The 56841-nt window shown below is 68.4% G+C and carries 54 protein-coding genes and 1 tRNA gene (1 of these 55 only partly in view); 12 read left to right on the top strand and 43 right to left on the bottom strand.

Annotated features, from left to right (window positions below):
* The 15 genes from rplE to dnaA form a co-directional block, all read right to left on the bottom strand.
* Window positions 1-483, bottom strand: the 5' portion of a protein-coding gene (gene rplE / locus ACWDR4_RS11680) for a 50S ribosomal protein L5 (RefSeq protein WP_006376054.1). The gene continues 75 nt to the left of window position 1, outside the view; the window shows 483 of its 558 coding nt (coding positions 1-483); its start codon is at window positions 481-483; its stop codon lies beyond the left edge, outside the window.
* Complete coding sequence (gene rplX, locus ACWDR4_RS11675) at window positions 483-806, bottom strand: 50S ribosomal protein L24 (protein WP_006376030.1); 324 nt, start codon at window positions 804-806, stop codon at window positions 483-485. The genes rplE and rplX overlap by 1 nt, the downstream gene beginning before the upstream one ends.
* Before the next feature lie 2 nt (window positions 807-808).
* Window positions 809-1177 carry a 50S ribosomal protein L14 gene (gene rplN, locus ACWDR4_RS11670; RefSeq protein ID WP_006376015.1) on the bottom strand — a complete coding sequence of 123 codons (369 nt, stop codon included), beginning with the start codon at window positions 1175-1177 and terminating at the stop codon, window positions 809-811.
* Window positions 1178-1286: 109 nt separating this feature from the next.
* Window positions 1287-1604, bottom strand: a complete 318-nt coding sequence (gene rpsQ / locus ACWDR4_RS11665) for a 30S ribosomal protein S17 (protein ID WP_450406990.1) — start codon at window positions 1602-1604, stop codon at window positions 1287-1289.
* Entirely contained in the window at window positions 1604-1828 is a 225-nt protein-coding gene (gene rpmC, locus ACWDR4_RS11660) for a 50S ribosomal protein L29 (RefSeq protein ID WP_005481220.1), read from the bottom strand. The genes rpsQ and rpmC overlap by 1 nt, the downstream gene beginning before the upstream one ends.
* Window positions 1828-2247 (bottom strand): 50S ribosomal protein L16, encoded by a 420-nt coding sequence (gene rplP / locus ACWDR4_RS11655; protein ID WP_235475505.1) that lies wholly within the window; start codon window positions 2245-2247, stop codon window positions 1828-1830. The genes rpmC and rplP overlap by 1 nt, the downstream gene beginning before the upstream one ends.
* A gap of 5 nt (window positions 2248-2252) precedes the next feature.
* Complete coding sequence (gene rpsC / locus ACWDR4_RS11650; RefSeq protein ID WP_105974512.1) at window positions 2253-3101, bottom strand: 30S ribosomal protein S3; 849 nt, start codon at window positions 3099-3101, stop codon at window positions 2253-2255.
* On the bottom strand, window positions 3101-3448 hold the full coding sequence (gene rplV / locus ACWDR4_RS11645) for a 50S ribosomal protein L22 (protein ID WP_450406986.1): 348 nt from the start codon (window positions 3446-3448) through the stop codon (window positions 3101-3103). The genes rpsC and rplV overlap by 1 nt, the downstream gene beginning before the upstream one ends.
* Window positions 3449-3489: 41 nt before the next feature.
* On the bottom strand, window positions 3490-3771 hold the full coding sequence (gene rpsS, locus ACWDR4_RS11640) for a 30S ribosomal protein S19 (protein WP_006376029.1): 282 nt from the start codon (window positions 3769-3771) through the stop codon (window positions 3490-3492).
* Between the two features lie 12 nt (window positions 3772-3783).
* A complete protein-coding gene (gene rplB, locus ACWDR4_RS11635) occupies window positions 3784-4620 on the bottom strand; it encodes a 50S ribosomal protein L2 (protein ID WP_280886342.1) in 837 nt (278 codons plus the stop codon).
* A gap of 38 nt (window positions 4621-4658) precedes the next feature.
* Entirely contained in the window at window positions 4659-5078 is a 420-nt protein-coding gene (rplW, locus tag ACWDR4_RS11630) for a 50S ribosomal protein L23 (RefSeq protein WP_450406982.1), read from the bottom strand.
* Window positions 5078-5734 carry a 50S ribosomal protein L4 gene (rplD, locus tag ACWDR4_RS11625; RefSeq protein ID WP_450406980.1) on the bottom strand — a complete coding sequence of 219 codons (657 nt, stop codon included), beginning with the start codon at window positions 5732-5734 and terminating at the stop codon, window positions 5078-5080. Before rplD ends, rplW begins: the two co-directional genes overlap by 1 nt.
* Window positions 5735-5740: 6 nt before the next feature.
* Window positions 5741-6385: a 50S ribosomal protein L3 gene (rplC, locus tag ACWDR4_RS11620; RefSeq protein ID WP_450406978.1), complete on the bottom strand. Its 645-nt coding sequence runs from the start codon at window positions 6383-6385 to the stop codon at window positions 5741-5743.
* 17 nt (window positions 6386-6402) lie between these two features.
* On the bottom strand, window positions 6403-6711 hold the full coding sequence (gene rpsJ / locus ACWDR4_RS11615; RefSeq protein WP_003948644.1) for a 30S ribosomal protein S10: 309 nt from the start codon (window positions 6709-6711) through the stop codon (window positions 6403-6405).
* 410 nt (window positions 6712-7121) lie between these two features.
* The gene (gene dnaA, locus ACWDR4_RS11610) at window positions 7122-8951 is read right to left on the bottom strand and encodes a chromosomal replication initiator protein DnaA (RefSeq protein WP_450406976.1); all 1830 of its coding nucleotides are present in this window, start codon (window positions 8949-8951) and stop codon (window positions 7122-7124) included.
* A gap of 159 nt (window positions 8952-9110) precedes the next feature.
* Between dnaA and ACWDR4_RS11605 the strand changes: the two genes are divergently transcribed.
* The gene (locus ACWDR4_RS11605) at window positions 9111-9278 is read left to right on the top strand and encodes a hypothetical protein (protein WP_450406973.1); all 168 of its coding nucleotides are present in this window, start codon (window positions 9111-9113) and stop codon (window positions 9276-9278) included.
* 12 nt (window positions 9279-9290) lie between these two features.
* Here the strand turns inward: ACWDR4_RS11605 and ACWDR4_RS11600 are convergent, their stop codons facing one another.
* From ACWDR4_RS11600 to ACWDR4_RS11585, 4 genes are read right to left on the bottom strand one after another with little or no spacing between them, the layout of a single operon-like run.
* Window positions 9291-10160, bottom strand: a complete 870-nt coding sequence (locus tag ACWDR4_RS11600) for a hypothetical protein (RefSeq protein ID WP_450406970.1) — start codon at window positions 10158-10160, stop codon at window positions 9291-9293.
* Complete coding sequence (locus tag ACWDR4_RS11595) at window positions 10160-10819, bottom strand: hypothetical protein (RefSeq protein ID WP_450406967.1); 660 nt, start codon at window positions 10817-10819, stop codon at window positions 10160-10162. Before ACWDR4_RS11595 ends, ACWDR4_RS11600 begins: the two co-directional genes overlap by 1 nt.
* A 10-nt stretch (window positions 10820-10829) precedes the next feature.
* Entirely contained in the window at window positions 10830-12035 is a 1206-nt protein-coding gene (locus ACWDR4_RS11590; protein WP_450406965.1) for an enoyl-CoA hydratase/isomerase family protein, read from the bottom strand.
* Between the two features lies 1 nt (window position 12036).
* Window positions 12037-12345, bottom strand: coding sequence for a hypothetical protein (locus ACWDR4_RS11585; protein ID WP_450406962.1), 309 nt, complete (start codon window positions 12343-12345; stop codon window positions 12037-12039).
* 426 nt (window positions 12346-12771) lie between these two features.
* On the opposite strand from ACWDR4_RS11585, the gene ACWDR4_RS11580 reads away from it, so the two are divergent.
* Together ACWDR4_RS11580 and ACWDR4_RS11575 are read left to right on the top strand one after the other, a co-directional pair.
* Window positions 12772-14340 carry an MFS transporter gene (locus ACWDR4_RS11580; protein ID WP_450407084.1) on the top strand — a complete coding sequence of 523 codons (1569 nt, stop codon included), beginning with the start codon at window positions 12772-12774 and terminating at the stop codon, window positions 14338-14340.
* 315 nt (window positions 14341-14655) lie between these two features.
* Complete coding sequence (locus tag ACWDR4_RS11575) at window positions 14656-15633, top strand: Lrp/AsnC family transcriptional regulator (protein WP_450407081.1); 978 nt, start codon at window positions 14656-14658, stop codon at window positions 15631-15633.
* Between the two features lie 27 nt (window positions 15634-15660).
* Here the strand turns inward: ACWDR4_RS11575 and ACWDR4_RS11570 are convergent, their stop codons facing one another.
* The 6 genes from ACWDR4_RS11570 to rpsL form a co-directional block, all read right to left on the bottom strand.
* Window positions 15661-16713 (bottom strand): endo-1,4-beta-xylanase, encoded by a 1053-nt coding sequence (locus ACWDR4_RS11570; protein WP_450406960.1) that lies wholly within the window; start codon window positions 16711-16713, stop codon window positions 15661-15663.
* 77 nt (window positions 16714-16790) lie between these two features.
* Window positions 16791-19901 carry a glycosyl hydrolase 115 family protein gene (locus ACWDR4_RS11565; RefSeq protein WP_450406957.1) on the bottom strand — a complete coding sequence of 1037 codons (3111 nt, stop codon included), beginning with the start codon at window positions 19899-19901 and terminating at the stop codon, window positions 16791-16793.
* Window positions 19902-20113: 212 nt separating this feature from the next.
* Complete coding sequence (gene tuf / locus ACWDR4_RS11560; protein WP_450406954.1) at window positions 20114-21307, bottom strand: elongation factor Tu; 1194 nt, start codon at window positions 21305-21307, stop codon at window positions 20114-20116.
* Between the two features lie 144 nt (window positions 21308-21451).
* Window positions 21452-23578 carry an elongation factor G gene (fusA, locus tag ACWDR4_RS11555; RefSeq protein ID WP_450406952.1) on the bottom strand — a complete coding sequence of 709 codons (2127 nt, stop codon included), beginning with the start codon at window positions 23576-23578 and terminating at the stop codon, window positions 21452-21454.
* Window positions 23579-23617: 39 nt separating this feature from the next.
* Window positions 23618-24088: a 30S ribosomal protein S7 gene (rpsG, locus tag ACWDR4_RS11550; protein ID WP_366880225.1), complete on the bottom strand. Its 471-nt coding sequence runs from the start codon at window positions 24086-24088 to the stop codon at window positions 23618-23620.
* A 3-nt stretch (window positions 24089-24091) separates the two neighbouring features.
* Complete coding sequence (gene rpsL, locus ACWDR4_RS11545; protein WP_003948652.1) at window positions 24092-24463, bottom strand: 30S ribosomal protein S12; 372 nt, start codon at window positions 24461-24463, stop codon at window positions 24092-24094.
* Between the two features lie 439 nt (window positions 24464-24902).
* Here rpsL and ACWDR4_RS11540 point away from each other — a divergent pair, with 439 nt between their 5' ends.
* From ACWDR4_RS11540 to ACWDR4_RS11515, 6 genes are all read left to right on the top strand, one after another.
* Window positions 24903-25613, top strand: coding sequence for a Crp/Fnr family transcriptional regulator (locus ACWDR4_RS11540; protein WP_450407078.1), 711 nt, complete (start codon window positions 24903-24905; stop codon window positions 25611-25613).
* A 339-nt stretch (window positions 25614-25952) separates the two neighbouring features.
* Window positions 25953-26861, top strand: a complete 909-nt coding sequence (locus tag ACWDR4_RS11535) for a hypothetical protein (protein WP_450406949.1) — start codon at window positions 25953-25955, stop codon at window positions 26859-26861.
* On the top strand, window positions 26858-29125 hold the full coding sequence (locus tag ACWDR4_RS11530; protein ID WP_450406946.1) for a hypothetical protein: 2268 nt from the start codon (window positions 26858-26860) through the stop codon (window positions 29123-29125). Before ACWDR4_RS11535 ends, ACWDR4_RS11530 begins: the two co-directional genes overlap by 4 nt.
* A 51-nt stretch (window positions 29126-29176) precedes the next feature.
* The gene (locus ACWDR4_RS11525; protein ID WP_450406944.1) at window positions 29177-30934 is read left to right on the top strand and encodes a hypothetical protein; all 1758 of its coding nucleotides are present in this window, start codon (window positions 29177-29179) and stop codon (window positions 30932-30934) included.
* Window positions 30931-31467, top strand: a complete 537-nt coding sequence (locus tag ACWDR4_RS11520) for a Pycsar system effector family protein (RefSeq protein WP_450406941.1) — start codon at window positions 30931-30933, stop codon at window positions 31465-31467. Before ACWDR4_RS11525 ends, ACWDR4_RS11520 begins: the two co-directional genes overlap by 4 nt.
* A gap of 58 nt (window positions 31468-31525) precedes the next feature.
* The gene (locus ACWDR4_RS11515) at window positions 31526-33133 is read left to right on the top strand and encodes a M48 family metalloprotease (RefSeq protein ID WP_450406938.1); all 1608 of its coding nucleotides are present in this window, start codon (window positions 31526-31528) and stop codon (window positions 33131-33133) included.
* Window positions 33134-33197: 64 nt separating this feature from the next.
* On the opposite strand, the gene ACWDR4_RS11510 is transcribed toward ACWDR4_RS11515, so the two are convergent.
* From ACWDR4_RS11510 to ACWDR4_RS11460, 11 genes are all read right to left on the bottom strand, one after another.
* Window positions 33198-37097: a DNA-directed RNA polymerase subunit beta' gene (locus ACWDR4_RS11510; RefSeq protein ID WP_450406936.1), complete on the bottom strand. Its 3900-nt coding sequence runs from the start codon at window positions 37095-37097 to the stop codon at window positions 33198-33200.
* Between the two features lie 94 nt (window positions 37098-37191).
* On the bottom strand, window positions 37192-40674 hold the full coding sequence (gene rpoB, locus ACWDR4_RS11505; protein ID WP_450406933.1) for a DNA-directed RNA polymerase subunit beta: 3483 nt from the start codon (window positions 40672-40674) through the stop codon (window positions 37192-37194).
* Window positions 40675-41292: 618 nt separating this feature from the next.
* A complete protein-coding gene (gene rplL / locus ACWDR4_RS11500; RefSeq protein WP_330290560.1) occupies window positions 41293-41676 on the bottom strand; it encodes a 50S ribosomal protein L7/L12 in 384 nt (127 codons plus the stop codon).
* Between the two features lie 110 nt (window positions 41677-41786).
* Window positions 41787-42317, bottom strand: coding sequence for a 50S ribosomal protein L10 (gene rplJ, locus ACWDR4_RS11495; RefSeq protein ID WP_450406930.1), 531 nt, complete (start codon window positions 42315-42317; stop codon window positions 41787-41789).
* Window positions 42318-42673: 356 nt separating this feature from the next.
* On the bottom strand, window positions 42674-43501 hold the full coding sequence (locus ACWDR4_RS11490; protein ID WP_450406925.1) for a DUF1396 domain-containing protein: 828 nt from the start codon (window positions 43499-43501) through the stop codon (window positions 42674-42676).
* A gap of 58 nt (window positions 43502-43559) precedes the next feature.
* A complete protein-coding gene (locus tag ACWDR4_RS11485; protein WP_450406922.1) occupies window positions 43560-44471 on the bottom strand; it encodes a hypothetical protein in 912 nt (303 codons plus the stop codon).
* Window positions 44472-44607: 136 nt separating this feature from the next.
* The gene (gene rplA / locus ACWDR4_RS11480; protein WP_334594169.1) at window positions 44608-45333 is read right to left on the bottom strand and encodes a 50S ribosomal protein L1; all 726 of its coding nucleotides are present in this window, start codon (window positions 45331-45333) and stop codon (window positions 44608-44610) included.
* Between the two features lie 89 nt (window positions 45334-45422).
* The gene (gene rplK / locus ACWDR4_RS11475; RefSeq protein WP_006383482.1) at window positions 45423-45857 is read right to left on the bottom strand and encodes a 50S ribosomal protein L11; all 435 of its coding nucleotides are present in this window, start codon (window positions 45855-45857) and stop codon (window positions 45423-45425) included.
* A gap of 153 nt (window positions 45858-46010) precedes the next feature.
* Complete coding sequence (gene nusG, locus ACWDR4_RS11470; RefSeq protein ID WP_450406919.1) at window positions 46011-46874, bottom strand: transcription termination/antitermination protein NusG; 864 nt, start codon at window positions 46872-46874, stop codon at window positions 46011-46013.
* 77 nt (window positions 46875-46951) lie between these two features.
* Window positions 46952-47239, bottom strand: a complete 288-nt coding sequence (gene secE, locus ACWDR4_RS11465; protein WP_327695295.1) for a preprotein translocase subunit SecE — start codon at window positions 47237-47239, stop codon at window positions 46952-46954.
* A 109-nt stretch (window positions 47240-47348) separates the two neighbouring features.
* Window positions 47349-47421: transfer RNA gene (locus ACWDR4_RS11460), tRNA-Trp, on the bottom strand.
* Between the two features lie 307 nt (window positions 47422-47728).
* On the opposite strand from ACWDR4_RS11460, the gene ACWDR4_RS11455 reads away from it, so the two are divergent.
* Both ACWDR4_RS11455 and ACWDR4_RS11450 read left to right on the top strand, forming a co-directional pair.
* Entirely contained in the window at window positions 47729-48955 is a 1227-nt protein-coding gene (locus ACWDR4_RS11455) for a pyridoxal phosphate-dependent aminotransferase (RefSeq protein ID WP_235475562.1), read from the top strand.
* Between the two features lie 133 nt (window positions 48956-49088).
* On the top strand, window positions 49089-50120 hold the full coding sequence (locus ACWDR4_RS11450; RefSeq protein WP_450406916.1) for an adenosine deaminase: 1032 nt from the start codon (window positions 49089-49091) through the stop codon (window positions 50118-50120).
* Window positions 50121-50132: 12 nt separating this feature from the next.
* Here the strand turns inward: ACWDR4_RS11450 and ACWDR4_RS11445 are convergent, their stop codons facing one another.
* The 4 genes from ACWDR4_RS11445 to ACWDR4_RS11430 form a co-directional block, all read right to left on the bottom strand.
* Complete coding sequence (locus tag ACWDR4_RS11445) at window positions 50133-51188, bottom strand: UDP-N-acetylmuramate dehydrogenase (RefSeq protein ID WP_450406913.1); 1056 nt, start codon at window positions 51186-51188, stop codon at window positions 50133-50135.
* Between the two features lie 86 nt (window positions 51189-51274).
* The gene (locus tag ACWDR4_RS11440) at window positions 51275-52741 is read right to left on the bottom strand and encodes a DHA2 family efflux MFS transporter permease subunit (protein WP_450406912.1); all 1467 of its coding nucleotides are present in this window, start codon (window positions 52739-52741) and stop codon (window positions 51275-51277) included.
* A 108-nt stretch (window positions 52742-52849) separates the two neighbouring features.
* Window positions 52850-53410, bottom strand: coding sequence for a TetR/AcrR family transcriptional regulator (locus tag ACWDR4_RS11435; RefSeq protein WP_450406910.1), 561 nt, complete (start codon window positions 53408-53410; stop codon window positions 52850-52852).
* A 32-nt stretch (window positions 53411-53442) separates the two neighbouring features.
* Entirely contained in the window at window positions 53443-54057 is a 615-nt protein-coding gene (locus tag ACWDR4_RS11430; RefSeq protein WP_450406907.1) for a CGNR zinc finger domain-containing protein, read from the bottom strand.
* Between the two features lie 38 nt (window positions 54058-54095).
* Here ACWDR4_RS11430 and ACWDR4_RS11425 point away from each other — a divergent pair, with 38 nt between their 5' ends.
* Window positions 54096-55550, top strand: a complete 1455-nt coding sequence (locus ACWDR4_RS11425) for an MFS transporter (protein ID WP_450406904.1) — start codon at window positions 54096-54098, stop codon at window positions 55548-55550.
* Window positions 55551-55602: 52 nt separating this feature from the next.
* Here the strand turns inward: ACWDR4_RS11425 and ACWDR4_RS11420 are convergent, their stop codons facing one another.
* The 3 genes from ACWDR4_RS11420 to rpmG all read right to left on the bottom strand — a co-directional run bounded on the left by ACWDR4_RS11420 (window position 55603) and on the right by rpmG (window position 56766).
* On the bottom strand, window positions 55603-56031 hold the full coding sequence (locus ACWDR4_RS11420; RefSeq protein WP_450406902.1) for a MaoC family dehydratase: 429 nt from the start codon (window positions 56029-56031) through the stop codon (window positions 55603-55605).
* Window positions 56031-56495 carry an FAS1-like dehydratase domain-containing protein gene (locus ACWDR4_RS11415; RefSeq protein WP_450406899.1) on the bottom strand — a complete coding sequence of 155 codons (465 nt, stop codon included), beginning with the start codon at window positions 56493-56495 and terminating at the stop codon, window positions 56031-56033. The genes ACWDR4_RS11420 and ACWDR4_RS11415 overlap by 1 nt, the downstream gene beginning before the upstream one ends.
* A 106-nt stretch (window positions 56496-56601) precedes the next feature.
* Window positions 56602-56766, bottom strand: a complete 165-nt coding sequence (gene rpmG, locus ACWDR4_RS11410) for a 50S ribosomal protein L33 (RefSeq protein ID WP_003948671.1) — start codon at window positions 56764-56766, stop codon at window positions 56602-56604.
* Window positions 56767-56841 lie beyond the last annotated feature (75 nt).

Genomic DNA, 56841 nt, shown 5'->3' with positions numbered 1-56841 from the left:
CACGGTGATGTCCATACCCCGGGTGCGGTCGATCTTGTCCTGGTCGATCTCGTGGAACATGACCTGCTCGGTGAGACCGAAGGTGTAGTTGCCACGACCGTCGAACTGCTTGGGAGACAGACCACGGAAGTCGCGGATGCGCGGGAGCGCGAGCGACAGGGTGCGGTCCAGGAACTCCCACATGCGGTCGCCACGAAGCGTGACGTGGGCACCGATCGGCTGGCCCTCACGCAGCTTGAACTGCGCGATGGACTTGCGGGCCTTGGTGACGGCCGGCTTCTGACCGGTGATCGTGGTGAGGTCGCGGATGGCGCCCTCGATCAGCTTGGAGTCGCGGGCGGCGTCGCCCACACCCATGTTGACCACGATCTTGACGAGGCCGGGGATCTGCATGACGTTCTCGTAGGAGAACTCCTCACGCAGCTTGCCCGCGATGTCCTCGCGGTACTTCGTCTTGAGACGCGGAGTGGTGGTGGTCGTCATCAGATGTCCTCACCCGTCCGCTTGGCAACGCGGATCTTGTTGCCCTCGTCGTCGAAGCGGTAACCGACACGCGTGACAACCTTGTTGCCGTCCTTCTCAACGACCAGCTGGACGTTGGAGACGTGGACGGGCGCCTCGGTCGTGACGATGCCGCCGGCCTGCGAACCCTTCGCGGTCGGGCCGGCCTTGGTGTGCTTCTTGACCCGGTTGACACCCTCGACCAGGACGCGGTCCTCGCGGGGGAAGGCCGCGATGACCTTGCCCTGCTTGCCCTTGTCCTTACCGGTGATGACCTGAACCAGGTCGCCCTTCTTGATCTTCATGCTTACAGCACCTCCGGCGCGAGCGAGATGATCTTCATGAACTTCTTCTCGCGCAGCTCCCGGCCGACCGGGCCGAAGATACGGGTGCCACGAGGGTCGCCGTCGTTCTTCAGAACAACAGCGGCGTTCTCGTCGAAACGGATGTACGAGCCGTCCGGACGGCGGCGCTCCTTGACGGTGCGAACGATGACCGCCTTGATGACGTCACCCTTCTTCACGTTGCCACCGGGGATCGCGTCCTTGACGGTGGCGACGATGACGTCGCCGATGCCCGCGTAGCGGCGACCGGAGCCACCGAGGACACGGATGCAAAGGATTTCCTTCGCACCAGTGTTGTCGGCGACACGCAGTCGCGACTCCTGCTGGATCACGTCTATCTCCTGATTGTCTGCCGGTTCCCGGGGAGCTCCGTAAGTGACTTACGGAGCTCCCCGAGCCTGGCGGAACTGTCCTGCGGGGGTGCCCGCAGGAATTACTCGGCTACTTCGCCTTCTCGAGGATCTCGACGATGCGCCAGCGCTTCGTGGCGGACAGCGGACGCGTCTCCATGAGGAGGACACGGTCGCCGATGCCGGCAGCGTTCTGCTCGTCGTGGGCCTTGAGCTTGCTCGTACGGCGGATGACCTTGCCGTACAGGGCGTGCTTCACGCGGTCCTCGACAGCGACGACGACGGTCTTGTCCATCTTGTCGCTGACGACGAGACCCTCACGGGTCTTGCGGAATCCGCGCGCCTCGGGCGTGGTGCCCGCGGCGGAGCCGCTGGTGTTTTCAGTCTCGGTCACGTTGCTCTCGCTCATCAGGCGCTCTCCACCGTCTCGATGCCCAGCTCGCGCTCACGCATCAGGGTGTAGATCCGCGCGATGTCCTTCCGGACGGCCTTGAGCCGACCGTGGTTCTCGAGCTGACCGGTCGCCGCCTGGAAGCGGAGGTTGAACAGCTCTTCCTTGGCTTCGCGGAGCTTGTTGAGAAGCTCCTCGTCACCCAGTTCGCGCAGCTCGGACGCCTTGGTACCGGCCGACATCACGCTTCACCTGCCTCGCGCTTGACGATCCGGCACTTCATCGGCAGCTTGTGGGCTGCGCGAGTGAGGGCCTCACGGGCGATCTTCTCGTTGGGGTAGGACAGCTCGAACATGACCCGGCCCGGGTGCACGTTCGCGATCCACCACTCGGGAGAACCCTTACCGGAACCCATGCGGGTCTCGGCAGGCTTCTTCGTGAGCGGGCGGTCCGGGTAGATGTTGATCCAGACCTTGCCGCCACGCTTGATGTGGCGGGTCATCGCGATACGCGCGGCCTCGATCTGGCGGTTGGTCACGTAAGCCGGCGTGACGGCCTGGATGCCGTACTCGCCGAACGCGACCGTCGTACCGCCCTTGGCCATGCCACGGCGCTTGGGGTGGTGCTGCTTGCGGTGCTTGACCCTACGGGGGATCAGCATGTCGGTCAGGCCTCCGTTCCGGTGCTTTCAGCAGCCGGAGCGGCAGCCGCCGGAGCCTCGGCCTTGGGGGCCTCGGCAGCGGGAGCCTGCTGCGGCTTGCGGCCACGGCCGCCACGCTCGCCACCACGGCCACCACCACGGGCCGGACGGTCGGCACCGCCACCGGCACCACCGCGGGCCGGGCGGTTACCCGCACGGGCAGCGGCGTTCTCGGCGCGGACCTCGGCGATGTTCTTGACGTCGCCCTTGTAGATCCAGACCTTCACACCGATACGGCCGAAGGTCGTCTTGGCCTCGAAGAAGCCGTAGTCGACGTTCGCGCGGAGCGTGTGCAGGGGCACACGGCCCTCGCGGTAGAACTCCGAGCGGGACATCTCGGCGCCGCCGAGACGGCCACCGCACTGGATCTTGATGCCCTTGGCGCCGGCCTTCATCGTGCCCTGCATGCTCTTACGCATGGCGCGACGGAAGGAGACGCGGGAGGACAGCTGCTCGGCGACGGCCTGGGCCACCAGCTGAGCGTCCGTCTCCGGGCTCTTGACCTCGAGGATGTTGAGCTGGACCTGCTTCTTGGTCAGCTTCTCCAGGTCGCCGCGGATACGGTCGGCCTCGGCGCCGCGGCGGCCGATGACGATGCCCGGACGCGCGGTGTGGATGTCGACGCGGACGCGGTCACGGGTGCGCTCGATCTCGACCTTCGAGATGCCGGCGCGCTCCATGCCGGACGTCATCATCCGACGGATGGCGACGTCTTCACCGACGTAGTCCTTGTACAGCTTGTCGGCGTACCACCGGGACTTGAAGTCCGTGGTGATGCCGAGCCGGAACCCATGCGGGTTAACCTTCTGGCCCATTACCGGGTTCCTTCCTTGCTGCTGACGACCACGGTGATGTGGCTGGTCCGCTTGCGGATCCGGTAGGCACGGCCCTGGGCGCGCGGCCGGAACCGCTTCAGGGTCGGACCCTCGTCGACGTACGCCTCAGTGATGACGAGGCTGCCGGCGTCGGTGTGGTCGTAGTTGTGCGCGGCGTTGGCGATGGCGCTGTCAAGCACCTTGCCAACCGGCACGCTCGCGGCCTGCGGGGCGAAACGCAGGACCGCCTGAGCCTCCGTGGCACCCATGCCACGGATAAGGTCCACCACGCGGCGGGCCTTCATGGGCGTGACGCGGATGTACCGCGCCTGGGCCCTGGCTTCCATGGTTGTCCTTCCAGTGTCTGTCATGGTCATTCCACCCCGCGTTAGCGGCGCTTCGACTTCCGGTCGTCCTTGACGTGACCCCGGAAGGTGCGCGTCGGCGAGAACTCGCCGAGCTTGTGGCCGACCATCGACTCGGTGACAAACACCGGAATGTGGGTCTTGCCGTTGTGCACCGCGATCGTGTGGCCGAGCATGGCCGGGATGATCATCGAGCGACGGGACCAGGTCTTGATGACGTTCTTGGAACCGGCTTCGTTCTGTACGTCCACCTTCTTGATCAGGTGGTCGTCGACGAAGGGCCCCTTCTTGAGACTGCGCGGCATCTAAACCCGCTCCTAGCGCTTCTTGTTCGTCTTGCGGCGGCGGACGATGTACTTGTTCGAAGCCTTCTTCGGCGAACGAGTACGACCCTCCTTCTGACCCCACGGCGAGACCGGGTGACGTCCACCGGAGGTCTTGCCTTCACCACCACCGTGCGGGTGGTCAACCGGGTTCATCGCCACACCGCGAACGGTCGGACGGACGCCCAGCCAGCGCTTGCGGCCGGCCTTGCCCCAGTTGATGTTGCTCTGCTCGGCGTTGCCGACCTCGCCGACCGTGGCGCGGCAGCGCTGGTCGACCAGACGGATCTCACCGGAGGGCATACGAAGGTGGGCCATCGTGCCCTCCTTCGCCAGCAGCTGCACCGACGCGCCTGCGGAGCGGGCGAACTTGGCGCCGCCACCGGGACGGATCTCGATCGCGTGGATCGTGGTACCGACCGGGATGTTGCGGAGCGCCAGGTTGTTGCCCGGCTTGATGTCGGCCCCGGGACCGTTCTCGACGCGGTCACCCTGCTGCAGGTTGCGGGGGGCGAGGATGTAGCGCTTCTCGCCGTCCACGTAGTGCAGCAGCGCGATGCGCGCGGTGCGGTTGGGGTCGTACTCGATGTGCGCGACCTTCGCCGGCACGCCGTCCTTGTCGTGACGACGGAAGTCGATCACTCGGTAGGCGCGCTTGTGTCCGCCACCCTGGTGGCGAACGGTCACACGACCGGCGTTGTTACGGCCGCCCTTGCTGTGCAGCGGGCGGACCAGCGACTTCTCCGGCGTGGACCGCGTGACCTCGACGAAGTCGGCGACGCTGGAGCCACGACGGCCCGGCGTAGTCGGCTTGTACTTGCGGATTCCCATTTCTCAGTCCTCGTCCGATATCGGACGATCCGACCCGCTTACGCGGACGGACCGCCGAAGATGTCGATACGGTCGCCCTCTGCGAGGGTCACGATCGCTCGCTTGGTGTCAGCGCGCTTACCGAAACCGCTCTTGGTGCGCTTGCGCTTGCCGATGCGGTTGATCGTGTTGACCCCGGTGACCTTGACCGAGAAGACCGCCTGGACGGCCTGCTTGATCTGGGTCTTGTTGCTGCCGGGAGCGACGATGAACGTGTACTTGTTCTCGTCGATGAGCGCGTAGCTCTTCTCCGACACGACCGGCTTCAGCAGCACGTCACGGTGGTCCGTGTACGACTTGCTGACCGGCGTGACGACGGTGTTCTTGCCCTCGGCCTCGTGGCGCTTCGCCTTGGCGACGCGCGCGGCCTTGGCGGCCTTGGCCGCCTTGGAGGCAATGGCGGGGTGACGGATCGCCATCAGACCTCGCTCCCTTCGGTGTCAGTGGCCTTGGGGCCGGACACGAAGGACTCGAAAGCGGCCTGGGTGAAGACCACGTCGTCCGAGACGAGAACGTCGTACGTGTTCAGCTGGCCCGGGTCCAGGATGTGTACCTGGGGCAGGTTGCGCGCGGAGAGCAGCGCGGCCTCGTCGGAGCGCTCGATGACCAGGAGCACGTTCTTGCGCTCGCTGACCTTGCCGAGGAAGCTCTTGGCGGCCTTGGTGGAGGGGGTCTCGCCCTCGATCACGCCGGTGATGACGTGGATACGAGCGTTGCGGGCCCGGTCGGTGAGGGCGTGGCGCAGGGCCGCGGCCTTCATCTTCTTGGGGGTCCGCTGCGAGTAGTCGCGCGGGGTGGGGCCGTGAACGACACCACCGCCGGCGAACTGCGGCGCACGGGTCGAACCCTGACGGGCGCGGCCGGTGCCCTTCTGGCGGTAAGGCTTGCGGCCACCACCACGGACCTCGCCACGACGCTTGACCTTGTGCGTGCCCTGACGGGCGGCGGCCAGCTGTGCGACGACGACCTGGTGAAGCAGCGGAACGCTGATCTTCTCTACGTCGAAGATCTCGGCCGGGAGCTCGATGGTCCCGGCGGTGTCGCCGGAGGGCGACAGAATGTCAATGGTGCTCATGAGTCCTCAGGCCCCCTTGGCCGCGGTGCGGACCAGGACGAGGCCGCCGTTCGGACCAGGGACCGCGCCCTTGATGAGGAGCAGGCCCTTCTCCGCGTCAACGGCGTGAACGGTCAGGTTCTGGGTGGTGACCCGCTCGTTGCCCATGCGACCCGCCATGCGGAGGCCCTTGAACACGCGGCCCGGGGTGGCACAGCCACCGATGGAACCGGGAGAGCGGTGCTTGCGCTGGGTGCCGTGACCGGCGCCGAGGCCCTTGAAGTTGTGACGCTTCATGACACCGGCGAAGCCCTTGCCCTTGCTCTTGCCGGTCACGTCCACCTTGACGCCGGCCTCGAAGACCTCAGCGGAGATCTCCTGGCCCAGCGTGTACTCGGAGGCGTCCGCGGTGCGGATCTCGACGAGGTGGCGGCGGGGAGTGACGTCGGCCTTGGCGAAGTGACCCTTGAGGGGCTTGTTCACCTTGCGAGGGTCGATCTCGCCAAAGGCGATCTGGACCGCTTCGTAGCCGTCGGCGTCGTTCGTACGCACCTGGGTGACGACGTTGGTGCTCGCCTTGACGACGGTGACGGGAACAACACGGTTGTTCTCGTCCCACACCTGCGTCATGCCGAGCTTCTCGCCCAGGATGCCCTTGATCTGCTTAGCCATTCTCAGATCACCGTTCCCTAGAGCTTGATCTCGATGTCGACACCGGCCGGGAGGTCGAGTCGCATCAGAGAGTCAACGGTCTTGGGCGTCGGGTCGAGGATGTCGATCAGGCGCTTGTGCGTGCGCATCTCGAAGTGCTCGCGCGAGTCCTTGTACTTGTGCGGCGACTTGATGACGCAGTACACGTTCTTCTCAGTGGGCAGCGGCACCGGGCCCGCGACCGACGCACCAGTTCGCGTCACCGTCTCGACGATCTTCTTCGCCGAGGAATCGATGACCTCGTGGTCGTAGGCCTTGAGCCGGATGCGGATCTTCTGTCCCGCCATGGCTACTCAGTAGTCCTTTGTCTAGTGAAACGCTCTGCAACCCGGGGGTTCGCGTCCCCGTCCTCCGACCCACGCGGTCGGGTGTGTCGCGCTCCTGTCGCACAGATATCCGTAAACGGATTTCCCTACGAGGGACGCGGCCCGCCCGAAAGCAACCGCAGAACCGGGGGCATGGACACCCACCGAGTGCCTGGCCTGCACCCCGCTGACACTTCCCGAAAGATTCCCGTACGTCCGCCCCAGCGCTGCCTTACGGCAGTTGAGGCGACGAGTACTGTGGGACTCGCTTCCGGTCCTCCCGACGGGAGGCGCGCAGCATCGGCGCTCGACCGAGCAACTCCGACAGTCTGCCATACGGGGCATGGGCTCCGCCAATCGAGCCGGAGAGAATACCCCCAGGGTGACGAAGGTCAAACCTGGCGCCCCGGCTCGCCACCCCGATCTCGATTCGGGTAGGGCTCGTCGACGGCGACCTTGACACGGGTGGTCAGCTCGTCGATCTGGTTGTAGACGGAGCGACGCTGGGACATCAGCGACCGGATCTTCGTGTACGCGTGTTCGACGGCGCTGTGTTCACGTCCCCCGAACAGCGTGCCGATCTCGGACACCGACAGGTCGGTGAGTTCGTGGCAGAGGTACATGGCGATCTGCCGCGCCGTGACCAGTGCCCGGCCACGAGCCGTACTGCACAGTTCGTCCGATGTCATCCCGAAGTACGCGGCCGTCTCCCGAATGATCAGGCGACCGACCTCCTCGCCCCGTACGGACCGGTCCGGCACCAGGTTGTTCATGATCGCCTCGGTGAGGGCCAGGTCCACCGCCTGCCGGTTCAGTGAGGCGTAGGCGGTCACCCGGACGAGGGCGCCTTCCAGCTCGCGGCTGTTCCGCTCCACCTTCGTGGCGATGAGTTCCAGGACCTCCCGCGGGACCGTGAGCCCGTCCCGGTCCGCCAGCCGCCGGAGGATGGCGATACGCGTCTGCAGCGCGGGCGGCTGGATCTCGGTGACGAGGCTCGACTCGATCCGGTTGCGCAGCCGGGAGTCGAGGAACCTCAGCACCCCGGGAGACGGGTCCGAGGCCAGCACGATCTGCCGGTCCGTGCTGTGGAGGGCGTTGAAGACACGCAGGAACTCCTCCTGAGCCGGCGCCTCCTCCGCCTTGGTCGGCGGCAGGAACTGGAGGTCGTCGACCAGCAGCAGGTCCACGTCACGGTAGCCCCGGCGGAACTCTTCGAGCCGGTACGCGAGGTGGGCGTGCTCGAACTCGTAGGCGAACCCTGCCGAGGTCACGTACCGCACCCGCAGGCCCGGCTGAAGTTCCCGCGCACGGTGCCCGATGGCGTGCAGCAGATGTGTCTTGCCCATCGCCGAACCGCCGTGGATGGTCAGCGGGTTGTACTTCTTCGCCGGCTGCTCGGCGACGGCGACCGCTGCCGCGTACGCGAATCTGTTGGAGTCGCTGACGGCGAAGGTGTCGAAGCGGTGGTGCGGGTTCAGCTGCTCCGCCGGTTCCGCCGACGGACGGCCGGCCGCCTCCGACAGCACCGCGTCCGCGCGGGGCGGGACGTCCTCCCGCTCGTACTCCTCCTCCGCCGCGACCAGCTGCCGCTCCAGTTCCTCGCAGCGTTGCTCGGCCTGGATCCGCCGCCCATGGGCGTCCTTCAGCTGCTCGCCGAGGGCATCGACCTGGTCGATGAGGGACTGCCGTTCCCTGCGCAGCCCGGCGAGCTGGTCCTCGTACACCTGGAGGGCCCGGTCCGTCTCGGCCAGCTCCCGCTCCTCGTGCACCCGCAGCTGTCCGATTTGCCGCTCAAGGTCCGCTGCGCGGTGTTGCGCGTCGACCAACGCGTTCTCCAGTGCCCGTACGAGCGCCGCGGACCGTACGGACTGCCGGTCGGCGTCGGCGAGCTGGTCCTCCAGGACCTGTACGCGGTGGTGCGCGGAGCCGCTCTTGTCGAGCGCCGTGCGGTGCAGCCGACGCAGCAGTTCGGTGGTCTCGGGAGTGGCGGCGCTCCCTTGCTGCTCAGCAACATCACTGAGCAGATCGTGGACGAACTCCCAGGTCGGGATGCGGGTGCCGTTGAGGAAGCGGGAGATGGACCCGGCATCGCGGTTCCGCCGGGCCGCGTACCGGCGGACGCTGACGCCCAGCCCGACGAAGAGACTGCGCAGAGCCTCGGCGAAGGCTCGTGACTCGTCCGGCAGACCGCCGTCCAGCGGTACGAGGCTGCTCGTCCCCACGCCTGGTCCTCCCTCGTTTCCCGCACTTCTCGACCGTTGCGACAAGTGGCAACTGTGCCGACTTCCGCAACACCTCGCACCCCCAACAGCCTGATTGCCGCAAGGCACTTGAGAGACACGCACGTAAGCGGAAAGCCCGAAGGCAAGAAAGGCCGAACGATGCATCACCCACAGCGGCGAGCGGACCTCGTCGTTTTCCTCGCGGTTCTACTGACCGGAGTCGTCCTCGTCCTGTGCGGGGTCCGCCCGGAGACGGTGTCGACCATCGCGATCGGCCTGTCGACCCTGTACGCGGCGTGGCACCGCAGGGACGGGGACTCCAAGTAACGGTCAGAGGGACTACAGGTCGCCCGGCTTCGGCTGGGCCGGCTCGCCCATTTCGTCGATCACGATCCAGGTCACATCGACGAGATCCTTGGCCGCTTTGGAAGGAAGGCCGACCTCTACGCGGACGATTCCACTGGGGAACCTGGTGTACACGGGCGGCTGTGTGGCGCGGGAGAGATTGGTCATGAAACGGGCCACTCGCTCGCGCTGTGCCGCCGTGAGGGCACTTTCGGGCACTGCCTGTACGTCTCCACGGAGAACCTCGGCGAGCCTTTCGGCGTTTCTCGGAGCGCCGGTGAAGAGACGAATCCAGGAGCCGTCCGCAAACGTGATGCGCATATCCGCACCGATGCGACTGAACTCCATTTGCCGGGCCCCGGCGATGGATTCCCGTGGAAACTCCGCCAGGACGCCGACTTCGTCGAGGAAGAGCAGTCGTCGGCTGGTCAGGACCAGATCCGTGAGGTACCCCTCTGGGCGCCGCCCGGGATCGAGCTGCCACGGCACCGTACGGGCGAGGGTGCCCGGGGCGGCCCACATGACGGGGAAGTCGTCGACCTCGTTCTCCGGTTCCTCCGGCTTGCCCGATCCGGCACCGCCACCGAAGGGCGACCCGCCTGCTCCGCCGATGTTGGCGACGATGTTCGCGATGACGGGGATGGCGGAGAGGAAACCACGGCCGACGCGACGCGCGGCCTGGTCGCCCGCCGTGCGCGAGGTGAAGACGGGACCGACAGGCCATTCGGCCAGCTCACCCTGGATGTCGTTGCGCTCGGGGTCCCGGAACCATCTGCTGCCGGAGACCGCGGGAGCCATACCGGTCGCGAACTTGACGGTGACACGGAAGAGCTGGTCTTCGTCGGCGGCGGGATTCCAGTCCATCAGTGCGTCATCTCTCCTGAGCTGGGAAATTCCAGCGATCCGACTATTCCGGCAATAGCGTGCGTGAACTCGTCCCACTGTTCCACAGAGGCCGTGTCCAAGGTGATCACAGCGGTGTAGGGGCCGGTCGAGAAGGGGATGTGGACCTGGATCTGCCCCATCGTGAGTTCCTCGTCGTTGCCGCTCTTCGTGTACTGGCCGTCCACCACGAGCTTGCGGAAGGAGATCACCGACACTGCCGGGCCGCAGGGCAGGTCCAGCCATGTCACGTCACGCAGGGGATCGGGGCCCAGCGTCGCGAAGACGCCCTGGGCGACGACGTCCGGATCCGCCTCCCCCGACTCGAACACCGCCACGGTGAGCGAGCAGTGGGCCACGCCTCCGCCGTCCTCGATCTCGTACAGCCCGATACCGAAGAACGAGACGCCGCCCGACGACATCTCCTGTGCCGTGGCCCCGTACAGCGCACTCATCGCCTCCCACAGGGGCTCCTCGCCTCGTGGGTAGATGTCCCGGACCAACTGCCTTACGGCTGCGGTCCGTTCGGTCTCGTCGAGGGAGACCTCGATCGCGTGCATCCCTTCGGGCAGGCGGATGCTCATGGGCGGCAGCGCCACGCCCTCCACGCCCAGCGCCCGGAGTTCTTCGGGGTTGTCCATGCCGTGGCGCTCAGTTCCCGTAGTCGTTGGTGGCGATGGTGTGGGCCTTGTTGCCGGTGAGTGCGCCCTTGATGGTGGCGTCCAGGGCGCGGCCCGCGTTGCTCATCGGCGCGATGACGTCTTCGGCACTCTTGATGAACGGCAGCTTGGACGCGACCAGGTTGATCCCCTGGGTACCGAGCCACTGGCCCTGGCGGACGTTCTGCAGTCCGCTCTCGACAGCCAGAGCCATACGGCCACCGCCTTCCCCGAGTTTGACGACAGGGGTGAGCTTCGACGGGCCGAAGAGAACGAACAGCTTGCTGCTCTCCTCCATCCCGACGAACCCCCGGCCGAGCTTCGCGGCACGCGCGGTGGCATCGGCGCCCTTGGCCAGCGCAGCAGTCCCCGTGAGCCCCTTCACCCCCGGCAGGATGCCCAGCGCGTCGAACCCGATGTCCGCCCAGCTCACGTCCGCGCCCGCCGCCTTGGCCACCACGTGGGTCAGCAGGGCGGCCCCGCTCGTGATCATCGCCGCGGCGGCGAAGATCGCGCCGATCGGTTCGAAGGGGGCCGTGATGATGGCGAGTACGCCCAGGGCGCTGCTGACCAGGCTCAGTACGTCGCCGATCTCCTTGATCAGGTCGGCGTGCTCCTTGAGCCAGTCGCCCGTGGCGCCCCAGGCGTCGGCGATGCCCGTGCCGAGCGTGTCCCAGAAGCCGGGCTCGTCGGGGGCGATGTCGGCGGCCTTGTCCAGCTCCCGGCCGATGTGACCGGCGGCCCGGCGGTAGCGCTCTTCGAGTTCGTGGACCTTGCGGATGACGCCGTCCACCTCGCCGGAGGCCTTGCCCAGCTCATCGCTGCCGTCGCCGCCGGCCTTGCCCTCGGCGTCCGACTTGGCGTCGAGCTTCTCCTTGGCGGACCTGTCCAGGCGGTCCGTCTCGTCCTGGAAGTCCTGGAGTTCGCCCGCCCAGCGGTGCAGCGCGCGCGAGGCCTTGTCGAAGGACTCGTGGCTCTTGCGAATGAGCGGGGTGACGTCCTCGCCTATGTACTCGGTGAACGCGACCGCCGTCTTGCCCTTCCAGGCGCCGCACTCGATCCGTTCCAACTCCCCGAGAGCGGTACCCAGTTCACTCGCCAGCCTGCCCAGGCGCTTCGCGAGGTGCCGGGTGTCCTCGACATCCCCCGGGGTGGGGTCCCAGCCTATGTTCGGCGGTACGGTCCGCTGGCCGGCCACGTCACTTGCCCTTCTTGGAGGCCTTGGCGGCCTTGAGGGACTCGGCCAGTTGCAGGTCCAGGTCGTCGAAGGTCTGGGCGATCTTGTTGATCATCTTCACGGCGCCCTGGGTGTGCTTGCCGAGCTGCTTGATGCCGTAGCCCCAGTCGTCGGCGAAGTCCTGTACGTCCTCGACCAGTCCGCTCTCGCCGACGCACGAGGCGTCCGCGCTGCGCAGGCTGCGACGGGTCGTCTCCATGCGGTCGCTGATGGAGGAGAAGGTCTTCTTCAGGTCCGCGAATATGGTGTCGTCAAGGCGCAGGTCACTCATGGTGGTTCCCCCGTGGAACACGTGAAACAACAGTGCGATCAAGGAACCGAAGTTATCGGTGCGGTCGGCGCCTTCGCCACGCCGGGCCCCTCACCTGGGGCGGGCGATCCCGAATCATTGCCGGGAATTTAGCGACGCATTGCATTGGGTGCGCCTGCGTCGAGGAGCGCTGCGTTTCCCCTGGTCCGGCGCCCGCCCGGCCCGCCGATGTCGGAAATCCCTCCGCTCCGCGCCCTCGATGTCGGATTCCCGCAATCCGGCACCCATGGCTGGATCCACGCCCCCACCCAGCGGAAAGTGGCCGCTGAGGTCAGCCAGGACCTGTCCGGCACCGCGCCCGGCATCCCGAGGGAGAGTTCCGTGAATGTCGTAACCGTCACGTCGACGGCGGGAGTGCCGCAGGAGCGGCGGGTGGCCACGCTCGTCATGGCCTGCCTCGGTGTGTTCGTCGCCTATCTGCCGGTGACCACCATCTCGGCGAGTCTGCCCGCCGTCCAGCGGGCCCTCGGCGCCTCGACCTCGCAACTGTCCTGGGTGTCCGACGCGTTCGTGCTGCCCATGGCCGCCCTCATCCTGACCGCCGGTGTGTTCGGGGACGTCCACGGCCGGAAGAAGGTGTTCCAGGCCGGGCTGGCCTTCAGTGCCCTGGGTGCCCTGATCGCGCTGTGCGCGCAGTCGGTCCAGGTCGTCTGGGTCGGACAGGCGTTCGCGGGGCTCGGGGCCGCCGCCCTGCTGCCCACGACGCTCGCTCTGATCAGCCATGCCGTCCCCGACCCGCGTGAGCGCGGGAAGTTCATCGGCCTGTGGGCGACCGCCCTCATGACGGCGCTGGCCCTCGGTTCCCTCATCGCCGGCGTGATCCTCGACCACTTCGGCTGGCGCTGGATCTATCTGCTGCCCATCCCGGTCTCGCTGCTCGCGATGGCGTTCGCCGCGAAGCTGCTGACCGACTCCCGCGCCCCGGGCACGCGCCGCCTGGACTGGCCCGGCCAGGCCACCGCCGCGCTGACGATCACCGCTCTGGTGTACGGGATCATCGAGGGCGGCGTCACCTCCTTCACCGACCCGAAGGTCATGGTGGCGCTGTCCACCGCCGCGGTCGGCGCGGTCGCGTTCGTCATGGTGGAGCGGCGCAGCGCCGACCCGATGCTGGACCTGACGCTGTTCCGCAGCCCGGCCTTCACCGCCACCACCCTCATCGCCATGATCAGCTTCCTCGGTCTGATCGGCTTCTTCTTCGCGCTCAGCCTCTACCTCGGCATCGTCCAGCAGCTCAGCACCCTCGAAGCGGCCTACCGGCTGCTCATGGTGACCATGGTGCCGCTGCTGCTCGGCGCCCCGGTCGGACGCCTGATGCACCGCGTCTCGCCCCGGCTGCTGATCCCGGGCGGCCTGGTGATCAGCGCCGGCGCGCTGCTGTCCCTCACCTCCATCGGTACGGACACCTCGTTCGGCTCGCTCGCCTGGCGGCTGGCCCTGCTCGGCTTCGGTCTGGCCTTCGTCATCACGCCGATGACCGCCACGGCCGTCAGTTCGGTGCCGTTCCACCAGGCCGGTATGGCCGCGGCCGGCAACAACGCCTTCCGCCAGGTCGGCGGCGCCCTCGGCCCCGCCGTCCTCGGCACCCTGCTGACCTCCCGGGCCGTCGACGTCCTGCCCGGTCACCTCCGTGACGCGGGTCTGGCCGGGGCGACGGTCCGGCGTGTCACCGCGGTCGCGGACAGCGGCGGGCTGAGCGCGGTCGGCGGACTCGACCTGGGCGCGGACACACCCCGGGTCATGGCCGCCCTGTCGGAGGCCTTCGTCGACGGACTCCGGCTCTGTCTGACCGTCTCGGCCGTACTGGCCCTGCTGGCCGCCGCCGTCGGAGCCGCCCTGTTGCGCCGCCAGCAGCACACGACACCCCGGGTCACCGCCCAGGGCACCCCGGCCCCCGTCCCGCCGCAGGCCACCACCGGCACGGCGACACCCGACGTACCGGCAGCACGGCCCTGAACGGATGACCACCGGGCCTGGGCCTGCTGCCGGTGCCGGCGCCGTCCGTGGGGACGGGTTCGGCGCCTCCGTGTGGGCCCGGGACCTGGGACCTGGAGCCCGGGCCCCCCGGGTCCCGGGCCCACACCGCATCCGAGGGCGGCCTACGCTGAGAAGACCCCCACGATCAACGGTCACCCCCTCCCAGCAGGTCGACGCCCCGCCTCCCACCCACAGCAGGAGAGACCGGTGGAGCCCTCCACCCCACGTGCCCCAGGCGCCCCCACTGCCCTGAGCAACCCCGATCCCCCAGGCACACCCCATGCCCCGGGCACCCTGAACATCCCAGGCGCCCTCGACGCCCTCGACCTCAGGCTGCTCCACGCGCTCCAGATCGACGGGCGGGCCGCGTTCAGCCGTATCGCCGAGGTCCTCGGGGTGTCCGACCAGACGGTGGCCCGGCGCTTCCGGCGGCTGCGGACGACGGCTGGCCTGCGGGTGCTGGGCATGACCGACGCGGGGGTGCTCGGCCGGACCAGCTGGATCGTGCGGCTGCGCTGCACCCCCGACGTGGCCGAGCAGCTCGCGAACGCCCTGGCCCGGCGCCCCGACACCTCGTACATCGACCTGGTCTCGGGCGGCACCGAGGTGGTGTGCGCGATGCGGCCCCGCAGCCAGAAGGAGCGGGACGAGCTGCTCTTCGACCGCCTCCAGCGCACGCCCCGGGTCGTCTCCGTCAGCGCCCACTGTCTGCTGCACCACTTCTACGGCGGCGCGCTGGGCTGGCTGAACAAGTCCCGGGCGCTGGAGCCCGCGCAGGAGGAGGCGCTGCGTCCGCCCCGGGTCGAGCCGCCGGCGGCGCCCGTTCTCCTCGACGAGACCGACGAAGCGCTGCTCGCCCTCCTGCGCCGGGACGGCCGGGCCACCTTCGCCGAACTCCAGACCGGCACCGGCCAGTCGGAGTCCGTCGTCCGACGGCGGTTGGAGCAGCTGCGTGCCACCGGCGCCCTGTACTTCGACGTGCAGATCGACAACGCGGCTCTCGGCCAGGGCGTCACCGCGCTGCTCTGGCTGACCGTGACACCGTCCGCCCTCGACTCGGTCGGACGGGCGCTCGCGGAACACCCCGAGGTGAGCTTCGCCGCAGCGACCACCGGCCAGTCCAACATCGTCGCGGCCGTCAGCAACCGCAGCACGGGCACCCTGTACACGTACCTCACCGAGAGGATCGGCGTCCTCGACGGCGTCCACTCCGTCGAAACGACCCTGGCCCTCCGCCAGATCAAGCAGCTCACCTACGAACCGGGCCGCTGAGCCACCGGATGCCAGAACGCCAGAACGTCACTCTGCGGCCAGCCCCTCCCCCACCGCCCCGTACGCCGGCTTCCGCCCGAACTCCTCGTCCATCAGCGTCGCCGCCCCCTGCCCGGCGAACACCCCCGGCACCCACGAGTACTTGTCGCTGAACCCCCACACCGTGAACGACGTGCACCGCCGAGCCTGCACACACGCGTCCAGCAGCCCCCGGAAGTACGTCGCCTGCGCCGCCAGCTTCGCCCCCTCCACCGGCAGGATCATGCGTACGTCGACCTCCGTGAACGCCGTCTGCATGCCCAGCTTCTCGAAGCGCGCGAGGTTCTCGGCGACCTGGCCCGGGAAGCCGTACTGGATCGCCAAGTGCCCCTGGATGCCGAAGCCCTGTACCGGCACCCCCTCGGCCCGCAGCCGCTTCGCCAGGTCGTAGTAGGCCGTCGACTTCGCGTTGACGCCCTCGACGTTGTAGTCGTTCAGGAACAGCCTGGCCTTCGGGTCGGCCGCGTGGGCCCAGCGGAAGGCGTCCTCGATGTACGACGGACCCAGCTCACGCAGCCAGATCGAGTCGCGCAGCGAACCGTCCTCCTCGAAGACCTCGTTCACCACGTCCCACTGGTAGATCTTTCCCTTGTACCGCTTCACCTCCGTCGTGATGTGGGCCTTCAGAATCCCGCGCAGCTCCTCCGATCCGATCGATCCGTCCGCCACCCCTGTCGTCAGCCAGCCCGGCAACTGGCTGTGCCACACCAGCGTGTGGCCCCGCACCGCCTGCCCGTGCGCCCCCGCGAAGCGCACCAGGTCATCGGCCTTCCCCCAGTCGTACGTCCCCCGACTCGGCTCGACCGATTCCCACTTCATCACGTTCTCGGCGGTGACGGAATTGAACTCCCGTGCGACTTTTCGGCGATATGTCGTATCGTCAGCCAGCGCCGCCATGTCCACGGCAGTGCCGATGCGTACGCCGGTACCGGCCGCCAGCGCCCGCAGCGGGACGGGGTCCGGGTGCGCCGACGCGGGCTGCGCACCGGCGCCGGTGATCAGAAGCGCCACGCCCGCCAGGGCGACGGCGGAAACGGGCATGCGAAAGCCGTTCATGTGCGATCCCTTCGTCAGTGAACTACTGCCAATGGCCCGCTGCTTGCTGCCTGCCGCCTGCTCTACCGAACCCGGCGGCTCTCCAAGGGCCCCAGATACGTCGGTGTCAGCCCGCCCGTGTCGATCACCAGCCGCTGCACGACCACCGTCGGATCGACCACCCAGAACTTCAGCCGGTGCACCCCCGCCGCCGTCACCGCGTGCCTGGTGGCCGTCACGTTCACGTTGTCGGACGTGTGCCGTGCCCACTGCTTGTTCATCAGGCCGTCGTCCGCGCCCGTGACGGCGTGGATGTCGACCTGCTGCGGCTCGCCCTCGTCGAAGGAGACCGCGTAACGCAGCCCGCCCGTCGGCAGCGTCGGGTTGCGCGGCGACAGATACGCCCACACCGTCACCTCGCCCGCCGACAACAGACCGACCTCGTACTCCAACCGCGCCGAACCCCCACCCGGCGTCCGGCGCGGAGCCGTCACCGGCCAGGGCGTCATCCCCGCGCCCGTACGCCCGATCCGGTCCAGCCGCCGCCAACTCCCCACCATCCGCGAGTGGTTGTCGGCGTCGATCGCCACATAACCCCCCGCCTCCACGAACCCCCGCAGCCCCCGCCGATCCCTCCCCGACGGCTTCTCCACCACGCACCCGACCGCCACCGACGCCCCCGCGCCCGACACCGTCAACGAGGCCTCCGTACGACCGTCCGGCACCCGCGCCCAGTCCACCGTCACCGTCAGCCGCACCTGCTGCTCGACCCGCCCCCTCGGCCGGTCCACCACCAGCCACGGCACCGACGACTCCACCCGGTACGCGAAGGGCGTACGCCCCCGGTTGAACACCTCGACGTACTGGTCGGGCCGCGTCTGGTACGGGCTGAACACCGGCAGCACCGCACCCCCGGACCCATCCCCGGCCGCACCCCCCGGCCACCACTCCCCCGAGTCCTCCGACCCGTCGACCGACACCCCCAACTCCCCGCCCACCGGCAGCTCCACCCGCCACACGGCCGGGAACAGCACATCCGGCAACGCCACGTTGTCCTTCTCCGGCTGCTGCCAGGGCGCGTTGGGCCCGTACCGCTCAACGTCCCCGTAGTCGATGTGCGGCTGGGTCTGGAAGCCCTCCCACTTGCCGCCCACCACCCCGTAGTTGAAGCGATCGGCGAGTGCGAAGTCCCGCTCCAGGCCGACCTCCGCCTCCGCCGCGCGGTCGTTCGTCGCCGCGCGCCCCTGGGCCGCGTACAGAAGGTTCTTGAACTCGGCCTCGCGCAGGGCGTACAGGTTGGCGGTCGCCGCCACCTCGTACCCGACCAGCTCGTACCACGCGTCCTGCGCCGACGGGGGCAGCTTCCGCCCCACCCGTTCCGCCCGCCTCCCCAGGCTCCGCCACTCCTCCGTGACCCGCTCCAACTCCCGGTGGGCGAAGCGGAAAGGCGTCTCCTGGTCGTCGTACACGATCGCCGACTCGTCCTTCGTCGGGTCCTTCGCGGGGTTCAGGGTGATGCGGCGGTTCAGCAACTCCGGTTTGCGGCGGGCCTGGAGCTGTCCGTACTCTGCGAGCACCGACGCGATCGCCGCCGCGTGCTCCGCCCCGAAGTTCTGCCGGGCGTACCGCCGTTCCCACTCCTCCAGGTTCGACAGGTCCCAACGGGCCGGATTCCAGGCGTAGTTCAGGAAGAACTCCGTCGGGAGTTCGTTGCCCTTCAGGTCGCCGACGTTTGTCACCCACAGGGTGCGGTTGCCGTACGCGTGGGCCTGGTGGAGCTGGTCCCAGAGGTTCTGGAGGTTGGCGGTGTCCACCCACTTGTAGTTGCGGCCGACCCCGACGTAGTCGAAGTGGTAGTACAGCCCGTACCCACCGCTCCTCGCCGGTTCCGCCGGGTCCGGGTGCTTGCGGATGTTCCCCCAGTTGTCGTCCGTCAGGACGACCGTGACGTCACCCGGAACCCTCAACCCCCGGTCCCAGTACCGCTGGACCTCCTTGTACAGGGTCCACACCTGCGGGGTCTCCGACAGCGGCTTGCCCGTCACCTCCGCGATGATCCCCCTCTGCGTCTCGATGATCTCCCGCATCAGCTCGATGCCGTCGCCGTCCGGCAGGCTCGTGTCGCCGTTGCCGCGCATACCCAGCGTGACGACGCCCTCGAAGTCCTCGTCCACCATCCGCCGGATGCCGTCGCGCCAGTACGCCCGGACAGCCGCCGCGTTCCGCCGGTACGACCACTCCCCCGTGCCCCCGTACGGGTCCCAGCCCGGCGTCACCACGTTCCCCGCGCTGTCGCGCACCGCCGGTACCGCGTGCCGGTTCCACTCCTCGATGCCCCGCATCATCGGCGCCTCGTGGGACGTACCCATGACGATGCCGTACGCCTTCGCCCTCGCGTGGTTCTCCGGGTCGTCCTCGGCGAACGCCCGGCCCCACACCGCGGGCCAGAGATAGTTGGCCTTCAGGCGCAGCAGCACCTCGAAGACCCGCTCGAAGAAGGCCGCGTTGAAGCCTCCGGGGTGGCCCGGCGCCTTCCCGGGGCCGAAGAACCTCGGCGCCCAGGTCCCCAGCGCCGGGTTCTCGTCGTTGATGAAGATCCCGCGGTACTTCACGGCCGGGGTGCCCTGCGTGTGCCGGCCGGGCAGGACGTACACCGCGTCCCGGTGGACCGGCGGGACGTCGTCCCACCAGTACCAGGGCGAGACCCCGATGCCGTACGAGACGTCGTACACCCCGAAGATCGCGCCGCGCGGGTCGCTGCCCGCGATGACGAACGCCCGGTCGACGCCGGGCATGGGGTGCTCCACGACCGTCTGCAGCGAGGTCTCCCAGCGGCCCGCGATGCCCGTGACATCCAGCTTGCCGGCGCGGACCAGACCGTCGATCAGCGGGCTGCGGCCGATCGTGCCGACCAGGACCACCTCACGGGCGACGGTGGCGGCCGGACGTACACCTGTGACGCGTTCGATGTCGTCCCGCAGGTCGGCGGCGGCTCGTACGACTCCGGAGTGGTCCTCGGCACTGACCACGACCGGGGCCCCGACCAGCGCGAACGCGCCGCCGGTGAACGAGATGTACGCCCCGGCGTCCGTGCGGCGGACCCCGGCCTCCCCCGCCCGCGCGACCCCGGACAGCACCGGCACCGCGGCGATACCGGCTCCGAGTACAGCTCTACGGCTGACGGCCCCAGACATGACGTACCCACCCCTCCGCCGAATTTGGTCAGTGGCATGACAAATGGTGGAGGGAGTGACCAGCGGGGGGAACGGGTCGTACGCGCCGAATAGTTTCGTAACAGTGACCGGCAAACCCGGGCACAGCAAAGAGGCCCGTACGACCGAAGTCGTACGGGCCTCCTCGGGAAGCTCGTGAGAGCTACCGGGTCAGGCTGTCAAGCCAACAAGAACTACTTGTTGATCTTGATGACCTGGCCGGCGCCCACGGTCCGGCCACCCTCGCGGATGGCGAACTTCAGGCCCTCTTCCATGGCGATGGGCTGGATGAGCTCGACGGTCATCTCAGTGTTGTCGCCCGGCATGACCATCTCGGTGCCCTCGGGGAGGGTCACGACGCCGGTCACGTCCGTGGTGCGGAAGTAGAACTGGGGACGGTAGTTGTTGAAGAACGGCGTGTGACGGCCGCCCTCGTCCTTGGACAGGATGTACGCCTGCGCCTCGAACGAGGTGTGCGGGGTGACCGAGCCGGGCTTGATGATGACCTGGCCGCGCTCGACGTCCTCGCGCTTGATGCCACGGAGGAGCAGACCGACGTTCTCGCCCGCCTGGCCCTCGTCGAGCAGCTTGCGGAACATCTCGATGCCGGTGACCGTGGTGGTGGTCTTCTCCTGCTTGATGCCGATGATGTCAACGGTCTCGTTGACCTTCAGGACACCACGCTCGATACGGCCGGTGACGACCGTACCGCGACCGGTGATCGTGAAGACGTCCTCGACGGGCATGAGGAACGGCTTGTCGACGTCACGCTCGGGGGTCGGGATGGCGGAGTCGACGGCGTCCATGAGGTCGAGAACCGACTGACCCCACTCGGCGTCGCCCTCGAGCGCCTTGAGCGCCGAGACCTTGACGACCGGCAGGTCGTCGCCCGGGAACTCGTACTCGGAGAGGAGCTCACGGACCTCGAGCTCGACGAGCTCCAGGATCTCCTCGTCGTCCACCATGTCGGCCTTGTTCAGGGCGACGACGATGTACGGCACGCCGACCTGGCGGGCCAGGAGCACGTGCTCCTTGGTCTGCGGCATCGGGCCGTCGGTGGCGGCCACGACCAGGATCGCGCCGTCCATCTGCGCGGCACCGGTGATCATGTTCTTGATGTAGTCCGCGTGACCCGGGCAGTCGACGTGGGCGTAGTGACGACCCTCCGTCTGGTACTCGACGTGCGCGATCGAGATCGTGATACCACGCTGACGCTCTTCCGGCGCCTTGTCGATCTGGTCGAAGGCCGAGGCCTCGTTCAGCGTGGGGTACTTGTCGTGCAGCACCTTGGTAATGGCGGCCGTGAGGGTCGTCTTACCGTGGTCGATGTGACCGATGGTGCCGATGTTGACGTGCGGCTTAGTCCGCTCGAACTTTGCCTTCGCCACTGGGGTCCTCCTGCGGAGTGGTTCTGGTACGCCTTACTCATCGGCGCCAGGTGATCTTTGCTGGGATGCCGCCCGCCGGGGTTCTGCCCTCCCGGGTGAGCCCCGGCGGTCGGTGTCAAGCCTAAAGCGTGTAAACGGGGTGTGTTACTCGCCCTTGGCCTTCGCGATGATCTCCTCGGCGACGTTCCGGGGAACCTCGGCGTAGGAGTCGAACTGCATCGAGTAGCTTGCGCGACCCGAGGTCTTGCTGCGGAGGTCACCGACGTAGCCGAACATCTCCGAGAGGGGCACGAGGCCCTTCACGACGCGGGCACCGGCACGCTCCTCCATGGCCTGGATCTGACCACGGCGGGAGTTGATGTCGCCAATGACTTCACCCATGTAGTCCTCGGGCGTGGTGACCTCGACGGCCATCATCGGCTCCAGGAGCACGGGGCTGGCCTTGCGCGCGGCCTCCTTGAAGGCCTGCGAGCCGGCGATCTTGAACGCCAGTTCGGAGGAGTCGACCTCGTGGTAGCCGCCGTCGAGAAGGATGACGCGGACGCCAGTCATCTCGTAGCCGGCCAGGATGCCGAACTGCATGGCCTCCTGCGCACCGGCGTCCACCGACGGGATGTACTCCCGCGGGATACGGCCACCGGTGACCTTGTTCACGAACTCGTACGCGGCGTCGCCGTCCACGATCGGCTCGATCGCGATCTGCACCTTGGCGAACTGACCGGTACCACCGGTCTGCTTCTTGTGCGTGTAGTCGTGACGCTCGACGGCCTTGCGGATCGTCTCGCGGTACGCGACCTGCGGCTTGCCGACGTTGGCCTCGACCTTGAACTCGCGCTTCATACGGTCGACCAGCACCTCGAGGTGCAGCTCGCCCATACCGCCGAGGATGGTCTGGCCCGTCTCCTCGTCCGAGTGAACGTGGAAGGAGGGGTCCTCCTCCGCGAGACGCTGGATGGCTACACCCAGCTTCTCCTGGTCACCCTTGGACTTGGGCTCGATGGCGACCTGGATGACGGGCGCCGGGAAGTCCATGGACTCCAGGATCACCGGGTTCTTGTCGTCACACAGCGTCTCACCGGTCGTGGTCTGCTTCAGACCCATCACGGCGACGATGTCACCGGCGCCCACCGCCTCGATCTCCTCACGCTTGTTCGCGTGCATACGGTAGATCTTGCCGATGCGCTCCTTCTTGCCCTTGACGGAGTTCAGCACCGCGGTGCCGGTCTCCAGGCGTCCGGAGTAGATGCGCACGAACGTGAGCTTGCCGAGGTGCGGGTCGCTCATGATCTTGAACGCCAGCGCCGACAGCGGCTCGTCCACGGACGGCTTGCGCTTGACGACCTGCTCGGGGTCCTTCACGTCGTGGCCTTCGATGGCCTCGACGTCGAGCGGGGTCGGCAGGTAGCGCACGACCGCGTCGAGCAGGGGCTGGACGCCCTTGTTCTTGAACGCGGTGCCACAGAACACCGGGGTGACCGTGACGCCGTTGGACTTGCCGGACGCGATGGTGATGCGACGGATCGCGGCGTACAGCTGCTCCTCGGTGGGCTCCTGGCCCTCCAGGAACAGCTCCATGATGTCGTCGTCGTTCTCCGCGACGGCCTCGACGAGCTTGCCGCGGTACTCCTCGGCAGCCTCGACGTGCGTGGCCGGGATGTCGACGACGTCGTACATCTCACCCTTGGCGGCCTCGGCGGACCACACGAGCGCCTTCATGCGGACCAGGTCCACAACGCCCTTGAAGTCCATCTCGGCACCGATCGGAAGCTGCATGATCAGCGGCACCGCACCGAGGCGGTCCTTGATCATGTCGACGCAGCGGTGGAACTCCGCGCCGGTCCGGTCGAGCTTGTTGACGAAGCAGATGCGCGGCACGCCGTAACGGTCGGCCTGACGCCACACCGTCTCGGACTGCGGCTCGACACCCGCGACACCGTCGAACACGGTGACGGCACCGTCGAGGACGCGCAGCGAGCGCTCTACCTCAACGGTGAAGTCGACGTGCCCGGGGGTGTCGATGATGTTGATCGTGTAGTCGTTGTCCTCAAGCGGCCAGTGACAGGTGGTGGCAGCAGAGGTGATCGTGATGCCACGCTCCTGCTCCTGCTCCATCCAGTCCATGGTGGCGGCGCCGTCGTGGACTTCACCGATCTTGTAGCTGACGCCGGTGTAGAAGAGGATCCGCTCAGTGGTGGTCGTCTTACCCGCGTCGATGTGAGCCATGATCCCGATGTTGCGGACCCTGGCCAGGTCAAGTGAAGTGGTAGCCATAAGGCTTCGGTCTTCTCTCGGTCTCGATGGGGGCTGCGACTACCAGCGGTAGTGCGCGAAGGCCTTGTTGGACTCGGCCATCTTGTGGGTGTCCTCGCGCTTCTTGACGGCCGCACCAAGGCCGTTCGAAGCGTCGAGAAGCTCGTTGAGCAGACGCTCGGTCATCGTCTTCTCGCGACGGGCGCGGGAGTAACCGACCAGCCAGCGCAGCGCGAGCGTGTTGGCGCGACCGGGCTTGACCTCGATCGGAACCTGGTACGTCGCACCACCGACACGGCGGGACTTGACCTCAAGGGTCGGCTTGATGTTCTCCAGCGCGCGCTTCAGCGTGATGACCGGGTCGTTGCTGGTCTTGTCGCGCAGGCCCTCCATGGCGCCGTACACGATGCGCTCGGCGGTGGAGCGCTTGCCGTTCATCAGCACCTTGTTGATGAGCGACGTGACAAGAGGAGAACCGTAGACCGGGTCGATGATGACCGGGCGCTTCGGGGCGGGGCCCTTACGAGGCATTTTCTACTTCTCCTTCTTGGCGCCGTAGCGGCTGCGGGCCTGCTTGCGGTTCTTGACACCCTGGGTGTCGAGGGAGCCGCGGATGATCTTGTAGCGAACACCGGGCAGGTCCTTCACACGGCCACCACGCACGAGCACGATCGAGTGCTCCTGCAGGTTGTGTCCCTCACCCGGAATGTAAGCCGTGACCTCGATCCCGCTGGTCAGACGCACACGCGCGACCTTACGCAGGGCCGAGTTCGGCTTCTTCGGGGTGGTCGTGAACACACGCGTGCAGACGCCACGGCGCTGGGGCGAGCCCTCAAGCGCGGGCGTCTTGTTCTTCTCGACCTTGTCCTGCCGGCCCTTCCGGACCAGCTGCTGGATCGTAGGCACTACTTCTCCGGTTTCTGTGTGCCGATGGTGAAGCTAACCTGGAACGTCGCCGACCCACGCGGTCGGGTGTGTCGAATACTGCAGACTCCCGCCGGCAAGGCGAAAAGGGCGCAGATCGCGGTGGCCGCTTACAGCTCCCCGTACGGTTCGAAGGCACGCACGAGGGCCAGGGCACACCCCAGGCACAAGGTCTGAGCGTACCTACCTCAACGACTTCGGTCAAAACAAATGGAGGCCGGTACGACACACCGGGCTCCCAGCGGCGCCCCCGCGGACTCCGAGCGGCGCCCGAGCCGCCGTTTGATTGCTTCTAGCAGCATTGCACGCCTTACGCACGGCTTGCTGGCCAAGGTGGCTGATTCGCGCCCTTTACAGCCCCGTGGGCTTGCCCGTTCAGTACCTTGATCCGTCCGCTGCGACGAATCGGGGGCAGAGCGTGATGAGGACGGCGGCGCATTCACTGGACGACGGGGGCCTGGACGACCGGGTGCCCTTCCTGGCCCGTCTGGAACAGGAGGACCGCACGGCCCTCCTGTCCCTGGGCCGCGAACTGAATTTCGCCACCCGGGTGGCCCTGATACACCAGAGCGAGCCCTCCTCCCACGTCCTCTTCCTGGTCCAGGGCTGGACAAAGGTGACGGCCTCGGCCGCCAACGGCTACGAGGCACTCCTCGCCCTGCGCGGCCCCGGCGACATAGTCGGCGAGTCGGCGGCGCTCACCGGCCGCCCGCGCTCGGCCACGGTGACCGCGCTGGAGGCGGTCCGGGCGGTGGCCGTGGAACACGAGCGCTTCAAGGACTTCCTGGCCCGTTCCCCCGCTGTCTCCTTCGCCCTCCTGGGCCTCACGGCCGACCGCACCCGGGCCGCCGACCGCCGCCGCCTGGAGTTCGCGTCCATGAACGTACGGGAACGCTTCGCGATCCTCCTCCTCGACCTCGCCCGCACCCACGGCCGCCGCACCCCCGAGGGCATCGAACTCTCCGTCCCCCTGAGCAAGCAGGAGCTGGCGGGCTCGGTGGGCGCGTCCAGGGAGATGGTCCAGCGACTCCTGCGGGAGCTGCGGGAGAAGGAGGCGGTGGAGACGGGGAGGCGGGCGTTGCTGATCCGGAGGCCGGACATTTTGCGGAGGATCGCGGCGGCCGAGGGTTAGCCGGGCGGGTTGTGGGTGCGGCGGCGGGTGGGACGGCTTGTGGGTGCGGTGGCCTGTGTCCGGCGGCTGGATTCCGTGCGGCGGCTCGTGGCTGCGGGTGTCCTTTCAGCGCCGGCCCGCATCTCCAGCCCGTCCGGCGATTGAGGACGAGGCCGTTCAGGCCGAAGCGGGGGTCTGGGGGCGGCAGCCCCCAGGTACGACGCTCACCTCAACTCCCGCAGCCACCAACCCCCTTATGTGTACCCCTACACACTCCGACTGCGTCATCCGCCCTCACAACACACCGCCCCCACCCGCCACGCTGCTGCAAGCAACCCCCACATTTGTCGAAGGGCGACCATGACCGACCCCGTGAGCCGCACGATCCTGCTGCTGGACATAGAGAGGTTCAGCGACCGGGACGACGTGGAGCAGGCGTACCTGCGTCGCATGCTGTACGACATCACGGACCGCACACTCGAAAGCGCCGGCATCGACGAGACCCGCCGCCTGCGTGCCGACCGCGGGGACTCCGTGATGGAGCTGATCGACGCGAACGCCCCGGTCACCGCCCTGCTGCGAGCCCTGCTCGTGGACGTCCCGGCCCAGCTGCGCGCCGTCAACCGCATGGCGTCCAGCTCGGCCCAGATCCGGCTGCGCGGGGTCGTCGCCACCGGGTACGTGGCCGTGGACGAGCACGACGGCTGGGTCGGCACCGACCTGAACAACGCCTGCCGGCTGCTGGACGCCCAGCTGCTGCGGGCGGCCCTGCGCGAACGCCCCCACGACTTCGCGCTGATCGTCTCGGACTCCCTGTACGGGGGTGTCGTACGGCACAACCACCCCGGCATCCCGGCCGACGAGTTCCACCCGGTCGGGGTCGACACCAAGAACGGCTCGATGAAGGCCTGGCTGCACGGCCCGCTGCCCAGCGGATACGACGCAGCCCCGGCCGGCCCGGCCGACCAGGACCACCGTGACACGGGGATGGGGGAGGCGCCGGGCGGTTCGGGGGACCGCCCGGCGCCGCAGACCCCGGAGTCACCGGAACCGACGCAGACGGCGGGGACGGCGGAGTCACCGAGGGTGCCCGCGCAGGGCATCTCGCCGGCGCCCGAGAGCCGCCCCTCCCCGGGCCCCGTCTTCAACTTCAACGGTGCCGTCAGCATCGGCGGCAACGTGGTGGCCGGCGACCAGCACGGCGTCAGCGGCGGGCAGGTCACCGGGGACGTCATCATGGGCGGCCGCAACGGGGGTGACGGCTCGTGAGCACCACGGACGCGGCGGAGGCCACGCGTCCCGGCCCCGCCGACGACCCGGCCGTCTCCGACGACGGCAAGGACGGCAGAGACGGCGCCGCCAAGGAGGCGAAGGAGGCCGAGGGCGCCGAGGGATCGGAGGACCGCGAGCAGGCCCAGACCGCCTGGTCGGCCCGGCGCGACCTGATCGACCACAGCCCCCGGACCATGAACGTCGGCGACCGTTCCCGCTTCGGCGGCGGCCTGGTCGGCGGCGACCAGCACGGCGTCAGCGGCGGCCGGGTCACCGGTGACGTGATCATGGGCAGCAAGACGGAGATCCACCAGTGGGCGATATCCGGGTTCGCCGCCCCGTCCGCCGCAGCCTCCGCCTCCGGCGAGGTCCCGCAGACCACGCTGGACCGGCTCGCCGCCTCGTTCGTCGCCGCCGACGCGACCGTCGAGGACCTGCTCGTACGGCTGCGCCGCGACCGTGTCCTCGTCCTGTCCGGCGCCCGCTTCACCGGCAGACGTACGGCCGCCCTGGCCCTCCTGCACCGGCTCGGGGCGGCCCCCGTACACACGCTGGACCGCGACACGAGCCCGAGCACGCTGGCGGACAAGTTCACCGCGGCGGACGAACCCGCCGAGCAGCCCCGGAACCAGCCCGGGAACCGGCCCCGGGGCTATGTCCTCGCCGACCTGGCCACCCGCCGCGACCGCCCCCTCCGCGAGCACCACCTCCTCGCCGCCCGTGACCGCCTGGCCGCGCAGGATGGATACCTCGTCGTCACCGTCGGCCACACCGCCGTGCTGGAGGACGTACCGGTCGTCGAATGGCACACGCCACCCGCGGCCGACGTACTCGCCGCGCACCTCCGCACCCGTGTCACGGACGAGGAGACGACGGCGAAGCTGCTCGAACTCCCGGACGTGACCGAGTTCCTGAGCCGCAGTCACCAGTTGCGCGAGGTCGCCGCGTTCGCGCAGCTGCTCGGCCGGCACGCGGCGGGCGAGGTCACCGAGGACGCCGTAGCCCAGTTCTCCCTCATATCCCTGGAGAACCAGGTCCAGGAGTGGTTCGAGGAGGACGAGGCGTCGATCCATCTGCGCGACAAGGCGTTCCTGGTCGCGCTGGCCGCGTTCGACGACGGCCCGTACGCCCTCACCGCCGAACTCAGCGACCTGCTCTACCGGTTCCTGCAGAAGACGCAGAACCCGGTGGGCGTCCCCGAGGTCCCCGTCTTCGGCACCCACATCGGCAAACGGCTCCAACTCGCCCGCGCCGAGCGGTACGAGGACGACGAGCACACCGAGTGGGGCCCGGTGACCCAGCAGAAGGCCCGGTTCATCGACGACCGCGCCTCCCTCGTCCTCCTGCGCGAGGTCTGGACGGGCCATCCCTCCGCCCGCCCCGCGCTGATCAGCTGGCTGCGCCAACTGGCCGACGACGGGCGCCCGTTGGTCCGTACCCGGGCCGCGTCCACGGTGGCCGTCCTGGCCCGCACGGATCTGCCCTCGGCGATGGCCCTGGTCATCGAACCCTGGGCGACCTCCAACCGCTTCCGGCACCGGCTGGTGGCCGTCAACTCGCTCACCCTCGCCCACCTCATCGGCACGCCGAACATCCCGCGCATCCTCGACGAGTGGTCCAGGCACGAGGACCGGCGGCTGCGCTGGGTGGCCGTACGGGCGTACGCGCTGATCGGCCCCGAACGCCCCGAGCAGGCCCTGGCCGCACTGCGCACGGCGGCCCGCAGCCTGTACGACAACCTCGGCGACCGGGACGCCTTCGACCGCGAGATGGCCGACGAACTGCGCGAGGCCGTCGCCCTGTTGCTCCTCTCCGAGGCCGGCGACCCCGTCCTCGCCGAACTGCGCGCGCACCTGGCCGACGACCGCCCGGTGCACGACCTGACCATCGGCGGCTTCGTCAGCGCCTGCCGCCACACCCAGGACGACGAGCGGTACGGCCATCCGCTGGTCCTCGGCTGGTACGCGCGGTCGGTCACCGACCGCTCGGCCGCCGCGCAGAGCGTCCCGTTCCTGTGGCGGGCGGCGCTGAACGATCCCAACGCGACCCGGTACGCCCTCGAAGTCCTGCGCGACTGGGTCCTGATCGCCGACCGCTCGACGACCACGGAGTGGGCCCTGGCGCATCTGCTCCCGACCCTGGTCACCACCTCGCCGGAGCACCAGCGCCTGGGCCACCTCCTGCGGACGATGCCGGGCGAGGACGGCGCGGCCCCACCGGCGGTGGCGGCCCGCCTCCTCACGACACTCCCCATCCGCTAGCACGTCGTCACGTCCCCGCTCACGCTCACGCTCACCGAGGAGCAACGCACGATGGCCGCCTTCCACCGCCCGCCCGAGTGGCAGCAGTCCGCGGACCGGCACACCCAGCTGATCGACCCGGTGCTCACCGTGCGGCAACTGTCGCGCTTCGAACTCTCGTTGAAGTCGACGGTCCGTATCGACCACGCGCTCGTCTTCTCGACCGCCAAGGGCGGCTACGAGGCCTACCTCCCGCCCCGCCGTCCGACGCGCAGCGAGATCGCGGCGCGGCACTACACGGCGGTGTACGAGGTCGACATGGGCGTGCATCCCTTCTCGGGCACGCTCACACTCCCCAGTGACAACGACGCGTTCGAGTTCTCGGCCGAGGTCGACATGTCCTGGCAGGTCGTCGATCCGGCCCGGTTCGTGGGCAGCGGCCACCGGGACGTGCCGGGGCTGCTCATCGGCGAACTCCAGCGCGCGGCACGCCCGGTGAGCAGGCGCTTCCCGATCGCGGAGAGCGCGGCGGCGGAAAGGGAACTCCTCCAGGCGATCAACGTCCTGGGCCCGCTGGGCGCCCCGGCGGGCCTCCAGACCACGTGGACCCTACGCCTGCGCCGCGACCAGGAGAACATCGACCACCAGCGCCGCCTCCAGGCGATCGACCACTCGGCGACCGAGCAGGTACGGGTGGCCGAGCGCGGCTCCGAGATCGACGTGGAGGTGGACCGCCGCAACCGCCAGCAGGACGCCCTCCAGATCGAGCGCGCGATGTCGTACGGCACCCAGCAGCAGCACCTGGCCCTGCAACAACAGCGCTGGGACTACGAACAGGCGGCCCTGCAGAGCACCCAGCAGCACCAGCTCTCCATCCAACGGGGCCATCAGGAACTGGAGTTGCAGCAGATCGAGGCCCAGAAGATCGCCTTCTACCAGTACCACCTGCAACAGGGCGGCGTGCAGGCCTGGGCCCTGCACCTGTCCCAGCACCCCGAGGACTCCCGCCTGGTCATGACGAGCATGCGCGACGACCAACTCCGCATGATCCAGGCCCAGATGGACCTGGTGAAGGACCTCCTCCACGGCGACAACGCGGAGAAGTTCGAGTTGGAGGGCCCAAAGCAACTGGCCCTGCGCACGGTCAGCGACATCCTCACCCAACGCCTCCCGGGAGTACCGCAGACGCCTCCTCCGCCGCTGCTTCCGGGCGGGGAGACGTCTCCGGGGGACCCGTATGGGGACCCGTACGGGACGGGGTACGGGCAGGGGGTGCCCGGGGTGGCTGGGCAGATGGGGTTCGTCCCTGCGGCAGCGGGCCCGGCGGGCCTCATCCCCGGGCAACCGGGGCCCGTCCCGGGGCAGCCCGGCTCTGTGTACGGGACCCCGGGTCGGCTTCCTAACGACGCGACCCCGGCTCAGGCTGCCCAGCCGCCGGTGGCTCCGAGCGCCGCGCCCGGTCAGGTGCCGGCCGCCTCCGCCTGGGGTGCTCAGCCCCCGGCGAGCCCGTATCCGGGCGCCCCGCAGGCACCCGCGACCCAGGCACCGATGCCGGGTGCCGGCGGGCCGTACGGGGCCGTTCCCTCGTACGGAGGCCCGGGCCCCGCCGATGTCCCCGGACCGCCCACGCCCACCCCGCCCGCCGCGTACGTCCCGCCGGGTGCCCCGTACCAGCAGCCCTACCCCGCTCCCCAGGCCCCCGCCTGGCAGCCGCCCCCCGGCTACGGCAGTACCCCGACCCTCCCCGAGCAGCAGAACGCACCGGCGGACGAGTCGGCCGACGGGACCGGGGACGGAACCGAGGAGGACAGGGCGGGCAGCGGGACATGACGACGCTCGATCCGCGTCCCACGCCGACGCCGGACCCGCCCGCCGACCCCGCCCAGCTCTGCGAGCGGCTCCTCGCGGACCTCCGTACCGAGATCGCCCGCGCCGACACGAAGGCGTCCGTCCTGGTCGCCGCGCTCGGGATGACCGCCGGTGTGTTCAGCGGGCTGCTCGCCGGGCGGAACTGGAACCCGGGCGCGCTCAGCACCTTCGGCACCGTCGTCTGGGGCGCCGGGGCCGCTTCCCTGGCGCTGTCGCTGTTCGCGCTGCTCCTCGCCGTCCTGCCCCGCCACCGCTCCGAACCGTGGGCTCCGGGCCAGCCCCTCTCCTACTTCGCCGACATCCAACAGGCCGTACGGCTCGGCCGGTTGGAGGCGGCGCTCGCCGACACCCAGCGCGACCCCACGGCCGCACTCACCTCGGCGCTCACCGAGACGAGCCGTATCGCGACGCGCAAGCACCAGTGGATCCGTACCGGCCTGATCTCCTTCTGCACCGGCACGCTCCTGCTCCCCGCCTCACTGCTCATCGGCTGAACACACCGGACACCGGACCGGCCCACTCAGTCACCGTCCCCGCACGTGAAGGAAGACCATGACGCAGCCACCACCCTCGTCACCACCGGAGTACCCCGAGCCCGCCGAGCAGCCCCTGGTCCCGCCCACGTACCCCGAGACCGCCGCCCACCGGCCTCCGGTCCCGCCGTCCTACCCCGCGCAGACCTCGGCCCAGCCCCCGGCCCCGCCGATATACCCCGAGCAGGCGCCGACCCCGCCGCCGTACCCCGGGCAGCCCGCTCCCGCGTACCCGCAGACCGCAGCACAGGCCCCTCAGCAGCCGCCCCAGTACCCGGACCCGGCCCAGCCACCCCAGTACCCGTACGCCGACTCCACCCAAACCCCGGCCTACCCGGGCTCACCCCTGAACCCGGCCCAGCAGCCCCCATACCCGTACCCGGGCTCGGCCCAATCCCCGGCCTACCCGGGCTCACCCCCGGACGCGGCCCAGCAACCCGCCTACCCATACCCCGACTCCACCCAACCCCCCGCCTACCCGGGCTCACCCCTGAACCCGGCCCAGCAACCCGCCTACCCCGGCGCCGCCCCCGCCCAGCCCCCGCCGCCCTACCCCCAGGCCACCACCGCCCAGCCGCAGCCGCCCGTCCCCCCGCAGTACGCGCCCCCACAGCACTACCCGGCCGCGCCCGCCCCGCCCACCGCCAACCCCGCTCCCGCGCCGCCGGCCCCGCCCCACCCCCACCACATCCCCACCGACCGCGGGCGCGTCCACATCTCCGCCCACCAGCGCCGTACCGACGCCACCGCCGTGGGGAACCTGCTCCTCTATCTCCCGAACTTCCTCTGCAGCCTCCTCGTCGTCAGCCTCTTCTCGCTCTTCTTCCAGGAACTCGCGTTCCTCGTCGTCATCCTCTGGCTGCTGAGCGGCGCACTCGTGTTCCACCGGCCCACCGAAAGCGCCCTCGCGCGCCGTTTGCTTCATCTGCGCCACCCCACTCCACAAGAACGAGCCAAACTCGAACCGGTCTGGCGTGAGGTCACCGCCCGCGCGGGCGTCGAGGGGCGCAATTACGAACTCTGGGTCGAGGACAGCGACGGTCTGAACGCGGTCGCCGCCGCCGGCCACATCGTCGGCGTCACCCGCTTCGCCATGAACGAGCTGCCCAACGGCGAACTCGCCGCCGTCATGGCACACGAGCTGGGCCACCACGTCGGCGGCCACGCCTGGTCCGGGCTCCTCGGCTACTGGTACGCGCAGCCCGGCCGGATCGCCTGGCGGGTCCTGCGCGCCCTCTCCGTGATCGTCTTCAAGGTGTCCCGCGCCTTCTCCTGCTTCGGCGTCGCCTTCGTCGTACTCGTCCTCGGCAGCATCGCCCTGGCGACCATCAGCACCCTGTACGGCCTGCCCCTGCTGATCCTCGCCGTGCCGTACGCCCTCGCCGCCGTCGGCCGCCGCGCCGAACTCCGCGCCGACGAGCACGCGGCAGCGCTCGGCTTCGCGCCGATGCTGGCCGCCGTACTCGACAAGCTGCACCAGGACGAGCAGGCGCAGACGGCGGCGCTCGCCGCGCTCAACGGCGGTGTGCCGCCGGAGGAGAGCCCGCTGAGCAAGCTGCTCTCCTCCCACCCGGACTACCACACCCGGCTGCACCACCTCCAGCCGTACCTCCAGCAGCAACGCTGAGAACACGCCGAAGGGCGGCCACCCCGTACGAAACGGAGTGGCCGCCCTTCAGCAGACGTACGCCTTACTGGTTGTACGGACCGTAGTCGTAGTCCTCCAGCGGAACGGCCTGGCCGGAGCCCGTGCCGAACGGCGAGTAGTCGATGTCGTCGTAGCCGACGGCCGAGTACATCGCGGCCTTGGCCTCCTCGGTGGGCTCCACCCGGATGTTGCGGTAGCGGGACAGACCCGTACCGGCCGGGATGAGCTTACCGATGATGACGTTCTCCTTGAGGCCGATGAGGCTGTCGGACTTGGCGTTGATCGCCGCATCCGTCAGGACTCGGGTCGTCTCCTGGAAGGAGGCGGCCGACAGCCAGGACTCCGTCGCCAGCGAGGCCTTGGTGATACCCATCAGCTGCGGACGGCCGGAGGCCGGGTGGCCGCCTTCCTGGACCACACGACGGTTCTCGGTCTCGAACTTGCCACGCTCGACCAGCTCGCCGGGCAGCAGCTCGGCGTCGCCGGACTCGATGATCGTCACGCGGCGGAGCATCTGCCGGATGATGATCTCGATGTGCTTGTCGTGGATCGACACACCCTGCGAGTTGTAGACCTTCTGGACCTCGCCGACCAGGTGGACCTGGACCGCACGCTGACCGAGGATCCGCAGCACGTCGTGCGGGTTGGTGGCACCGAAGGTGAGCTTCTGGCCCACCTCGACGTGGTCACCCTCACGCACCATGACCTTGGCGCGCTTCGAGATCGGGAACGCCGTCTCTTCACTGCCGTCGTCCGGGGTGATGACGAGCTTCTTGGTCTTCTCGGTCTCCTCGATACGGACGCGGCCTGCCGCCTCCGAGATCGGGGCGACACCCTTGGGCGTACGAGCCTCGAAGAGCTCGACGACACGGGGCAGACCCTGGGTGATGTCGTCACCGGCCACACCACCGGTGTGGAAGGTACGCATCGTCAGCTGGGTACCGGGCTCACCGATGGACTGGGCGGCGATGATGCCGACCGCCTCACCGATGTCGACCAGCTTGCCGGTGGCCAGCGAACGGCCGTAGCACATGGCGCAGGTGCCGACGGCGGACTCGCAGGTCAGGACCGAGCGGGTCTTGACCTCCTCGACGCCGTGCCGGACCAGCTCGTCGATCAGGACGTCACCGAGGTCGGTGTTGGCCGGGGCCAGCACACGTCCGTCGATGGTGATGTCCTCGGCCAGCGCACGGGCGTACACCGACGTCTCGACGTTCTCGGTCTTGCGCAGCACACCGTCGTCGCCGCGCTCGGCGATCGCCAGCTTGAGGCCACGGTCGGTGCCGCAGTCCTCCTCGCGGATGATGACGTCCTGCGAGACGTCCACCAGACGACGGGTGAGGTAACCCGAGTCGGCGGTACGCAGGGCGGTGTCGGCGAGACCCTTACGGGCACCGTGGGTGGAGATGAAGTACTCCAGCACGGACAGGCCCTCGCGGAAGGACGCCTTGATGGGACGAGGGATCGTCTCGTTCTTGGCGTTCGACACCAGACCACGCATACCGGCGATCTGCCGCATCTGCATCATGTTTCCTCGGGCACCCGAGTCAACCATCATGAAGATGGGGTTCGTCTTGGGGAAGTTCGCGTTCATCGCCTCGGCGACCTCGTTGGTCGCCTTGGTCCAGATCGCGATGAGCTCCTGAGTGCGCTCGTCCTTGGTGATCAGACCGCGCTCGTACTGCTTCTGGACCTTCTCGTCCTGCGCCTCGAAGCCCTTGACGATCTCCTTCTTCGCCTCGGGAACGACGATGTCGGAGATGGCCACGGTGACGCCGGAGCGGGTCGCCCAGAAGAAGCCGGCCGCCTTCAGGTTGTCGAGCGTCGCCGCCACGATGACCTTGGGGTAGCGCTCGGCGAGGTCGTTGACGATCTCGGAGAGCTGCTTCTTGCCGACCGAGTAGTCGACGAACGGGTAGTCCTCGGGCAGCAGCTCGTTGAAGAGCGCGCGGCCCAGGGTGGTGCGCAGACGGAACGAGTCCCCCTGCTGCCACTCGGGCTCGCCCTCCTCGCGGACCGGCGGGGTCCAGCCGCGCGGCGGGATGGTGCCCACCGGGAAGCGGATGTCGACAGCCGACTGCAGCGCCAGCTCACCGTTGTCGAACGCCATGGTCGCCTCGGCCGCGGAGCCGAACGCACGGCCCTCGCCCTTGACGTCACGCAGTTCACCGTCGGTGGTGAGGAAGAACAGACCGAGGACCATGTCCTGGGTCGGCATCGTCACCGGACGGCCGTCGGCGGGCTTGAGGATGTTGTTCGAGGACAGCATCAGGATGCGGGCCTCGGCCTGCGCCTCCGCGGAGAGCGGCAGGTGCACGGCCATCTGGTCACCGTCGAAGTCCGCGTTGAACGCGGTGCAGACGAGCGGGTGGATCTGGATGGCCTTGCCCTCGACCAGCTGCGGCTCGAAGGCCTGGATGCCGAGGCGGTGCAGCGTGGGCGCACGGTTCAGCAGAACCGGGTGCTCCGCGATGACCTCTTCCAGCACGTCGTACACGACGGTCCGGCCGCGCTCGACCATGCGCTTGGCGGACTTGATGTTCTGCGCGTGGTTGAGGTCGACCAGCCGCTTCATGACGAACGGCTTGAACAGCTCCAGCGCCATCGCCTTCGGCAGACCGCACTGGTGCAGCTTCAGCTGCGGACCGACGACGATCACGGAACGCGCGGAGTAGTCCACACGCTTGCCGAGCAGGTTCTGACGGAATCGACCCTGCTTGCCCTTGAGCATGTCGCTCAGGGACTTCAGCGGGCGGTTACCGGGACCGGTGACCGGACGGCCACGACGGCCGTTGTCGAAGAGGGCGTCGACGGCCTCCTGAAGCATGCGCTTCTCGTTGTTCACGATGATCTCGGGAGCACCGAGGTCGAGAAGCCGCTTCAGACGGTTGTTGCGGTTGATCACACGGCGGTACAGGTCGTTCAGGTCGGAGGTCGCGAAGCGGCCACCGTCCAGCTGCACCATCGGGCGGAGGTCCGGCGGGATGACCGGGACGCAGTCGAGAACCATGCCCTTGGGGCTGTTGGAGGTCTGCAGGAACGCAGACACGACCTTCAGCCGCTTCAGCGCACGGGTCTTCTTCTGGCCCTTGCCGGTACGGATGATCTCGCGGAGGCGCTCGGCCTCCTCCTCCAGGTCGAAGGACTCCAGGCGCTTCTGCAGCGCCGCGGCACCCATCGAACCGTCGAAGTAGGTCCCGAAGCGGTCGCGCAGCTCGCGGTAGAGCAGCTCGTCGCCCTCCAGGTCCTGGACCTTGAGGTTCTTGAACCGGGTCCACACCTCGTCGAGACGGTCGATCTCGCGCTGCGAACGGTCCCGCAGCTGCTTCATCTCCCGCTCGGCACCTTCGCGCACCTTGCGGCGTACGTCGGCCTTGGCGCCCTCGGCCTCCAGCTCGCCCAGGTCGCTCTCGAGCTTCTTGGCGCGGGCTTCGAGGTCGGAGTCACGCCGGTTCTCGATCTGCTGCCGCTCGACCGAGACATGCGCCTCCAGCGAGGGCAGGTCACGGGTACGACGCTCGTCGTCGACGTACGTGATCATGTACGCCGCGAAGTAGATGACCTTCTCGAGGTCCTTCGGGGCGAGGTCGAGCAGGTAGCCAAGACGCGACGGAACGCCCTTGAAGTACCAGATGTGGGTGACGGGAGCGGCCAGCTCGATGTGACCCATCCGCTCACGGCGCACCTTGGCGCGAGTGACCTCGACGCCACAGCGCTCACAGATGATGCCCTTGAAGCGGACGCGCTTGTACTTGCCGCAGTAGCACTCCCAGTCCCGGGTCGGACCGAAGATCTTCTCGCAGAAGAGTCCGTCCTTTTCGGGCTTGAGCGTGCGGTAGTTGATCGTCTCGGGCTTCTTGACCTCGCCGTGGCTCCACTGACGGATGTCGTCAGCGGTGGCCAGACCGATCCGGAGCTCGTCGAAGAAGTTGACGTCGAGCACTATGCGTCAATCCCTCTCAGGGTTGTAAGTCATGGGGTCTGATACGGGGGTCCTGGGGCCGGAGGCCTTCATGGTGAAGGCCTCCGCACTCCCGTCAGACCTCTTCGACGCTGCTCGGCTCACGCCGGGACAGGTCGATGCCGAGCTCCTCCGCCGCGCGGAAGACGTCCTCGTCGGTGTCACGCATTTCGATGGACATACCGTCACTGGACAGCACCTCCACGTTGAGGCAGAGAGACTGCATCTCCTTGATGAGCACCTTGAAGGACTCGGGGATGCCGGGCTCGGGGATGTTCTCGCCCTTGACGATGGCCTCGTAGACCTTCACGCGGCCGGTGACGTCGTCGGACTTGATGGTCAGCAGCTCCTGGAGGGCGTACGCGGCGCCATAAGCCTCCAGCGCCCACACCTCCATCTCACCGAATCGCTGGCCACCGAACTGGGCCTTACCACCCAGCGGCTGCTGGGTGATCATCGAGTACGGACCGGTCGAACGCGCGTGCAGCTTGTCGTCGACCAGGTGGTGGAGCTTGAGGATGTACATGTAGCCGACCGAGACCGGCTCCGGGAACGGCTCGCCGGAGCGGCCGTCGAAGAGCGGCGCCTTGCCGGTCGGGAGCACCATGCGCGATCCGTCGCGGTTCGGGATCGTGTGGTTCAGCAGACCGGCCAGCTCGTCCTCACGCGCACCGTCGAAGACGGGGGTGGCGACGTTCGTGCCGGGGGCGACCACGTCGGCCTCGATGGCCTGGAGGCGCTGCGCCCAGTCGTCCGCGAGCCCGGAGACGTCCCAGCCGCGGCTGGCGAGCCAGCCGAGGTGGATCTCCAGCACCTGTCCCGGGTTCATTCGGGATGGCACACCGAGCGGGTTGAGGATGATGTCGACCGGGGTCCCGTCCTCGAGGAACGGCATGTCCTCGATGGGCAGGATCTTGGAGATAACACCCTTGTTGCCGTGGCGGCCGGCGAGCTTGTCACCGTCCGTGATCTTGCGCTTCTGCGCCACGTAGACCCGAACCAGCTGGTTCACGCCCGGCGGCAGCTCGTCGCCCTCCTCGCGGTCGAAGACGCGGACGCCGATGACCTTGCCGATCTCGCCGTGCGGCACCTTCAGCGAGGTGTCACGCACCTCGCGCGCCTTCTCACCGAAGATCGCGCGGAGCAGGCGCTCCTCGGGGGTCAGCTCGGTCTCGCCCTTGGGCGTGACCTTGCCGACGAGGATGTCACCGGCGACGACCTCGGCACCGATGCGGATGATGCCGCGCTCGTCGAGGTCGGCGAGGACCTCCTCGGAGACGTTCGGGATGTCCCGGGTGATCTCCTCGGGGCCGAGCTTGGTGTCACGGGCGTCGACCTCGTGCTCCTCGATGTGGATCGAGGAGAGGACGTCGTCCTGCACGAGGCGCTGCGACAGGATGATCGCGTCCTCGTAGTTGTGACCCTCCCACGGCATGAAGGCGACGAGCAGGTTCTTGCCCAGCGCCATCTCGCCTTCCTGGGTGGCCGGCCCGTCGGCGAGAACCTGGTTCTCGACGATCCGGTCGCCCTCGTCCACGACAACCTTCTGGTTGACCGAGGTGCCCTGGTTGGAGCGCGAGAACTTCGCGACGCGGTACGTGGTGTACGTGCCGTCGTCGTTGGCGACGGTGATGTAGTCCGCGGAGACCTCCTGGACGACACCCGCCTTCTCGGCCTTGATGACGTCGCCGGCGTCGACGGCGCAGCGGTACTCCATGCCCGTACCGACGAGGGGGGCCTCGGCGGTGATCAGCGGCACGGCCTGGCGCATCATGTTCGCGCCCATGAGGGCACGGTTGGCGTCGTCGTGCTCCAGGAAGGGGATCATCGCGGTCGCGACGGACACCATCTGGCGCGGGGAGACGTCCATGTAGTCGACGTCGTCGCCGGGGATGTAGTCGATCTCGCCGCCACGGCGGCGGACGAGAACGCGGGACTCCTCGAAGCGCATGTCCTCGGAGAGGATCGCGTTCGCCTGGGCGATCACGAAGCGGTCTTCTTCGTCGGCGGTCAGGTAGTCGACGTCGTCGGTGACGACACCCTCGACGACCTTGCGGTACGGCGTCTCGACGAAGCCGAACGCGTTGACCCGGCCGTAGGAGGCGAGCGAGCCGATCAGGCCGATGTTCGGGCCTTCGGGGGTCTCGATCGGACACATGCGGCCGTAGTGCGAGGGGTGCACGTCACGGACCTCGAAGCCGGCCCGCTCACGGGAGAGACCACCCGGGCCAAGAGCCGACAGACGGCGCTTGTGGGTGAGACCCGACAGCGGGTTGTTCTGGTCCATGAACTGCGACAGCTGGCTGGTGCCGAAGAACTCCTTGATGGAGGCGACGACCGGCCGGATGTTGATCAGGGTCTGCGGCGTGATCGCCTCGACGTCCTGGGTCGTCATGCGCTCGCGGACGACTCGCTCCATACGCGCCAGACCCGTACGGACCTGGTTCTGGATGAGCTCGCCGACGTTGCGCAGACGACGGTTGCCGAAGTGGTCGATGTCGTCGGTCTCGACGACGATCGTCGTGCCGTTGTCGCCAACGGTCTCGGTCTCACCGGCGTGCAGCTTCACCAGGTACTTGATCGTCGAGATGATGTCCTCGACGGTCAGCACACCGGCGTCCAGCGGGGCCTCGCCGCCCAGCTTCTTGTTGACCTTGTAACGGCCGACCTTGGCGAGGTCGTAGCGCTTCGGGTTGAAGTACAGGTTCTCCAGAAGCGTCTGCGCGGCCTCACGGGTCGGCGGCTCGCCCGGACGGAGCTTGCGGTAGATGTCGAGCAGCGCGTCGTCCTGGCCCTGGGTGTGGTCCTTCTCCAGGGTGGCGCGCATCGACTCGTACTCGCCGAACTCCTCCAGGATCTGCTCGGTCGTCCAACCGAGAGCCTTCAGCAGAACGGTGACGGACTGCTTGCGCTTGCGGTCGATGCGGACACCGACCATGTCGCGCTTGTCGATCTCCATCTCCAGCCAGGCACCCCGGGAGGGGATCACCTTGGACGCGAAGATGTCCTTGTCGGACGTCTTGTCGATGGAGGAGTCGAAGTAGACACCCGGCGAACGGACCAGCTGCGACACGACGACACGCTCGGTGCCGTTGATGACGAAGGTGCCCTTGTTGGTCATGAGCGGGAAGTCGCCCATGAAGACCGTCTGGGACTTGATCTCGCCGGTCTCGTTGTTGGTGAACTCGGCCGTGACGAAGAGAGGCGCGGAGTACGTGAAGTCACGGTCCTTGCACTCGTCGATCGAGTTCTTCGGAGGCTCGAAACGGTGGTCGCGGAACGTCAGGGACATCGACCCGGAGAAGTCCTCGATCGGGGAGATCTCCTCGAAGATCTCCTCCAGACCGGACTTGGTGGGGACGTCCTGTCCGCTGTCCAGAGCAGCCTCGACGCGAGCCTTCCACGCGGCGTTACCGAGCAGCCAGTCGAAGCTCTCGGTTTGCAGCGCAAGGAGGTTCGGAACCTCGAGGGGCTCCTTGATCTTTGCAAAGGAGATGCGCAGCGGGGCAGTGCTGGCGCCATAGTTTGTATTCGCGGAGGCAGTGCGCGAGGCGGCCAAGAGGGGGTCCTTCCGAGGGCTCGGACTCACTACGCGCGTACCGGCCCCTCACCGGGGCACAGAGACAGGCGCTCCACTGACCAGCCGTAAAAGGCCAGGTCGGAGAAGGTCCGATCGTCGGTGCTCAAGCGAGGGCATGCCCCTGGTGACGGGCAGGAGGCAGCTAACAGGCAGCGCAAAGGGTCAGTGTAGCCACTAGGCCCACTGATGTCCAGTGCGGGTTTTTGAAGACCCTCGTTGCTCTCAACCCCTGCTGCAAGCCACGCCCTCGATGCACATCGATACTGCCCTCTTCGCCACCGATCCATGCCTCGGATTCGGATCGTTGTGACGACGCGTCCTGAGAATTGCGCGCTACGTGCAGTTCGTCAAGGCCTCCATGCCCCGACCCGGTGCTGCCATCGTCACGTACGGGACGTCACCAGGGGCGTTCGGAGGCACGACGAAGATCACCTTACTCGCCGTCACCGAGCCTGCAAGGCAGCCACGACCCGACCCCTCGAACGCCGAAGAGCGACCACCCAGATGGATGATCGCTCTTCACTGCGTCAGCGTTACAGGGCTCTCAGGAACCCCACGTCAGCTGCCACGAGAGCCCTCAGCGGGCTCCCAAGGGTGTTACTTGACCTCGACGCCGGCGCCGGCGGCCTTGAGGGACTCGGCAGCCTTCTCGGCGGCCTCCTTGGTGACCTTCTCGAGAACGGGCTTCGGAGCGCCGTCCACGAGGTCCTTGGCCTCCTTCAGACCCAGCGAGGTCAGCTCACGCACGACCTTGATGACCTGGATCTTCTTCTCGCCGGCACCCGTGAGGATGACGTCGAACTCGTCCTGCTCCTCAGCGACCTCGGCGGCGGCGGCCGGGCCGGCCGGGGCAGCGGCGACCGCGGCGGCGGCGGTGACGTCGAACTTCTCCTCGAACGCCTTCACGAACTCGGAGAGCTCGATGAGGGTGAGGGTCTCGAACTGCGCGAGCAGCTCTTCCTGGGACAGCTTCGTCGCCATGATGGGCGATCCTTCCAGTCAATTCGGCAGGTGCCGATGTACGTGTCGGCGGGCGTACGTTCGGCCCGCGTCGACCACCGCGTCAGGCGGCGGTCAGAGTGCGAGCCGAGTTACTCGGCACCGCCCTGCTCTTCGAGCTTGACGCGAAGCGCCTCCGCGGTGCGGACGAACTTCGACGGCAGCGCCTGGAAGAGCGAGGCAGCCTGAGACTGCTTGCCCTTGAAAGCGCCGGCCAGCTTGCTGAGCAGAACCTCGCGGGACTCGAGGTCCGCAAGCTTCTTGATCTCATCGGCGGACAGCGCCTTACCGTCAAGGACACCGCCCTTGATGATGAGGTTCGGGTTGTCCTTGGCGAAGTCACGAAGACCCTTCGCCGACGTCACCGGGTCACCGGTGATGAAGGCAACCGCCGTCGGACCGTTGAACAGGTCGTCGAGCGTCGAGATCCCGGCCTCGTTGGCCGCGATCTTGGTCAGCGTGTTCTTCACCACGGCGTACTGGGCGTCTTCACCGAGCGAACGACGCAGCGTCTTGAGCTGCGCGACGGTGAGACCCCGGTACTCGGTCAGCACAGCGGCGTTCGAGCTGCGGAACTGGTCCGCCAACTCGGCTACCGCGGCAGCCTTGTCGGGCCTTGCCATAAGCGTGGCCTCCTTCCGGGTGATGAGGACCGCTCAGAAGGGGACTGGGAAAACGAAACGCCCCGGCGCAGGCGCACGGGGCGTGAACTCGACCAAACGAATTCCGTGAGCGGATTCCGTCCAGGAGCACTTCCACAGTCACCTACGCGGGTCGTCCGCAGTTCAGCGGATCCTTCGGCCACCGAGCCCTCTCACGAGGACACAGCAACGACCAGCGGTCTTTGGCTTCTTAAGGAGAGTACGTGAGGGACCAACGGCCAGGCAAATCGCGCCCCTGGGAGGGCCGCAGGCCCTTCTTAGGGGCGCGGGGAACTGCGCGACCAGCCCCCACCGACCGGCAGCCAGGCAACCAACCCCTAGGCCCCCTTGAGCATCTCAGCCAGGTCCACAACATCCTTGGCAGCCGGTGCAACCACGCTCACCGGCTTGTTGAAGTCGTCGAAGGTGATCGTCATGTCGAGCGGCCCCTTGTCGGCCGCACCCCGCATCCGGAACTGCTTGGTCAGCTCGTCCTCGCCGACCCACAGGTCCATCGTGAACTTCTCGATGCCCAGCTTCTCGTACTGCTCAAGGCTCTTCTCGCGCGTCTCGCGGGTCGCCTTGGTCTCGTTCTTGAGGGAGTCACGGAACTGGTCGAGGGTGACCGTGCCCTTGTAGTGGGTGGTCTTCACCCCGTCCACGGTCTCCGTGCCGACCTCCTTCACGTCCTTGGACCCGGTGAGGAAGGTGGACTCCTGAGCAGGGTTCTTGTCGGCCTGTCCGGCGGCCCCGAGCGACTCGCCGCCGGCAGCGCCCATCGCGGAGAGGTCGAACTTGATCCAGCTCTTGCCGTCCATCTCCGCGGCGGCTGCCGCGCCCCCGCCTATGAACATCGCCTTGTCGACGAGACGTATCTCGGCGGTGCCGTCCGTGCCCTGGTCGAGGGCCGTGATCTTCATGCTCATGGCCACGTCGGGCTTGAGCCGCATCTTGGCGTCGGCCTTGACGCGCCCTTCCTCGGGCGTACGGCCGGTCATCCGGTAGCTGAGGGAGGTGATGTCCTCCACGTTCTTCGCCGCCTTGGCGACAGCCGCCGCCGGCGTCATCTTCGGCGACTCCTCGGTGTCCCCCTTGGAACAGGCGACGGCACCGGTGCCGAGCAGCAGTACGGCAAGGCCCACACGTACAGCGGATGAAGCGGCCATGATTCCCCCCATAGGAACGCTGTGAACACACGGTCGATTCACAGAAACGACCGTGAGCCTAACCCGGAGAGGCGGATGAGGCTCCTGAATTCCCCAACAGGTCCTTGAAGTCGGCGGTGTCCTCGCCCTCCGGCGCCACCACCGCCACCTTCACGCCGTACGCGCTGTAGTACGCCGTCGAGGACATCCGCCCGCTCGACAGCTCACCCTTCTCGACCTTCTTGACCAGCAGGTTCCGCTCGTTGACCCAGATGTCGACCGTCTCGGTGGCGACCCCGGCCTGGACGAGCTGGTCCTTGAGGGCGGAGTCGGCGAGGGCGGCCACGTCCACCGTTCCGGAGTAGTGCGTCGTACGCTCACCGCGCACTGTTTCCGTCCCGGCCCTGCGGGCGTCACCGGAGGCCAGCAGGAGCTTCACGGGCTGCACGGGGGCGGTGTTGCGCAGCTGGTCCTTCAGATACGTCCCGGAGCCGCCGGGCAGCTCCGCCAGGTCGTCGTAGTCGTACCGGATCCAGTGCTTGCCCTGCATCTGGGCGGCGAACTTGTCGCCGACCTTGGCGTAGTAGGCGTCGGGCAGCAGCCGGGCCTCCATGGAGGAGCTGTTGAGTGCCCGCATCGAATCGGCCAGCTCACCGCCGGTGTAGGTGATGCCGAGTCTGCCGACCGGCTCACCGGCCCAGCCGAGGACACCGGCCGTCCGCATGGAGAGCAGGTCGCCCATGACGGAGGACGAACTGACCCGGGCGGAACCGGCCAGGTCGGTGGCCTTCTCGACGGCATGCAGGGCGGCGACCGTACGGGCGTCGGTGCGGCTTACGCCCCGGGTCTGCTCGGCGTCCCCGTCGTCGGGTTCACCGGAGAAGCTGCACGCGGACATCGCCACGCCCGCCACGACCAGCGCGGCGGTCACCGCGACCGGCCTGACCGTCCGCCGTACGCCTCGTATCCCCCGTACACCGCTGTGCCTCATCCGTACCCCTACCCCCTAGTACACCCCGTGATCTTCACGCTAACCCGTCCCTACGACAACGGGCCCCGCACCTCGAAAGGTTGCGGGGCCCGTCGTACAGAACGCGTACGCGCGGCTACCGGGGTGAGCGGAGGGCTCAGACGGCGGCCGGGTCCTCCTCGACGAGGAGGTTGCGGGTGCGGTTGGGGTCGAGCGGAACGCCGGGGCCGATCGTGGTGCTGAGGGCGGCCTTCTTGATGTAGCGACCCTTGGCGGCGGACGGCTTCAGACGGAGGATCTCCTCCAGCGCGGCGCCGTAGTTCTCCACCAGCTTGGTGTCGTCGAACGACGTCTTGCCGATGATGAAGTGCAGGTTCGAGTGCTTGTCGACGCGGAACTCGATCTTGCCGCCCTTGATCTCGGTCACGGCCTTGACCACGTCCGGGGTCACGGTGCCCGTCTTCGGGTTCGGCATCAGACCACGCGGGCCGAGGACACGGCCGAGGCGGCCGACCTTGCCCATGAGGTCCGGGGTGGCGACGACGGCGTCGAAGTCCAGCCGGCCCTTCGCCACCTCGTCGATGAGTTCGTCGGAGCCGACGATGTCGGCGCCCGCGGCGGTCGCGGCCTCGGCACGGTCACCGGTCGCGAAGACCAGGACCCGGGCGGTCTTACCGGTGCCGTGCGGGAGGTTCACGGTGCCACGGACCATCTGGTCGGCCTTGCGCGGGTCTACACCCAGGCGGAAGGCGACCTCGACGGTGCCGTCGAACTTGCTCGTGGAGGTCTCCTTGGCAAGACGCACAGCTTCGAGCGGGGCGTAGAGCTTGTCCCGGTCGATCTTGGCGTCCGCAGCGCGGAGAGACTTGCTGCGCTTGCTCACTACTGCTCCTGATGTTGTTCTGAGGAGTCGTGGTAACGGGCCGAGCAGGCCCTGCCACGTACTACTGAAGGCTTGTGCGAGGTTGGGGCTCAGCCCTCGACCGTGATGCCCATGGAACGGGCGGTGCCGGCGATGATCTTCGACGCGGCGTCCAGGTCGTTGGCGTTCAGGTCGGGGAGCTTGGTCGTGGCGATCTCACGGACCTGCGCCTGGGTGATCTTGGCGACCTTGGTCTTGTGCGGCTCGCCGGAGCCCTTCTCGACACCCGCGGCCTTGAGGATCATCTTCGCGGCCGGCGGCGTCTTGGTGATGAAGGTGAAGGAGCGGTCCTCGTAGACCGTGATCTCCACCGGGATCACCCAGCCACGCTGCGACTCGGTCGCGGCGTTGTACGCCTTGCAGAACTCCATGATGTTGACGCCGTGCTGACCGAGCGCGGGGCCGACCGGCGGGGCGGGGTTCGCCGCACCGGCGTTGATCTGGAGCTTGATAAGCCCCGTGACCTTCTTCTTCTTGGGAGGCATTCCGGGTCCTCTATCTTCGTTGGTCTTCGCTGCGCCCGACAGAAGCCAGGCAACCGCACCACGATAAGGGACATCGTGGCGAGGCGTGAAACCGAGCAGGTCAGGCCAGCTCCGGGAGAGCCGACCTGACCTGGACGGAAGCTGTGTGAGGTGCTAGTTCTTCTGGATCTGGTCGAACGACAGCTCGACCGGGGTCTCGCGGCCGAAGATCTCGACGAGGCCCTTGACCTTCTTCGAGTCGGCGTTGATCTCGTTGATGGTCGCCTGCAGCGTCGCGAACGGGCCGTCGGTGACGGTGACCGAGTCGCCGACCTCGAAGTCCAGCACCTGCACTTCGAGCTTGCGGGACGGAGCCGGCCTGCCCTCGGCCTCGGCGGCCTCACGAGCGGCCTTCTCCTCGGCCTCCGGCGCGAGCATCTTGACGATCTCGTCCAGGGTCAGCGGGTACGGGTCGTACGCGTTGCCCACGAAGCCGGTGACACCAGGGGTGTTGCGGACGACGCCCCAGGACTCGTTCGTCAGGTCCATGCGGACGAGAACGTACCCGGGAAGCTTGTTCTGGCGGACCGTCTTGCGCTCGCCGTTCTTGATCTGGGCGACCTCTTCCTGCGGCACCTCGGCCTGGAAGATGAAGTCCTCGACGTTGAGCGAGACGGCACGCTGTTCGAGGTTGGTCTTCACACGGTTCTCGTAACCGGCGTACGTGTGGATGACGTACCACTCGCCGGGGAGCGTGCGCAGTTCCTCGCGGAGGGCCTCGACGGGGTCGACGGGCTCGGCCTCTTCTTCGGCTTCCTCAGCCTCGGCCTCGTCGGTCTCGTCCTCGGCGTCCGCCTCGGTGACGTCGTCGTCCTCATCGTCCTCGATGTGGATGGCGTCTTCCTCGGCGGGCCCCCCCACGGCGGCGTCGGCAGCGTCTACCTCGTCCTCGACCTCATCGGCGCCCTCGACGATGTCCAGCTCGTCATCCACGGACTCGTCCGGCACGATGGCGTCGTTCAGGTTCGGGTCAGACACGGTGGCTGCTTCTTCCTGGATACATGTGGGTGGAACATGCGAAAGGGGCGCCGCACCCGGCGCCCTTCGCTCTTGGCTCAGCCGAAGACGTACTTGGCGGCTTTGTCGAGGCCAAAGTCAATCACAGTCACCAGGCCGATCATGACGATCACGAAGACGATCACCACGGTCGTGTACGTCGTCAGCTGGTTACGCGTAGGCCAGACGACCTTGCGAAGTTCCGCGACGATCTGGCGGTAGAAGACCGCGAGACGCTTCAGCGGACCCTTCTTGGCACGCTTGCCGCCCTTACGAGTCTTCTTGTCCGACTCGGGCGCCTCGTCCTGGGCATCAGGCATGTCGATGGAGCCCACGGCGTCCGCCATTCATCCTCACCTGTTCCCGGGTCGTGGCCGTGCCGCGCCCGGTCTGAGCCGCACGGCGATGCAATGCAGTACGTACATGCGCACACAGCCTGGTGACAGGCGTGTGTAGCAGGGCCGGAGGGACTTGAACCCCCAACCGCTGGTTTTGGAGACCAGTGCTCTACCAATTGAGCTACGACCCTTTGTGGTTACCCCAACGTACCGTACTCGCCCGGAAGCTCGGTGTGCACCGGATGAGCGCGGGCCGGTGAAGGCCAACGAGGTGAGAGTGTACGTGCTCCAGCGACGATCGTCGAACAGAAAGCGCCCGCTGGGGCGTTGCCGACGGAAGATCGCCCAGCCCAGGCCCCGGATCCGGACGCTTGTTCAGCCGTCCGCCCTGCCCGGCACGTGTTCTTCTCCCCTTGGGTGATCCACTCCGGCATCCGGTCTGACCAATAGGTGAAACCCGTGTGCCGTGGAGGTTTCCGGTCTGAAACGATGGGTGCCATGAGCGCTGCAACCCCTTCCACCGAGCGCCGGGTCTCCGCCCGAGTCGGCGCGATCTCCGAGTCCGCCACCCTCGCCGTGGACGCCAAGGCCAAGGCCCTGAAGGCCGCCGGGCGCCCGGTGATCGGCTTCGGCGCCGGTGAACCGGACTTCCCGACCCCGGACTACATCGTCCAGGCCGCCGTCGAGGCCTGCTCGAACCCGAAGTACCACCGCTACACGCCGGCCGGCGGTCTGCCCGAGCTGAAGGCCGCGATCGTCGCCAAGACGCTCCGCGACTCGAACTACGAGGTGGACGCCTCCCAGGTCCTGATCACCAACGGCGGCAAGCAGGCCATCTACAACGCCTTCGCCGCGATCCTCGACCCGGGCGACGAGGTCATCGTCCCGGCCCCGTACTGGACGACGTACCCGGAGTCGATCCGGCTCGCCGGCGGTGTCCCGGTCGAGGTCGTCGCGGACGAGACGACCGGCTACCGCGTGAGCGTCGAGCAGCTGGAGGCGGCCCGCACCGAGCGGACGAAGGTCGTCCTGTTCGTCTCCCCCTCCAACCCGACCGGCGCGGTCTACAGCGCCGAGGACACCGAGGCGATCGGCCGCTGGGCCGTGGAGCACGGCCTGTGGGTGCTGACGGACGAGATCTACGAGCACCTCGTCTACGGCGACGCGAAGTTCACCTCGCTCCCCGCGATCCTCCCCGAGCTGCGCGACAAGTGCATCGTCGTCAACGGCGTCGCCAAGACGTACGCCATGACGGGCTGGCGGGTCGGCTGGATCATCGGCCCGAAGGACGTCGTCAAGGCCGCGACGAACCTCCAGTCGCACGCCACGTCCAACGTGTCGAACGTGGCGCAGATCGCCGCCCTCGCCGCCGTCTCCGGGAACCTGGACGCCGTCGCGGAGATGCGGGTGGCCTTCGACCGCCGCCGCCACACCATCGTGCGCATGCTCAACGAGATCGACGGCGTGGTCTGCCCGGAGCCCGAGGGCGCCTTCTACGTCTACCCGTCGGTGAAGGCCCTCCTGGGCAAGGAGATCCGCGGCAAGCGCCCGCAGGACTCGGTCGAGCTGGCCGCGCTGATCCTGGACGAGGTCGAGGTGGCCGTCGTACCGGGTGAGGCGTTCGGCACACCGGGCTACCTGCGTCTGTCGTACGCCCTGGGCGACGAGGACCTCGTCGAGGGCATCAGCCGCGTACAGAAGCTGCTGGCCGAGGCGACGGACTGAGGGTTCTGACGAGAAGGCCGCTTCCGTTCGGGGAGGCGGCCTTTTCCGTCTCGCAGTCGTCTCTTAGTGCGAGCAAGACCACGTTCAGGGAAAGCGCTACCGATACGAGCCGGACGTACGGCAGGATCCTGGAATGGAGCACGTACGTGATGTCTCTGAACTGCCGAAAGCCCATCTGCACCTGCACTTCACCGGGTCGATGCGGTCCGCGACCCTGCTGGAACTGGCCGACAAGTACGGTGTGCGGCTGCCCGAGGCGCTGACCGACGCCCTCACCAGCGGCGAACCGCCGAAACTCCGGGCGACCGACGAGCGGGGCTGGTTCCGTTTCCAGCGGCTGTACGACGCGGCCCGGTCCTGTCTGCGCGAGCCCGAGGACATCCAGCGGCTGGTCCGCGAGGCCGCCGAGGAGGACGCCAAGGACGGCTCGGGCTGGCTGGAGATCCAGGTCGACCCGACGTCGTACGCCCCCCGCCTGGGCGGTCTCATCCCGGCGCTGGAGATCATCCTGGACGCGGTGGAGACGGCCGCGCGGGAGACCGGGATCGGGATGCGAGTCCTGGTGGCCGCGAACCGGATGAAGCACCCCCTGGACGCGCGCACGCTGGCCCGGCTGGCCGTGCGGTACGCGGACCGGGGTGTCGTGGGCTTCGGGCTCTCGAACGACGAACGGCGGGGCATGGCCCGGGATTTCGACCGGGCCTTCGCCATCGCGCGCGAGGGGGGCCTCCTGTCGGCCCCGCACGGCGGCGAGCTGACGGGCCCGGCGTCGGTCCGCGACTGCCTGGACGACCTGCACGCGACCCGGATCGGCCACGGCGTGCGGGCGGCGGAGGACCCGCGCCTGCTGAAGCGCCTCGCGGACCGCCAGATCACCTGCGAGGTCTGCCCGGCGTCGAACGTCGCCCTGGGCGTGTACGAGAAGCCCGAGGACGTGCCGCTGCGCAAGCTTTTCGAGGCGGGTGTGCCGCTGGCGCTGGGCGCCGACGACCCGCTCCTCTTCGGTTCCCGGCTGGCGGCCCAGTACGAGATCGCGCGCCGGTACCACGCCTTCACGGACGCGGAACTGGCCGAACTGGCCCGGCAGTCGGTCCGGGGTTCGGCGGCGCCGGAGGGTGTACGGGCGAAGCTGCTGGCGGGGATCGACGACTGGCTGACCTCGTAGGCCCGGGGGCTTCTAGAGGCTGACGCCGACCGTCACCGGTTCGTTGACGAGGGTGACCCCGAAGGCGTCCCGGACCCCGGAGACGACCTCGCGGGCGAGGGCGAGCAGGTCCTCCGTGGTGGCCCGGCCCCGGTTGGTGAGGGCCAGGGTGTGCTTGGTGGAGATACGGGCGGGCCCGGTGCCGTACCCCTTGGTGAAGCCGGCCTTGTCGATCAGCCAGGCCGCCGAGGTCTTGGTGCGGCCCTCCCCTGCCGGGTAGGCGGGCGGTACGGCGTCGGCGCCGAGCCGCTCCGCCACGCGCGCGTGGAAGGCGGCGAACTCGGCGTCCGTGAGGATCGGGTTGGTGAAGAAGGACCCGGCGGACCAGGTGTCGTGGTCCTCGGGGTCCAGGACCATGCCCTTGCCCGCGCGCAGCTTCAGCACGGTCTCGCGGGCCGCGTCCAGCGGCACCCGCTCCCCGGGCTCGACACCGAGGGCACGGGCCGTCTCGGCGTACTTCAGGGGCGCCGACAGCCCGTCCGCGTCCTCCAGGGCGAAACGGACCCGCAGGACGACATGGCGCTCGGGGTCGGCCTTGAAGCGGCTGTGGCGGTACGAGAAGGCGCAGTCGGCGCCCGTGAGGGTGACCGTCTCGCGGGCGACCCGGTCGTAGGCGACGACCTCGGTGATCGTGGACGACACCTCCTGGCCGTACGCCCCCACGTTCTGGATGGGCGTCGCACCCGCGGAGCCGGGAATCCCCGCGAGGCATTCGATCCCGGCGAGCCCGGCCTCGACCGTGCGTGCGACGGCGTCGGTCCACACCTCGCCGGCGGCCAGCTCCAGCTCCGTACCGCCGGGGTCGAAGCCGGTCGTGGCGATCCGCAGGGCAGTCCCCGCGAACCCCTTGTCGCCGATGACCAGGTTCGAGCCGCCGCCGATGACCAGCAGCGGGGTCCCGGAGTCGTCGGCCTCGCGGACGGCGGCGATCACCTCGGCGTCGGTGGTCGCCGTGATCAGCCGGTCCGCGGGGCCGCCGAGCCGGAAGGTGGTCAGCGGAGCGAGGGGAGCGTCGTGGATTTCCTGCACGCGCCAAGACTACGAGACCCCACTGACAGCCCGGGTCGGCAACAGGACCGCAAGCAGCACGCGCGCGTACGGTGGTTCTCCGGGGTTCAGTGGGCGGCCGTCTCCAGGACCGGGGCCGGCGCGGCGGAGTCCGTCTCCGGCGCGGGTCGGCGGGCGGCCGGGATCAGCAGGGCGGCGACGCCCGCGAGGGCCACCATCGCCGAGCCGACCACCAGGGCGGGCCGCAGGCCGTCGACGAAGGTCTGGCCGGTCTCGTAGCCGCCCTGGGCCGCGAAGATCGACGCCATGACGGCGATACCGAGGGCGCCACCGACCTCGCGCAGGGCGTTGTTGGCGCCGGAGGCGATGCCCTGTTCGCTCGGTCGGACGCTGGACATCACCAGGTTGGCGGCCGGGGCGAAGAACAGGGCCATGCCGATGCCGCTGATGATCAGGCCGGGCAGCTGGATCGCGTAGGAGGCGTCCGCGGTGACGACGGAGGCCATGTAGCCGAGGCCGGCGGCCTGGAGGAAGAGGCCGGTGGCGACGACCGGCCGGCCGCCGATCCGGTCGGAGAGGATGCCCGCGATCGGCGCGACGAGCATCGGCATGCCGGTCCAGGGCAGCATCCGCAGGCCCGCCTCGGTGGGCGAGTAGCCGAGCACGCCCTGCATGTACTGGCTGAGCAGGAAGATCGACCCGAACATCCCGAGGAACATCAGCAGGGAGGCCGCGTTGATCCCGGCGAAGGCCCGGGAGCGGAAGAGCCGCATGGGCAGCATCGGGTTCTTCGCGCGGATGCCGTGGACGACGAAGGCGACGAGGAGCGCGCCGCCCGCGATCAGCCCGGTCAGGACGTAGGAGCTGGTCCAGCCGTCGGCCGGGCCGCGCACCAGCCCGTAGACGATGCCGAACAGACCGCCGCTGGCCAGCAGGGTGCCGGTGATGTCGAGCGGGGCGCCGGTGCCGTACGACTCGGCGAGGCGCAGTCGGGCGAGCGGCAGCAGGGCGAGGCCCAGCGGAACGTTCAGCCAGAAGATCCAGTGCCAGGAGATGTGCTCGGTGAGGCTGCCGCCGATGAGCGGCCCGGAGGCCACGGCGAGCCCGTTCACGGCACCCCAGATGCCGAACGCCATCCCGCGCTTGGCGGCCGGGACGGCGGCCGTGAGCAGGGTCAGCGTCAACGGCATCATGATCGCCGCGCCGACGCCCTGGACCGCGCGGGCCGCGATCAGCGAGTCGATGCCGGGTGCCATGGCCGCGGCGGCGGAGGCGACGGTGAAGACGGTGATCCCGGCGAGGAAGAGCCGGCGCCGGCCGAAGCGGTCACCGAGCGCCGCGCCGAACATCAGCAGCACGGCGAAGGTGAGCGTGTAGGCGCTCACGGTCCATTCCAGGTCGTCCAGTCCGCCTCCGAAGTCCTTGCGGATGGAGGGCAGTGCGGTGGTGACGACGAGGTTGTCGAGGGACGCCATGAATCCGGCGACGCCCGTGATGACGAGGGCCCAGACGACTCCACCGCGTGGCGCGGCGGCCCTGCCCTGCTCGCTCTGCTTGCTCTCCTGCTGTGACATCGCTCCCCCTGGGGATGGTCGTTGTCGACGGATTCACCGAGGTAGTTTAGTTATTGATCACTAACTTTTACGGACAGACGAAGGCCACGGGCCACTGACCCATGACACTCAGACTTCGGCCGACCCCTTGACCCGGGCCGAGGGATACATCCCTTCCCAGACCCGGTGTCCAGGCGGAAACCCCATGGCCGCAAGGGTGTTGATGAGCATTCCGTACGCCAGGAAGGTCGTCGTCTCGTCCCCGATGGGCATCTGCACGGTGTCCCAGAGCTTCATCCAGCCGGCCCGTACGGCCTCGCCGAACTCATGGTCACCCTCGGCCTCGGCGGCGGCGACGGTGACGTACGTCTGCATCTGCATCTGGAGCCGCTCGGGATGCTCGGCGATCAACCGCGTGTACGCGTTCGCCATGGCATGCAGGGCCTCTTCACCCTCCAGGCCCTTGGCCGCCTCCTCGAAAACCCGGCACACGTCCCCCATGCACCGTTGCGAGGCGGCGGCGAAGATCGCCTTCTTGCCCGGGAAGAGCCGGAAGAGATACGGCTGCGAGACACCCACCCGCTTGGCGATCACCTCGGTGGAGGTGCCGTAGAAGCCCTTCTGGGCGAACTCGGCGATCGCCGCGCGGATGACGCTCTCACGTCGCTCTTCTGCGCTCATCCTGACCATGTTCGTAAGTTAGTACTCAATCACTAACTAAGTCAAGAGGTCCCGGCCCCAGGGCGGCCCCGGCGATGGGCGGCCACGCGCTCGCGGGTCGCGCAGCGGCGCGAACAGTAGTGCCGTTCGGGCCCGCGCCCCTGGGTGACGAACACGTTCTCGCAGCTCACCGACGCGCAGACCGCCCCCGGCGGGCGCTGGTACTCCCAGACGAGCACGGCCAGCGCCAGACAGGAGGAGCCGAGGAACCACTCCCCCCAGGGCCCGTCGTCGCGATCGACATGGGGATGCCAGGGCGTGCCCCCACCGTGCGAGGTCAGCCGCAACGGCCCGGCACGCTCAAGGAGCAGCCGGTTCAGGACACCGGCGGCCCGGTCCACGTCCCCGGCACCGAAGACCTCGCGGAGGAGGAACGCCGCCTCGCGCATCTCGTCGACATCGTGGACGGCGAGGTCGAGGGGGTCCGGCTCACCGTATTCACGGAGTACGGCGACGACCACGCTCGGGGTCGCAGGATCGCCGCCGGTCAGGGCATTGACCAGGGCGACGGCGCGGCGGGCGTTGGCCAGTACCGAGTGACGGGTGGACCAGTCGCCGGGGACGGAGGGAGGGAGAGAGGGCGACACAGGGGGAGGCACGGGGAGAATGTAACGCATATTGCGGATTTTTAAGTTACTTACGTAACGTCTCCCCGATGAAAACGCGTTACACGATGAGACCGACAGGGATGTACCTGGCCGGGGCTACGGCAGCCCGTACCGGGGACGAGATGTCGGGTCCGGCGTTGCTGCTGGCGGGGTTCGCGGTCACGGGGTCGGCCGCCGAGGCGTCGGCGCTGCTCGCGGGCGTCACGATCTCGGCGGCGATCGGCGGGCCCGTGCTCGGCGCGCTCCTGGACCGGGCGGTACGGCCGGGCCGTCTGCTGACCGCCGCGCTGGCCCTCTACGTGACCGGGCTGGCGGCGATCCTGGCCGGGCTGGGCCGGGTCCCGCAGCCGCTCGTCCTCCTGGCCGCCGTGGCCACAGGCCTCCTCGGACCGGCGCTGTCGGGCGGCTGGACGGCCCAACTGCCTCGGGTGGCCCCGCCCGGCACCCTGCCTCGCGCGAACGCCCTCGACACGATGACGTACGGCGTCGCCGGCCTGACCGGCCCGGCGCTGGCCGGAACGACGGCCCAGCTGTTCGGGGCGCCGACGGGGGTGGTGGTGTCCATGGTGCTGATCGGGCTCGCGTTACCCGTGGCGTGGGGGCTGCCGGGGCGGACCGGGACGCCCGAGGAAGGCGCTGGCCGATCGGTGGAAGGTGCGTGCCGGTCGACCGGGAGAGCGGGGCTGCCGACGGCGAGGCCCGGCAGGCGGGCAGGCAAGGTCGGGCGGCGGGAAGGCGGGGCCGAGCCACGGGAAGGGCGAGCCGGGCGGCTGGAAGGGCGAGCCCGGCCGGCGGCGAGGCCGAAGGAACCCGAAGTCGCCGGGGTCGTCCGGGCCGCCGGGGTCAAGGGCTCCGTGGCCGCCGATCTCCTGGCCGGCGCGCGCTGCATCGTCCGTACCCGCCCCCTCGCCCGGGCGACCCTCACCTCGGTGCTCTCCTGCATGGGCGAGGGCATGCTGATCGCCTGCGTTCCGCTGCTCGGGGAACGGGTGCTGGGCGCCGCCGCCCACGGCCCGGTGCTGCTGTCCTGCATGGCCGTCTCGGCGCTCTCCGCGAACGCCGTACTGGCCCGTTTCCCGCACTGGTTCGCCCCGGACACGCTCATGTGGGCCGGCGCCCTGCTCCAGGCGGCTGGGCTGGCCCTGGCGGCGACCGGTCGACCGTCCCTCGTCCTGGCCGCCGTACTGGTCGTCGGGGCCGGTGCGGGGCCGCAGCTGACCGCTCTGTTCGCGGTACGTCACCGGGACGCGCCGGAGCGGCTGCGCGGGCAGATCTTCACGACGGGGGCCAGCTTGAAGATCACCGGCTTCGCCGTGGGCGCCGCGCTCGCCGGGCCGCTGGCCGTGCTGTCGCTGTCGGGGGCGCTGGCGACGGCGGCCTGTGTGGAACTGCTGGCGGTGCTGGCCTTCCTCGCACGCGCACCGAAGGTGTTCTCAGGAACTCGTGCTTGTGCTCGTACTCGTACTCGTACCGAGGTTCTTCTTAAAGAGGACGTCGGGTAAGGGGCACCCGCCATGGCGAACGCCCCTTACCCGACTGCCCGAACCGCCGTGCTCAGCCCAGCCGGACAACGGCCCGGGACATGCCCAGCACCTTCTGTCCCGCGCACATGGCGAGGAGGTCGACGCGGACCTTGTTGTCGTCGAGCTTGGCGCCGACCTTGCCGCTGACCTCGATCGTGGCGCCCTGGTCGTCGTTGGGGACGACGACCGGCTTGGTGAAGCGGACGCCGTACTCGACGACCGCGCCCGGGTCGCCGACCCAGTCGGTGACGACGCGGATCGCCTCGGCCATGGTGAACATGCCGTGCGCGATGACGTCGGGCAGACCGACCTCGACCGCGAACTTCTCGTTCCAGTGGATGGGGTTGAAGTCCCCGGATGCGCCCGCGTACTGGACGAGGGTGGCGCGGGTCACGGGGAAGGTCTGGGCGGGCAGTTCGGTGCCGACCTCGACCTCGTCGTAAGCGATCTGCGCTGCCATCAGGCTTCGCCCTCCTCAGGAGCCGCCGCGCGCGCGACGAGCTTGGTCCAGGCGGTCACGACGTGCTCGCCCGCCTCGTCGTGGACCTCGCCGCGGATGTCGACGATCTCGTTGCCCGCCATGGACTTGACGGCCTCGATGGTCGAGGTGACGGTGAGCCGGTCGCCCGCGCGGACGGGACGGACGTAGGCGAACTTCTGGTCGCCGTGCACCACTCGGCTGTAGTCCAGACCGAGCTGCGGGTCCGCCACGACGTCACCCGCCGCCTTGAAGGTGATGGCGAACACAAAAGTGGGCGGGGCGATCACATCGGGGTGGCCGAGGGCCTTGGCGGCCTCGGGGTCCGTGTAGACGGGGTTGGCGTCACCCACCGCCACCGCGAACTCGCGGATCTTCTCCCGGCCGACCTCATAGGGCTCGGTGGGCGGATAGGACCGCCCCACGAAGGACTGGTCGAGCGCCATGGACTCGGCACCTCCTGAATCGCACTGGTACACAGCTGATGTGCTGATGTAACGACGCGAGGCCGCCCCCCAACCAACAGGGGACGGCCTCGCGTACGAGCCTGATTTATCGCGTTTCGCGGTGCGCGGTGTGCGCATTGCAACGCGGGCAGTGCTTCTTCATCTCCAGTCGGTCCGGGTTGTTACGCCGGTTCTTCTTGGTGATGTAGTTCCGCTCCTTGCACTCCACGCAGGCCAGCGTGATCTTCGGGCGGACGTCGGTGGCAGCCACAGGAGTGCTCCTTGACGAACGGATGGGACGATGAACGCATAAAAGAGTAGCCGATCGAAGGACCGACCCCGCAAT

This window comes from Streptomyces sp. NPDC000878 (assembly GCF_053599695.1).
The sequence above is the reverse complement of the archived record's forward strand: the minus strand, read 5'-3'. Positions and strand labels throughout refer to the sequence as shown.

Coding starts and splice junctions, on each gene's coding strand:
- ACWDR4_RS11415 (WP_450406899.1), bottom strand. CDS start 56,495: ATGGCGCTCGACCAGTCCTTCGTGGGGCGGTCCTATCCGCCCACCGAG.
- ACWDR4_RS11600 (WP_450406970.1), bottom strand. CDS start 10,160: ATGGACTGGAATCCCGCCGCCGACGAAGACCAGCTCTTCCGTGTCACC.
- ACWDR4_RS11605 (WP_450406973.1), top strand. CDS start 9,111: ATGCATCACCCACAGCGGCGAGCGGACCTCGTCGTTTTCCTCGCGGTT.
- secE (WP_327695295.1), bottom strand. CDS start 47,239: ATGGCGGACGCCGTGGGCTCCATCGACATGCCTGATGCCCAGGACGAG.
- rplX (WP_006376030.1), bottom strand. CDS start 806: ATGAAGATCAAGAAGGGCGACCTGGTTCAGGTCATCACCGGTAAGGAC.
- rplK (WP_006383482.1), bottom strand. CDS start 45,857: ATGCCTCCCAAGAAGAAGAAGGTCACGGGGCTTATCAAGCTCCAGATC.
- rplJ (WP_450406930.1), bottom strand. CDS start 42,317: ATGGCAAGGCCCGACAAGGCTGCCGCGGTAGCCGAGTTGGCGGACCAG.
- rpsS (WP_006376029.1), bottom strand. CDS start 3,771: ATGCCGCGCAGTCTCAAGAAGGGGCCCTTCGTCGACGACCACCTGATC.
- ACWDR4_RS11515 (WP_450406938.1), top strand. CDS start 31,526: ATGACGCAGCCACCACCCTCGTCACCACCGGAGTACCCCGAGCCCGCC.
- rpsQ (WP_450406990.1), bottom strand. CDS start 1,604: ATGAGCGAGAGCAACGTGACCGAGACTGAAAACACCAGCGGCTCCGCC.
- rplB (WP_280886342.1), bottom strand. CDS start 4,620: ATGGGAATCCGCAAGTACAAGCCGACTACGCCGGGCCGTCGTGGCTCC.
- rplW (WP_450406982.1), bottom strand. CDS start 5,078: ATGGCGATCCGTCACCCCGCCATTGCCTCCAAGGCGGCCAAGGCCGCC.
- ACWDR4_RS11425 (WP_450406904.1), top strand. CDS start 54,096: ATGAAAACGCGTTACACGATGAGACCGACAGGGATGTACCTGGCCGGG.
- ACWDR4_RS11565 (WP_450406957.1), bottom strand. CDS start 19,901: ATGTCTGGGGCCGTCAGCCGTAGAGCTGTACTCGGAGCCGGTATCGCC.
- ACWDR4_RS11540 (WP_450407078.1), top strand. CDS start 24,903: ATGAGGACGGCGGCGCATTCACTGGACGACGGGGGCCTGGACGACCGG.
- ACWDR4_RS11535 (WP_450406949.1), top strand. CDS start 25,953: ATGACCGACCCCGTGAGCCGCACGATCCTGCTGCTGGACATAGAGAGG.
- ACWDR4_RS11580 (WP_450407084.1), top strand. CDS start 12,772: ATGGCCTGCCTCGGTGTGTTCGTCGCCTATCTGCCGGTGACCACCATC.
- rplC (WP_450406978.1), bottom strand. CDS start 6,385: ATGGCTAAGCAGATCAAGGGCATCCTGGGCGAGAAGCTCGGCATGACG.
- rpmC (WP_005481220.1), bottom strand. CDS start 1,828: ATGTCGGCCGGTACCAAGGCGTCCGAGCTGCGCGAACTGGGTGACGAG.
- ACWDR4_RS11440 (WP_450406912.1), bottom strand. CDS start 52,741: ATGTCACAGCAGGAGAGCAAGCAGAGCGAGCAGGGCAGGGCCGCCGCG.
- rpsJ (WP_003948644.1), bottom strand. CDS start 6,711: ATGGCGGGACAGAAGATCCGCATCCGGCTCAAGGCCTACGACCACGAG.
- ACWDR4_RS11485 (WP_450406922.1), bottom strand. CDS start 44,471: ATGAGGCACAGCGGTGTACGGGGGATACGAGGCGTACGGCGGACGGTC.
- ACWDR4_RS11420 (WP_450406902.1), bottom strand. CDS start 56,031: ATGGCAGCGCAGATCGCTTACGACGAGGTCGAGGTCGGCACCGAACTG.
- rplL (WP_330290560.1), bottom strand. CDS start 41,676: ATGGCGACGAAGCTGTCCCAGGAAGAGCTGCTCGCGCAGTTCGAGACC.
- ACWDR4_RS11455 (WP_235475562.1), top strand. CDS start 47,729: ATGAGCGCTGCAACCCCTTCCACCGAGCGCCGGGTCTCCGCCCGAGTC.
- rplV (WP_450406986.1), bottom strand. CDS start 3,448: ATGGAAGCCAGGGCCCAGGCGCGGTACATCCGCGTCACGCCCATGAAG.
- fusA (WP_450406952.1), bottom strand. CDS start 23,578: ATGGCTACCACTTCACTTGACCTGGCCAGGGTCCGCAACATCGGGATC.
- ACWDR4_RS11430 (WP_450406907.1), bottom strand. CDS start 54,057: ATGCGTTACATTCTCCCCGTGCCTCCCCCTGTGTCGCCCTCTCTCCCT.
- rplD (WP_450406980.1), bottom strand. CDS start 5,734: ATGAGCACCATTGACATTCTGTCGCCCTCCGGCGACACCGCCGGGACC.
- ACWDR4_RS11585 (WP_450406962.1), bottom strand. CDS start 12,345: ATGAGTGACCTGCGCCTTGACGACACCATATTCGCGGACCTGAAGAAG.
- rpsG (WP_366880225.1), bottom strand. CDS start 24,088: ATGCCTCGTAAGGGCCCCGCCCCGAAGCGCCCGGTCATCATCGACCCG.
- ACWDR4_RS11490 (WP_450406925.1), bottom strand. CDS start 43,501: ATGGCCGCTTCATCCGCTGTACGTGTGGGCCTTGCCGTACTGCTGCTC.
- rpsC (WP_105974512.1), bottom strand. CDS start 3,101: ATGGGCCAGAAGGTTAACCCGCATGGGTTCCGGCTCGGCATCACCACG.
- rplP (WP_235475505.1), bottom strand. CDS start 2,247: ATGCTGATCCCCCGTAGGGTCAAGCACCGCAAGCAGCACCACCCCAAG.
- ACWDR4_RS11525 (WP_450406944.1), top strand. CDS start 29,177: ATGGCCGCCTTCCACCGCCCGCCCGAGTGGCAGCAGTCCGCGGACCGG.
- ACWDR4_RS11435 (WP_450406910.1), bottom strand. CDS start 53,410: ATGGTCAGGATGAGCGCAGAAGAGCGACGTGAGAGCGTCATCCGCGCG.
- ACWDR4_RS11450 (WP_450406916.1), top strand. CDS start 49,089: ATGGAGCACGTACGTGATGTCTCTGAACTGCCGAAAGCCCATCTGCAC.
- ACWDR4_RS11570 (WP_450406960.1), bottom strand. CDS start 16,713: ATGCCCGTTTCCGCCGTCGCCCTGGCGGGCGTGGCGCTTCTGATCACC.
- ACWDR4_RS11595 (WP_450406967.1), bottom strand. CDS start 10,819: ATGGACAACCCCGAAGAACTCCGGGCGCTGGGCGTGGAGGGCGTGGCG.
- ACWDR4_RS11520 (WP_450406941.1), top strand. CDS start 30,931: ATGACGACGCTCGATCCGCGTCCCACGCCGACGCCGGACCCGCCCGCC.